Origin of the sequence: Microcoleus sp. T3_A4, assembly GCF_036700465.1 — a bacterium.
In the GTDB taxonomy this organism is placed as follows: domain Bacteria; phylum Cyanobacteriota; class Cyanobacteriia; order Cyanobacteriales; family Microcoleaceae; genus Microcoleus.
Window position 1 is genome coordinate 179,148 of the sequence record NZ_JAUBOY010000003.1, and the last position, 51,896, is coordinate 231,043.

The 51,896-nt window shown below is 44.5% G+C and carries 37 protein-coding genes and 1 pseudogene; 23 read left to right on the forward strand and 15 right to left on the reverse strand.

The features are described 5' to 3' along the window. Nucleotides 1-71: 71 nt before the first annotated feature. From QUA07_RS02870 to QUA07_RS02900, 7 genes are all read left to right on the forward strand, one after another. Entirely contained in the window at nt 72-887 is an 816-nt protein-coding gene (locus tag QUA07_RS02870) for a DNA methyltransferase (protein WP_333322494.1), read from the forward strand. A 300-nt stretch (nt 888-1,187) separates the two neighbouring features. Then, nucleotides 1,188-2,921, forward strand: a complete 1,734-nt coding sequence (locus QUA07_RS02875; RefSeq protein WP_333322496.1) for a helix-turn-helix transcriptional regulator — start codon at nt 1,188-1,190, stop codon at nt 2,919-2,921. A gap of 532 nt (nt 2,922-3,453) precedes the next feature. Beyond that, nucleotides 3,454-6,873, forward strand: a complete 3,420-nt coding sequence (locus QUA07_RS02880) for a plasmid replication protein, CyRepA1 family (protein WP_333322498.1) — start codon at nt 3,454-3,456, stop codon at nt 6,871-6,873. Between the two features lie 743 nt (nt 6,874-7,616). Next, nucleotides 7,617-7,967, forward strand: a complete 351-nt coding sequence (locus QUA07_RS02885; RefSeq protein WP_333147495.1) for a hypothetical protein — start codon at nt 7,617-7,619, stop codon at nt 7,965-7,967. Further along, nucleotides 7,936-8,253, forward strand: a complete 318-nt coding sequence (locus QUA07_RS02890) for a helix-turn-helix domain-containing protein (RefSeq protein WP_333316113.1) — start codon at nt 7,936-7,938, stop codon at nt 8,251-8,253. Before QUA07_RS02885 ends, QUA07_RS02890 begins: the two co-directional genes overlap by 32 nt. A 918-nt stretch (nt 8,254-9,171) precedes the next feature. Beyond that, nucleotides 9,172-10,413, forward strand: coding sequence for a hypothetical protein (locus tag QUA07_RS02895; protein WP_333322501.1), 1,242 nt, complete (start codon nt 9,172-9,174; stop codon nt 10,411-10,413). Nucleotides 10,414-10,622: 209 nt separating this feature from the next. Continuing rightward, nucleotides 10,623-12,050, forward strand: a complete 1,428-nt coding sequence (locus tag QUA07_RS02900) for a DEAD/DEAH box helicase (protein WP_333322503.1) — start codon at nt 10,623-10,625, stop codon at nt 12,048-12,050. 464 nt (nt 12,051-12,514) lie between these two features. On the opposite strand, the gene QUA07_RS02905 is transcribed toward QUA07_RS02900, so the two are convergent. Further along, complete coding sequence (locus tag QUA07_RS02905) at nt 12,515-12,751, reverse strand: hypothetical protein (protein ID WP_333322507.1); 237 nt, start codon at nt 12,749-12,751, stop codon at nt 12,515-12,517. A 22-nt stretch (nt 12,752-12,773) separates the two neighbouring features. Here QUA07_RS02905 and dnaN point away from each other — a divergent pair, with 22 nt between their 5' ends. Beyond that, the gene (gene dnaN, locus QUA07_RS02910) at nt 12,774-14,171 is read left to right on the forward strand and encodes a DNA polymerase III subunit beta (protein ID WP_333322510.1); all 1,398 of its coding nucleotides are present in this window, start codon (nt 12,774-12,776) and stop codon (nt 14,169-14,171) included. A gap of 251 nt (nt 14,172-14,422) precedes the next feature. Here the strand turns inward: dnaN and QUA07_RS02915 are convergent, their stop codons facing one another. Further along, nucleotides 14,423-14,623 (reverse strand): hypothetical protein, encoded by a 201-nt coding sequence (locus tag QUA07_RS02915; protein ID WP_333322514.1) that lies wholly within the window; start codon nt 14,621-14,623, stop codon nt 14,423-14,425. 257 nt (nt 14,624-14,880) lie between these two features. Here QUA07_RS02915 and dnaX point away from each other — a divergent pair, with 257 nt between their 5' ends. Continuing rightward, complete coding sequence (dnaX, locus tag QUA07_RS02920) at nt 14,881-16,296, forward strand: DNA polymerase III subunit gamma/tau (protein WP_333322518.1); 1,416 nt, start codon at nt 14,881-14,883, stop codon at nt 16,294-16,296. Further along, the gene (gene holA / locus QUA07_RS02925; protein WP_333322521.1) at nt 16,293-17,249 is read left to right on the forward strand and encodes a DNA polymerase III subunit delta; all 957 of its coding nucleotides are present in this window, start codon (nt 16,293-16,295) and stop codon (nt 17,247-17,249) included. Before dnaX ends, holA begins: the two co-directional genes overlap by 4 nt. 234 nt (nt 17,250-17,483) lie before the next feature. Here holA and QUA07_RS02930 read toward each other — a convergent pair whose 3' ends face one another. Next, the gene (locus QUA07_RS02930; RefSeq protein WP_333322525.1) at nt 17,484-18,086 is read right to left on the reverse strand and encodes a hypothetical protein; all 603 of its coding nucleotides are present in this window, start codon (nt 18,084-18,086) and stop codon (nt 17,484-17,486) included. A 530-nt stretch (nt 18,087-18,616) separates the two neighbouring features. On the opposite strand from QUA07_RS02930, the gene QUA07_RS02935 reads away from it, so the two are divergent. Together QUA07_RS02935 and QUA07_RS02940 are read left to right on the forward strand one after the other, a co-directional pair. Further along, entirely contained in the window at nt 18,617-21,262 is a 2,646-nt protein-coding gene (locus QUA07_RS02935; protein ID WP_333322529.1) for a DEAD/DEAH box helicase, read from the forward strand. 216 nt (nt 21,263-21,478) lie between these two features. Further along, nucleotides 21,479-22,660: a hypothetical protein gene (locus QUA07_RS02940; RefSeq protein WP_333322533.1), complete on the forward strand. Its 1,182-nt coding sequence runs from the start codon at nt 21,479-21,481 to the stop codon at nt 22,658-22,660. A 12-nt stretch (nt 22,661-22,672) separates the two neighbouring features. Here QUA07_RS02940 and QUA07_RS02945 read toward each other — a convergent pair whose 3' ends face one another. Beyond that, on the reverse strand, nt 22,673-23,737 hold the full coding sequence (locus QUA07_RS02945) for a hypothetical protein (protein ID WP_333322535.1): 1,065 nt from the start codon (nt 23,735-23,737) through the stop codon (nt 22,673-22,675). Nucleotides 23,738-24,091: 354 nt separating this feature from the next. Between QUA07_RS02945 and QUA07_RS02950 the strand changes: the two genes are divergently transcribed. From QUA07_RS02950 to QUA07_RS02960, 3 genes are all read left to right on the forward strand, one after another. Continuing rightward, on the forward strand, nt 24,092-24,523 hold the full coding sequence (locus tag QUA07_RS02950; protein ID WP_333322537.1) for a helix-turn-helix transcriptional regulator: 432 nt from the start codon (nt 24,092-24,094) through the stop codon (nt 24,521-24,523). A 128-nt stretch (nt 24,524-24,651) separates the two neighbouring features. Then, nucleotides 24,652-25,362: a hypothetical protein gene (locus QUA07_RS02955; RefSeq protein WP_333322539.1), complete on the forward strand. Its 711-nt coding sequence runs from the start codon at nt 24,652-24,654 to the stop codon at nt 25,360-25,362. A gap of 273 nt (nt 25,363-25,635) precedes the next feature. Further along, complete coding sequence (locus tag QUA07_RS02960) at nt 25,636-26,313, forward strand: response regulator transcription factor (protein ID WP_333322541.1); 678 nt, start codon at nt 25,636-25,638, stop codon at nt 26,311-26,313. Nucleotides 26,314-26,394: 81 nt separating this feature from the next. On the opposite strand, the gene QUA07_RS02965 is transcribed toward QUA07_RS02960, so the two are convergent. Together QUA07_RS02965 and QUA07_RS02970 are read right to left on the reverse strand one after the other, a co-directional pair. Further along, nucleotides 26,395-27,558, reverse strand: coding sequence for a hybrid sensor histidine kinase/response regulator (locus QUA07_RS02965; RefSeq protein ID WP_333322543.1), 1,164 nt, complete (start codon nt 27,556-27,558; stop codon nt 26,395-26,397). Further along, the gene (locus QUA07_RS02970; protein ID WP_333322545.1) at nt 27,555-29,489 is read right to left on the reverse strand and encodes a type IV secretion system DNA-binding domain-containing protein; all 1,935 of its coding nucleotides are present in this window, start codon (nt 29,487-29,489) and stop codon (nt 27,555-27,557) included. The genes QUA07_RS02965 and QUA07_RS02970 overlap by 4 nt, the downstream gene beginning before the upstream one ends. An 82-nt stretch (nt 29,490-29,571) precedes the next feature. Between QUA07_RS02970 and QUA07_RS02975 the strand changes: the two genes are divergently transcribed. Then, nucleotides 29,572-30,642, forward strand: a complete 1,071-nt coding sequence (locus QUA07_RS02975; protein ID WP_333322547.1) for a DUF5895 domain-containing protein — start codon at nt 29,572-29,574, stop codon at nt 30,640-30,642. 3 nt (nt 30,643-30,645) lie between these two features. Here QUA07_RS02975 and QUA07_RS02980 read toward each other — a convergent pair whose 3' ends face one another. The 5 genes from QUA07_RS02980 to QUA07_RS03000 all read right to left on the reverse strand — a co-directional run bounded on the left by QUA07_RS02980 (nt 30,646) and on the right by QUA07_RS03000 (nt 35,451). Beyond that, nucleotides 30,646-31,281, reverse strand: a complete 636-nt coding sequence (locus tag QUA07_RS02980; RefSeq protein WP_333322549.1) for a hypothetical protein — start codon at nt 31,279-31,281, stop codon at nt 30,646-30,648. Nucleotides 31,282-31,680: 399 nt separating this feature from the next. Continuing rightward, nucleotides 31,681-33,768, reverse strand: coding sequence for a hypothetical protein (locus QUA07_RS02985; protein ID WP_333322551.1), 2,088 nt, complete (start codon nt 33,766-33,768; stop codon nt 31,681-31,683). Between the two features lie 129 nt (nt 33,769-33,897). Beyond that, nucleotides 33,898-34,041, reverse strand: coding sequence for a hypothetical protein (locus tag QUA07_RS02990; protein ID WP_333322553.1), 144 nt, complete (start codon nt 34,039-34,041; stop codon nt 33,898-33,900). Nucleotides 34,042-34,265: 224 nt separating this feature from the next. After that, a complete protein-coding gene (locus tag QUA07_RS02995) occupies nt 34,266-34,487 on the reverse strand; it encodes a hypothetical protein (RefSeq protein WP_333265992.1) in 222 nt (73 codons plus the stop codon). Between the two features lie 292 nt (nt 34,488-34,779). After that, nucleotides 34,780-35,451 carry a hypothetical protein gene (locus QUA07_RS03000; protein WP_333322555.1) on the reverse strand — a complete coding sequence of 224 codons (672 nt, stop codon included), beginning with the start codon at nt 35,449-35,451 and terminating at the stop codon, nt 34,780-34,782. Nucleotides 35,452-35,684: 233 nt separating this feature from the next. Here QUA07_RS03000 and QUA07_RS03005 point away from each other — a divergent pair. Further along, a pseudogene (locus QUA07_RS03005) lies at nt 35,685-36,377 on the forward strand (IS1 family transposase). Nucleotides 36,378-36,618: 241 nt separating this feature from the next. On the opposite strand, the gene QUA07_RS03010 reads toward QUA07_RS03005, so the two are convergent. Continuing rightward, nucleotides 36,619-36,930: a TRADD-N-associated membrane domain-containing protein gene (locus tag QUA07_RS03010; protein WP_333322558.1), complete on the reverse strand. Its 312-nt coding sequence runs from the start codon at nt 36,928-36,930 to the stop codon at nt 36,619-36,621. A gap of 199 nt (nt 36,931-37,129) precedes the next feature. On the opposite strand from QUA07_RS03010, the gene QUA07_RS03015 reads away from it, so the two are divergent. From QUA07_RS03015 to QUA07_RS03035, 5 genes are all read left to right on the forward strand, one after another. Then, nucleotides 37,130-38,506, forward strand: coding sequence for an XRE family transcriptional regulator (locus QUA07_RS03015; RefSeq protein WP_333322560.1), 1,377 nt, complete (start codon nt 37,130-37,132; stop codon nt 38,504-38,506). Between the two features lies 1 nt (nt 38,507). After that, nucleotides 38,508-41,438, forward strand: a complete 2,931-nt coding sequence (locus QUA07_RS03020; RefSeq protein ID WP_333322562.1) for a WD40 repeat domain-containing protein — start codon at nt 38,508-38,510, stop codon at nt 41,436-41,438. Beyond that, complete coding sequence (locus QUA07_RS03025; protein WP_333322564.1) at nt 41,435-42,559, forward strand: ATP-binding protein; 1,125 nt, start codon at nt 41,435-41,437, stop codon at nt 42,557-42,559. Before QUA07_RS03020 ends, QUA07_RS03025 begins: the two co-directional genes overlap by 4 nt. 81 nt (nt 42,560-42,640) lie before the next feature. Further along, nucleotides 42,641-42,838, forward strand: coding sequence for a hypothetical protein (locus QUA07_RS03030; protein WP_333322566.1), 198 nt, complete (start codon nt 42,641-42,643; stop codon nt 42,836-42,838). A 729-nt stretch (nt 42,839-43,567) separates the two neighbouring features. Further along, nucleotides 43,568-45,424, forward strand: coding sequence for a bifunctional 3'-5' exonuclease/DNA polymerase (locus QUA07_RS03035; protein WP_333322568.1), 1,857 nt, complete (start codon nt 43,568-43,570; stop codon nt 45,422-45,424). A gap of 339 nt (nt 45,425-45,763) precedes the next feature. Here QUA07_RS03035 and QUA07_RS03040 read toward each other — a convergent pair whose 3' ends face one another. The 3 genes from QUA07_RS03040 to QUA07_RS03050 form a co-directional block, all read right to left on the reverse strand. Continuing rightward, nucleotides 45,764-46,174, reverse strand: a complete 411-nt coding sequence (locus QUA07_RS03040; RefSeq protein ID WP_333322571.1) for a transposase — start codon at nt 46,172-46,174, stop codon at nt 45,764-45,766. A 17-nt stretch (nt 46,175-46,191) separates the two neighbouring features. Next, nucleotides 46,192-48,906: a CHAT domain-containing protein gene (locus QUA07_RS03045; protein ID WP_333322575.1), complete on the reverse strand. Its 2,715-nt coding sequence runs from the start codon at nt 48,904-48,906 to the stop codon at nt 46,192-46,194. 400 nt (nt 48,907-49,306) lie between these two features. Further along, the gene (locus QUA07_RS03050; RefSeq protein ID WP_333322577.1) at nt 49,307-49,741 is read right to left on the reverse strand and encodes a hypothetical protein; all 435 of its coding nucleotides are present in this window, start codon (nt 49,739-49,741) and stop codon (nt 49,307-49,309) included. Nucleotides 49,742-50,104: 363 nt separating this feature from the next. Here QUA07_RS03050 and QUA07_RS03055 point away from each other — a divergent pair. Continuing rightward, the coding region (locus QUA07_RS03055) for a two-partner secretion domain-containing protein (protein ID WP_333322581.1) at nt 50,105-51,896 on the forward strand (1,792 nt) is incomplete at its 3' end.

Genomic DNA, 51,896 nt, shown 5'->3' on the forward strand with positions numbered 1-51,896 from the left:
CCTGTCTCTCAAGAGGGCAACAGCACCTTTTCAACCTTTACAGACAACATCAAGTTGCCCGTTCACCGCTGGTGCGAGATGAGCGTGCGGGTTTCTCGGCCTCTTGGGTCGAAACCGTTATTGCTAGAGCCTTGGAACGGGGGAGTGCGACTGTCTTCGATCCATTTGCCGGTGCGGGGACGACGCTGCTTGCTGCTGAGAAAATGGGGGTTGAATGCTTGGGAGTAGAAGCTCATCCCTTCGTTGCTAGGATTGCTTCAGCCAAGTTGTTATATCGAACTGACCCCGCTCTTTATTTAGAGCATATAAGAAAGGTCAAAATACGTGCCGAAAATTTGTCGGGCTGTGTAGATAATTATCCGGCTTTGATTCGTTCTTGTTTAAGCGATCGCTCCCTTGAAGGCTTAAATCGATTGTGGCAGGCTTGGAAACAATTAGCTGACGATTCTCCTCAATCCGAGTTGGTATGGCTGACAATTATAGCCATTCTCTGCCATGTTTCCTGCGTTGGAACTGCCCCTTGGCAGTACATCTTACCAAACCAAACCAAAAAATCTGTATTGTCGCCGATGTTAGCTTTTGAGCTAATGGTTCAAACCCAGGTTCAAGACATGAGAATTGCAGGAAAAACAGCAGCTAATACTGCTAAGAGCGTTCGCTCTGATGCTCGGACTTGTCTTGGCGTACCGGATGATTTTGCTGATTTAATCATTACCTCGCCGCCCTATGCTAATAACTATGACTATGCCGATGCTACGCTCTTAGAGATGTGCTTTGCAGGAGAAATTAGTGGAAAAACCGGAAGCATAACGTCCCTCTGTGCGAATGCTGTTTGTGGGTTAGGGGATGATCGAGATTTGACAATAGCTTGTATCAACAGTTCTTAGTTTCGGGCAGAAATTAACAGCGATAGAGCAGGAAATTATTACTGGAAAATGTTAAAATAATAGCGTTATGGTAAACTGTAGTAACGAGCGAATTGGGACAAGTATATGGGAGAGCTTTCGATCGTGAAGTTAGTGGAAAAACACATTATCTCTCGCCACCACTGGAACGCAAATGCTTTGGGGATACAGGGCGTGGTAGTACGGAAAGTTCGGGTTACTCCTTACAAAACGGTTCGATAAAGCAAGTGAGATATTTGTCTATCAAACCTGTAACTATTATTGGCATGAAGAGGCTAGGCTATGGAGTTATCTACTACCACCACCACGATAGATGGCGAGCGCATTCAAGAGTACGCCAAGAAGCTACGCCAAGGGAATTTTTTAGAAACTTTGGCCTTGAATGTAGCAATGGGGATTCATACCGAAATTACTAAAAGGGATGAAACATTAGAAGGCTTTAGTCCTAAGTGTGTTGATGAACTCGAAAAATTTCTCAAAGAGCAGATAGTTGATGATGCTTTCTACTTGACAAAAGCAGAGGAGATATTAAATCATCTGACCCTCTGGCTTCAGGCAGGTAGAACCGAGGAAAATTTATGGAAAAACGTGGCACTTGATTCAGCTTTAATTTTTCTAGAGCCACTCGATTTATCCAATCGGACACTAGATGAGTTAACCGCTATGCTGGGGCTGGCTTCAAAAACAGTTCCCGCAACCGAACCCCAGGTATTTATCAGCACCACAATCACTCAAATACTCACCTCAGCCCCTCCTAGAACGGCTTGCAAGTCCTTATTACGAATTTGGGATTGGCAAGAAGATGCCCATAAAAATGTGTTTTTTCGAGATAATTACAACACGGGTTTTGTTAAGTTAGCCTTAAAGGATAAAGACCCAGTTACTAAAGAATATTTTTACTTTACAGGCAAGGCCGCCTGGGGAATTATTGAGGAATTTGGCAATTTGGGGAAAGATACTGCCAAACTCCACTGTTTACTATCTGCCTATGTTTTTCAACAAGCTGTGCCTTGGAGAACTGAAATTAAGCTAGCTGGAACTGGGAAAAATGGTGGCACTAACCTCATAGACTTAATGGGTTGGGGTGAGCGTAAAGATATGACCACTTCCCAGAAGTTACTCAGGATAGAGCAATGCCTGAAGCTTCTGAGAAGGCTGGACGCTACCATTAAATGGAATATCGGGAAGCTAGGATGCGATATGAATTCCCTCATTTGGGACGTTGCTGTGGAGCGCTACGGGCAGCGTAACATTTTCACAAATGAAATTGATGAACCAACAGAAATAGTAGCCTTCATTCGGGCGGGTAGATGGACTGAGTTTTTCTTTAATAAACCTGGCAAGAATGCCAAGCCTCCAGTGGCCTTATATGAGTTTGGTTGGATTTCAGAATCGACGCTAAAAATGAACCCCTATCATGATGAGCTAGCATTTTTAATTGCCATCAATATAACAACAGAAAGCGCCATTCATACAAATGGAAAATACACGGTTAAGACCGTCCTAGAGATGGTTATGCCGAAAAATCAAATTGAATTAATGCGGTCTGTTAAGTACAAAGCTCAAGATATAAAGGAGCGGTGGGGTAAAGCTTTAATGCGATTGATTGAGTTAGATTGGCAGATTATATATGACTCTGAAACCTACCCAGAATGGTTGCGTCCTGGAAGTACAACAGGTAAACCCAAAGATTGCAAAAAAAGAATTATTGATTTACTGCTAGAAGCTGGCGTCACCATCAAGCCTCCCGGTAAAATTCCTGCCTTGATAGCTGCTAAAAAATCAGCATCTTTGCCCCGGAAACGGAAATCAGCATCTGCTGCCCCGTTAGAGTGGGAACCGATACAGAAGGCTTGTGAAGCAAAGGGTTGGACGAAGCAAAGAGCCATCGCCGAAAAGCTGGGCATATCTCAGCAGCTAGTCTCACAGCTTCAGCGCGGCAAGCCAATTAGCCCCAAAACCGCCGCCCACCTCAGAAAAATCTTGCCTAAAGTGCTACCGGAACTGTCAATCTAGCTTCCCATCCCTTTAACTCGAACTCCAGCCCCAAGCGTAGTAAGGCTGGAGTTTTGCGTAGTAAGGCAAAAATGACCTCAAAATCACCTTCAAACTATTATCTGGCAAGGCTTACGACTTTACTACGGACACACCCGGATCTAGCTACCAAAACACCCGGATCTAGCTACCAAAACACCCGGATCTAGCTACCTCTCAAATTTGAAACCGTTTTACAGCAAGCGTTTCAGAACTTTACTACGCCTGGATTATCTTAATTAATTAATTATCTTTGATCGGCGTGCAAGCAGCGATTTTCAGAACATGAGACAAAGGGATGTTCCCCACTCAAGGAATAGCCCGGTGAAGATTTATCGAGATAGCACAGGCATTGACCTTCAAAATCAGTCCTCACAGAGACTCATAGTCCACTTAACCCCATCTGACCCGTTCATGAGGCGCTCTGGCGGTAGCCAGATTCGGGTGCAACTTGGAGTGCCTTTCGCATTGCTACTAGGCCAGAAGGTCAACACAGCCAACATGGGGGTGCGTTATGGTCTTGTCTAAGTCCACCCTCACTGAATGGCAAGAAAGCGGCGTAGACTCCGCCATCTTCGCCCTCAACGTGCAAACTCTTAGTGGCGACGCCCCCTACGCCTACCTCCTCTACGAAATTAACGCCGCCTCCGGCAGAGTCCACCCCGACGCACAATGGCGGTGGGCCAGAAAACACTACAGCCACATCGAACACGGTGGTTGGTGGTGTTCGGGCCTTGACCCCCTCAACAACTGGCAGCCCATGTATTGGGGCTGCTTCAAACCCTATCAGCCCCGCAACAGCTTCGACCCAAACGGTAAAACCAAGCCCGTTAAATACGAACACCCCCCCAAAACCCCCACCAGAGCCTTCTTCCTGCAAGTCCCAGACCACATCTGGGCAAAAGTTGCAGAACGCCACGGCGTCCCCATCAACCCAGAAAACCCAGAGGACTTAGAGATGGGGAGTACAGGAACGGGGGAGACGGATCTCCCTTTTGCCCCTGTGCTCCTCCGCAACCCCACGAACCCCCCTCAATTCTGGGAATGGGTTTGGCTCAACAACATCCCCGTCATCATCGTCGAAGGCGTAAAAAAAGCCGCCTGCCTGCTCACAATGGGCTACGCGGCCATTGCCCTCCCCGGCGTTACAATGGGTGTCAGAACCAAAAACGCGCTAGGGGAGAAGTGCAACCCCTATCTCATCCCCGAACTCCAACACTTCGCCACCCCAGGGCGGGAAATCTACATCGGCTTCGATCGCGACAGCAAGCACTCTACCGTCCTCAACGTCAACCGCGAGATTGACAAACTCGGCCGCCTGTTCACGACCGCCAAATGCTCCGTCAGCGTCATCACTCTGCCAGGACCGGAGAAAGGCATCGACGATTTCGTGGTAGCCAGAGGCGAGGATGCGCTCATTGCCCTCCAAAACGCAGCACGAGGCTTCCAATTTTGGCAGGATAGGGAATCATGGCTTTTAACCTATCCCGCGTCTTTAACGCTAAATTCTCGCTATCTGGGAGAACTCCCCTATCCAGAGGCCGGCTTAGCCTGCATCAAATCCCCCAAAGGCACCGGCAAAACCCGCTCCCTCGCCCACCTGGTTTCCCACGCCCTCAACACGGGCGAACGCCGCGTGCTAGTCATCACCCACAGGATTCAGCTCGGCCGCGCCATCTGCGCCGGGTTGGGAATCAACTACATCGACGAAACCAAGAACTCGCCGGAAGGCAAATTATTCGGGTACGGCTTGTGTGTAGACAGCCTCCACCCCCACTCAATGGCCCGTTTCAACCCCGAAAACTGGTCTGGGGCGATCGTCCTCATTGATGAGTGCGAACAAGTCATCTGGCACGCCTTGAACTCCAGCACCTGCCGCGAAAACCGCGTCGCCATCTTGCAAACCCTGCAAGAACTCATTCGCACCGTCTTAACCACCGGCGGCTTAATCGTTGCCCAGGATGCTGATTTATCTGATTGCGCGATCGACTACTTGAAGGCGCTTGCTGGCATCCCTCTCGAACCTTGGATTGCCGTCAACGAATGGAAACCTAAAAAAGAGCGGGACGCGATCTTCTACGCCACTCAAAGTCCCGCACCACTATTCGCTCAAATGGAGCAAATTCTGTCGCGAGAAGTCACCGGCTGCGACCTTGAAAGTCGCGCCCTCTGCTGCCCGCTCGATCGAAACAGGCCCCACATTATGGTTGTTGAAGACTCCCAAAAAGTCAAAGGAAAATGGTCGTGTCGCAACCTAGAAACACAACTGCAAAAACGATTTCCCAACAAGCGCATTCTCAGGATTGATAGCGAGTCAGTAGCCGACCCCAACCACCCTGCTTGTGGCTGCGTTGAGAAACTTAATGCCACCATTCAAAACTACGACATCATCATCGCTAGCCCCACCATTGGCACAGGAGTTAGCATCGACATTCGCGGTTATTTTACAGCCGTATTCGGCATTTTCAAAGGAGCAATTGCCGTCAACGATGCCTTGCAAGGTCTCGCTCGCGTCAGGGATGAAAATGTTCCAGTCTTTGTTTGGACAGCGCCCTTTGGCATTGGCAAAATTGGCAACGGCAGCGCTTCTTACCGAGCTCTCCTCGCTTCCCAGCAGAAGGTTATCAAAACCAATATTCGCTTGCTGCAAGGAGTTGACTTCGACATCGACGCGGCCCACGACCCGGTTCACCTGAGAACTTGGGCAAAAATGGCTGCTAGAATTAATGCCGGAATGTGGCATTACAGGGAGGCGATTAGGTACAGCCTAAAAGCTGAAGGGTTTCAGGTAAAACTGTGCCGAGAAAATCAGCTAGAACAACTCCTTTTAGAGGGATTAGCGCAGCAAATAGCAGCCAGCGCGGTCAAAAACTGGAAGCTCTTGCAGCAGCTTGTCCGGGAGGTTGATGCTCGGTTAAATGAATTAACTCTCCGAAATGTCGGAGCTGCTCTGGTTAAGGAAGAGGCTGAGTCAATTCAGCAAGAGAACCGCAGGGTAGAAGCGGATGCTGTTGCTGGTGCTCCTGATATTACTCTGTCTGAGTATCTGAAGTTGAAGGACAAGCGCTCCAAGACAAACGGCGAACTCAATCAAGAGCGCAAGTACCAACTGCAAGAGACTTATGGTGTGTCGGTGACGCCCGAGCTGAAATTGAAGGACGACGACGGCTGGCTGCCTCAAATTCGCCTGCATTACTATTTGACCCATGACCCAGAGTTTGTCAGGAAACGAGATAAAAATCACTTGGCAGGCCATCAAGAAAGGGGTCAAGGGAAGGTTTGCCCGCAAGATTTGCGCTTCCTGAAAGCTTCTGTGGAAGCTCTCAAAAAGTTGGGGCTGATGGAATTCTTTGACTCAGACAGGGAGTATCGAGGGACTGACCCGGAGGTGATAGCCTTTGCTCAAAGGGTTAAGCAGTATTCTGCGGACGTGAAAGATTTTCTGGGTATCAACGTCCACCCTAATGCCCACCCAATGGAGGTGGTTCAGTACGTTTTGAAGGGGAAGCTGGGCTTTACCCTGCGACTGGTTCGCCAAGAAAGGTCGGAGGAACGAGATGCTTTGGGCAAGTCCAAGCGCATTCGAGTTTACCAGTTCCATTTCCCCAACGACGGCAGGTCGGCGATTTTTGCAGCTTGGCAGCAGCGGGATGAGAAGGCTATCTCTTTGGCAGAAGCCGTGGCTCCATGTTTGGAAGGGGTTCCTGGCGGCACAGGGTCGGATAAAGATATGAAGATATCGGGGGGTGTGCCACCAATTGATGAAGCTGCGAACGCAGGACACTCATTGAAGGTGGGCGCGCTTGTGCGGTTTGTTGGTGAGGTTCAAAAATATGTGGTTAAAGCTGTCTCAGGCGCTCGAGTGATGGTGGAATCGTTGCTTTCGGGTGCGATCGTCCACACTTGCGATCGCCGTTTGGAGCTGGCGGATTGAGGGGCAAGGTGAGAACGCTGCCAAAAAGTGCGATTCGTTTAGTCCCAGCGCGACCTGTAAAGGATTGTCTGTTCCGCAGAGCCTACTCTGCTAAGGACTTCACAGCCTTTACCCTCATGTAAAAGACTCATCTGAGTCCGGCCGCGTCTCAGTACAGTATTAGACGCTCGCGGCGCCGGCTCGCCGAAAAAATACTTTTCAAACGCGATCTCGACGGGAATTCGCGGATGGAACGATCGCGCTCACCTATGCGTGCGGTCTCAGACTATATTGCCTCGAAAGACCGCAATACCCCTATCGCAGGAGTTCTGTGGGGGGCGCAGTTGGCGCTCTTCAAAGCAAGTAATGCTGCGAGCGATCGCCAATAAACATATCTCAAGCCAATAAATAATAACTCCGACAGGTATCCGGTAAAAACTTGAAAGATTCCAATCCCTCACAAGTTAAATTAGAGATTTGTTTGATAGAGGATAGCGTCTTTCCAAACGCTTCATCTCTGTTGGCATATCTGTCAGTTGTCGCGCGCTCAGCAATCGATGCTACCTAGCCTCCCATCATATCTTTGAAGTGCGTGAATATCAGACGATTGTGCTTGCATCCGCTTGCAATTAATGCAGGCTCTAATATTAGAGATTTTCATTGAGTGATTTAAAGAAATGTCGCTCTGCAATTTCTCTAGCGAGAAATTGATCTGAAAATTTATCAAAACAAATCAGGTGCAATAGATGCACAGTTAAAAACTCATGTCAATCCCAAAAGGAAAGCGAGATTTGATTTCAATTTTGCCACTAAAACATTTGAAGGATATGCCGCCTGCAATTGAATTGCCTGCCAACTTTGCCAAAATTCATCCCCCGCGCTTTAACTGTGGCGAAATGGTGCGCTGGACGGGTGTTAGCGAAGAAGCTGACAGAGGAATGGTTATCGGCAAATTTTACAACTACGAACAATGTCAATGCTGTTGGATGTGGTGTTATATCATTTGCCTTACTCCTGATTCCAAAAGTGCAACGTGGTGTCAGTTTGATACTGCCTGGGAGGAAGATTTGGAGAAGTTTGAGGATGATAAAAAAGCAGCAGAATCTGACCGATAGAGAACGCAATTTGATTGCAGTTTACAGTCAATGCCAACTGCGAATGACACCGAGGCAGTTTTATGCAAAGTGGGGAGTGAGTTATGAGGAAATCGCTTTTATTTGTTCTCGTTCTGATTCTACAGTGCGGCGTTGGTTTAAAACGGGTAAAAATCGCAGATTTCCTACTGCTGTCGATTTGCGTCATTTGGCTTTAATGGATTTTTTGCTGGAGCATTTTGAGGAAATTCCAGAGACATTGGTGGCTTTCCTGTGTCCGCCTTGCGAAGAGAATAGCCTGGATTAATAGTGGCGCGTATAACGGAAAGACTGTTTAGGGCAACGACTGTATACGTTGTCGCAATCATATACTGCTGACTTGTTCTAACAGTTTTGTTGGCTGCTATACATCAAGCTTTTTCAGCATCAAAAAATAATTGGAGCTTGTCTTAGCACAAACCTTGTCAAATATCAATGTCACCGTGACCTGTCTTTGACAAGATTATTCAATTACTGTCTTGGCAAGCAATGAAACAAGAGCACAATCTGTTACTTTTAATGCTGAGGTACTAAAATGACCTACTCTGAAAAATTGCACCCGTGGTGTATCATTAGCCTGCTTCCTAATTGTCAGCGTGTTATTGTGGCACGATTTCGTAAGAGAAACGATGCAGACGATCATCTACGGGTTTTGAAGCGGTTAGTTAAAACGCGCACATTTGTGATTATTTTTGACATCCAACCAAAGCCTACTGTGCCTAAAGAATAATGGCGAATGCAGCGAAGGTTTAAAATCGAGTTAATCGAGATACCTGCGTTAGTTGAATAACCGAGTTTCCAGCGATTTCTCCCAGCGACAGTACCTACTGATAGCTGGGAGAATTTTTTATCAATTGAATGCTCTTAACTAAATAAATTGTTAGCATCCGAGTTTTTAAATTGTACTAACTACAAGTTTTTATCATAGTCTTGATTGACGCTTTAGAGCTATCGCATTTGTACGGATAATTACAATTGTATGAGTAAATATACTCTGATTAATAGCTGTGCAATCGTAGATATGGCTAATAGTAGTATAGCTTGCGATCGCAACAGAGCCTCCCTCTAACAACAGCTAATTTATTTCCTGCAATTGGTGGCTCAAGAATCCTTTGTTAAGGACACCTGCAAATTTAAAGCTACCCCCTAGCGGGAGAAGTTAAGTGATAACTAACTTCTTGGCATTATGAACGCTAACAACTCTCTTATAAACCCCCACCACACTTTTCCTGAATCAGCAAGCCAGGAATCCCCTCAAATAAAAGAAGTAGCTGCCGTAATTTTTCCTTTCCTCATTCCCGCACCTTCTCAACAATATCCCTTCACGTTAAATGATATCGTTAAAACTGGCAACCAATACGGTACTGTTACTTCTCTCAACAAAAATGAAAAACCTGTGACAATTACTTGGGACGCAATTTCCGGTCAAGATTCATTTTCTTGGACTTATAACCTCGACGAAATCCGCGTCCTCAAAATCTCTCTCGTTCCTAAGTTTATCCCTAAAAAGACTGCTGGAGAACTTCCAGCTTGCACAACTATCGTACTCGCTAATTCCGAACAAATACAATTTAGTAACGCAACTCGTTTCAAAGTAGAATCGCTGAGTGAACACCACATTCTTATCTCTACTCTCGACCAATCTTATCTCTTTCCCATCAACTTGTTTCCCGGCTACCTGACAAGTTGTACTATAGATATTCCTGCACCCCAGCAATTAAAAGACACCCGCTGTTTGTCTGTCAATGAACTCAGAATCAGAGCTAAGACGCATTTAGCTCTTGAAGTGCCCGATAATTTCTTAGAATTCGCTATGCCGCTCCAAAAACAGCAGTTGAAAGAAAAACTAGCTCGACAATTGAGCGAAGAAAATTACGAACTTCTTGACTTTGACGTAGCTTGGGAAGAAGCCTGGAAGCAGCAGTTAGAAAACCTAGCCAAGAAACAAGGATTCTACGGATTTAGAGAGGGAGATTGCATTTTACAGCACCGAGAAGGAGTTCAACGAATGGGGACAGTCCAACGCTTGAACGTTGAAGAGCCACGTCCATTTCACATCCATTGGAACAGCGGAGAACTCCTAAGTTACAGCTTGACAGAACTCAAAGGTTTGGGTATTGCCCGCATCGAACCTATTGTTAAATTATCGCCCAATGTGGCTTATCAAATTAGCGAAGACGGCTCCTACTTTACAGCTTGGATTGGGTTCCGTACTAAAGCGTTAGCTAAGGCGTGGCTAATACCTGTCAAAAAGCTAGTCGGCCACCTGAGCAACTTAATTGATTGCCAAATTTCCGAACTTCAACATACAGGTTATAAATACGAGTACGCTGTAGAATGTCCCAGACATAAAACATTAAACAAGCGTTTAGAAGCTCTCGCCAAAGTTGCTGAACTTGATTTAGAAAGGACGCCATTTACGAGATGAGTGGGAAGTAGCAAGCACTTCGTAGGGTGTGGACGGTGCTTCTTTGGTGGAACAAAAAACAGAAAAATTTCCTATTTGTCTTAAAATTTTTATTAACAAGACTTAGGAATCTTCCTTGCCCGGAATCTAAAAAACCTACTCTTGAAAGACTTCCCCGTCAAGCTAACGCTTAATCAGAAATTGATAAAATTAGTAATGGACAGTAACTAATGATTCAAACCTTACTCGAACAACCCCAAAAACTTACACAATTTCCCTTCACGCTCAAACCGCAACAGCAGCAAGCCATCGACAAATTAAGAAGCTTTCTAACCACTACCGAGTCATTCTTCTTGCTGTGCGGCTACGCAGGAACTGGAAAATCCACAATCGTCTTTCAAATTATCCAAGAACTCTTGAGTCAAAGCAAACGCATTGCCCTCACAGCACCTACTAACAAAGCAGTCGGCATCCTCAGAAAAATGGCAGCGTCTCAAGGCATTTTCGGAGTAGATTTTATGACAATACACCAACTTTTAGGATTAGGCATGGTCAGAAAAGAACAAGAAAAAGCTTTGTCACAGACAAGTTCCAGCAGCCTTCACCTCTACGATATCATCTTCCTCGACGAATGTTCGATGGTTGGAAGCGAATTGTGGAAATGGATAGAACGCAATTTTGAACGCACATTCTTTAATCACCGCAAGCTAATTTTAATGGGCGACCCCGCTCAGCTCAATCCTGTAGGAGAAAAAAAGTCGCCTGCTTTCAGCATTACCAATAAAGCTGTACTGACCAAAGTTGTCAGGCAAGCAGGGGAAAGCCCTGTGCTCGATTTCATAACAGAATGCCGCTCTTTTGTCAATAGCAAAGCAGACATATTTTTGCCACACTCTAAATACAAAAAAGGAGACAAGTCAAACGGTGCATTCAAAGTTAAATCAGAAACGCTGCTACAATATGCCGTCAAAACGATCGATCTAGAATTTAGTCAAAATCCCGATCGCTTCAGAATTCTGTGCTGGACTAACAAACGAGTCAGATACTACAATCAGCTTATCAGAGAACAAGTCTACGGTCAAGCTGCACCCCAATTTGTACCGGGAGAAAGGCTAATTACCAAAAAACCCGTCATGGCACCTGACGGCAAAACCGTAATTTTGCCGACTTCAACGGAATTTACCGTCAAGGAAGTTGAGATTAACCAGCACGGAGGCTATCGAGTTTGGCTGCTAAAAATTGTGACTGATGACGGTTTATTTCGGCAAATCTTTGTCCTGCACGAGTCTGAAAATAAGCGCTACCAGGCTGAACTTAAAGAAAAGCTAAAGAGTGCTAAACGCAATGGATTTCTTTGGAGGAAATATTACTGGTTCAAAGATGACTTGTTTGCTGAAATTAACAATTGCTTTGCTCTGACTATTCACAATTCGCAAGGCAGCACTTTTGATGAAGTTGGCATTGACGGAAGCGACCTTTTCAGCAGATTGTTAATCGGTCAAGATTTGAGCAGTCAACAGAAACTTAAAGAGTACCATCGACTTTATTATGTCGGTGCAAGCCGCTGCCGATATCGGATATTATTTGTTGCCCCCAATGACTCGTACTCAAACAATAAAATTCTCAAGTACAATGTAAACTTCTCAACCAAGAGGTAAAGTCTTCAACCAAGAGGCACATACGTTTGTAGAAAACAGTCAGTAACACTCAACTTTCAAAAAGCTTCTCCATCGGGACTTAGGCTGCATAAATCAATTTTTACACTATCTGTAGTAGTAACGTGTGCCATCAGCACCTACAAGTACAGTCCTGGGCGCAACTGGCACAATTAGTAAGGTGCGCTACTATCCCAAACCCTCGATAATCGCCTTATAACGAAAGTCTGACGCACCCTACAAATCGATTGGACTATGCCAGTTGCGTAATTCCTAAAGTAGAGTCTGTGCGTAAGTCCTATTTATAAAATAAGGCGAACAAGGAAACGAAAGGGCAAGGGGAAAGAGAAGATAAAGATGGAGAAAAAAACTTTAGTTGTGGGTTGATAGCAACGCTCAAAAAATCAATAATTGTATCGATACCCACCGAGTTAGATACAAAATGTCTACCCTTCAATCCTATGTTTTTAAGCGTGGGTTCCTTCTCTTTCTCCTTTTCCTTCTCTTTCTCCTTTTCCTTCTCTTTCTCCTTCTCCTTCCCCTTCCCACTCCTCTTTCTCAACAACCTGAATAAGTGCTGCTACCGCAGCGGCCAATCGCACCCCTGACACCAGACTAATTATGGCAAAATCTCGACTAACAGGAACACCCCCTAAAGAGGAAAATTTGGAGAGAACAGTTAAGAAAAAACGCTCGAGTGCCACAGCACATAATTCTGCCAAAACTGTGAAGAAATCAGTCAAAGCAACAACTGAAACTGACTCGGTTTGCGAACCCTTAACAATCTCTCCACAAAAAGTAGAAGCCTCGCAAACTTGCACAAATTTTGCAGCACTTCCAGCCGTCGATGCTCCTTCTCTAGAAACATTGTCAAATGAGGCAATATTGCCTTCCCCTTCTACTCTCCCATCAGCTATTGAAGTTGCCTGCAATTCAAGAGAATTCAACGATTATATACAAGCCCTGAAAGGCATCATTCCCAGCAATAGCAGCCATCCCATTTTGTCCAATATTTTGATTGAAGCTGATGCAGAAACTCAACATTTGCATCTAACTGCCTACAACTTAGAATTTGGAATGCAAGTGAGCTTTGGTGCGAATGTCAATCAATCTGGAAAGCTTACCATCCCCGCACCCATACTTGCTGACATTCTGGGAAAATTTCCTAACGGCAGCCTTACCTTAAAGAGTTCTTCTGAAATTATTAAAGGAAGCCACGTTCCATCAGTCAGTGCCACTCTGAGTGCGTCAAGAAGCAAGCACGCCATTCGCGGGCTAGCTGCGGACGAATTTCCGGCTATCCCCAGCGTTCAACAGAAACTTGTAACGCTTCCTGCTAGCGTGTTAATTTCTGTCCTAAAAGCTAGCTTATTTGCTGTAAGTTCTGAGGAAAACAAACGCATTTTAACAGGAGGGAATTTTCAACTCAGTCACGACGCAGACAGAGGACTCGATCAACTGAGAGTTTGGACGACAGATGGGCATCGGATAGCAATGGTTTTAGGATTGAACGAAAGCGGCAATTCCTATCTTTTGAGCCGTCAAGTAGTTAATTTTACTGTCCCTGCTAAGGTACTCCGGTTATTGGAGCGTTCTTTGAATTCTGCTGACAAAGTTACGATTTACTATGAAGGTTTGCCAGAGCAACCTAGTAATTTTGTCGCATTCGAGTGGAATAATTGGCGGTTGACAACGAAGTTGCTAGAAGGGCAATATCCAATTTGTGACCAAATTATCGCTCCCTATCGGCATCAATTTAGCCATCAAGTGGTGGTTGAGAGGCTGAGCTTTTTAAAAGCCTTAGAGAGGTTAGCTTCTCACAGCGACAAGTCTCACCTAACAGCTATTTTAGAATTCGATTTAGATGCCCAACAAGTGCGAGCATCACTCAACAATACTCTCAGTTCAGGAACTGAGACAGTTGATGCCAAGCTATGGGGTTGTGAGTTTTGTCTCAAGTGTGACATCCGCTATTTGATTGATACAGCCAAAGCAATTTCCAGCTCTGATTTGCGGGTGTTAATGGCAACTCCTACCGCTCCCCTACTGATTGCACCGTTTGGAACGCCTGCGTCGGGTACAGAGGCTTTAGAGTGCGAATATATTGTCGCTCCGCAAGAATAGTCGTGCATGTGGGAGTGGCATCTATATTTGATGCCCTCTCCTGCAAAAATTTGGAGCCTATTGCTGTAAGTAGTTGGACAGAATTAATTACACAAAATAAAATCTAAAATTTTCTTCCTGTGAGCCTTACAAAATTATATCTGGGTAAATATTTCTGTCCAACTACTTATAAATTAGGAGGGTTTAAGTGGTTTTTGCCCATACCACAGTAAATTGTCTACAAACACCACATATATTTTACTACTTTTTTTTTAGCTAAGCAACGATTTTGCTGGTAAATTAGTGAGTTTTAATGTCTCTCTCCATTGGTTTAAATAAGCTCGCGACAGCCGACAATTGGCATCTTTAAAACTCCCTACATCGCAAGTAAGCGGGGTGTAAATTGCCCCAGTATTGGGATCTGGAATCAGTTTCCACTCGCTCAAACCTTTTGCTTTCGATTTTTCCTTCATGCCGTGCTTTTTTGCTGTATCTCAGCAGCAGATGGTTTAGCAATTTTTTCTTGCGGTAGTGTGTTCGGCGCGCCAGCGCCAACAACTGAGCCAGGACTTACGCAAAAAATACTTGGTAACACTATTGGTAGCGGTAAAATGCACAATTTTTATACTACAGATAGAGCTTATGCGTAAGTCATATGAGTTTAACTTCAGGCACGGCTCACGGCTCCCCTATCGGGGAATAGTTACCAGAAGTATTCTAACGACTCAAAATGTACCAACCACTGCACCTCAAATACCGCCCCAAAAACCTACAAGAATTAGTGGGTCAAGACACCATCAAAACAACCTTGACCAATGCCATCACCTCCGACAAAATTGCTCAAGCTTACCTATTTACTGGCCCCAGAGGAACAGGCAAAACTTCAACCGCTCGCATTCTTGCTAAATCCCTCAATTGTTTGAATAGCAAAAAGTCAACCGCCACTCCTTGCGGAGAATGTTCAAGCTGCAAAACTATTGACTCCTGTTCAAGCTTAGACGTAACTGAAATCGATGCTGCCTCTCACAATGGCGTGGATGATGCCAGAGAATTAATACAACACAGCAACTTTGCCCCAGCGATGAGCCCTTACCGCATCTGGATTTTAGACGAGTGCCACCAACTCAGTACCAGCGCTCAAAATGCTCTCCTCAAATGCCTTGAAGAACCTCCGGCTCATGTGGTATTTATTCTCTGTACGACTGAAGCACATAAAGTGTTGCCGACAATTATCTCCCGCTGCCAAACTTTTAACTTCCGAGCCTTGTCAGTTGATGCTATTGTCGGACAATTGCACAAAATTAGCTCCACTGAATCTATTGAGATCGCAAGTGAGGCCATGCGGGCGATCGCTCGTACCTGTGACGGGGGGTTAAGAGATGCCCTACAATTACTTTCTCAGCTTTCACTGCTAAACTCAGAGATTACCCTAACTCAAGTTGCAGAAGTATCTGGCAGTATCAGCGAGCAAGAGTCGATCGCCCTTCTCAAAGCCATTCATTCTGGCGATACCTTAAGCGTACTGCAATCTTCGAGAACGCTCATTGACAGCGGCAAAACCCCTAAACTTATTCTCAGCAGCTTGCTAGCAGCAATGAGAGATTTGCTCATTGTCAAATCAACGGGCCACTGCCAGAATTTAATTGCAGGGCCAGTAGGCTACTCACAACTGCGCTCGCTCGCTCTTCATCTCGATTTTGAAACAATTGATGCGGCTTGTACACAATTGCAAAAATCAGAATTTCAATTGAGAACTAGCACTAATGCGGCTACCTGGTTAGAAGTTTGCCTGCTGAACTTGATGCTGTCAAGCAAACCTGTAGCCAAGGAAATGCGATTGCCGGCAACTTTCCCATCTAATCAGCCCGACAAATTTGATAAAACCCCTCAAAAAATAGAGGCAGATTCTCCTGACTTTGAGACAACTTGGGCGCAAGTAGTAGCAGCAGCGAAACCAGGCAATCGTAGCCTCTTAAACCGCGCTCAAATTGCCGAACTTTCTGCTGATTCATGTGTGTTAGTAGTAGAAAGAAAATACGCCAACAAGTTTCAGAGTCACCTTGAATCCGTGCAGCGGATTGTTACTAAAGCTTTAGGCCGCTCTGTTACTGTCACTGTCAAACAACAGGAGGAGTTAGCAGCATGATTAGCATCCTAATTGGGAATGACACCTACGCAATTGAACGAGAAGTTGAAAATTTTAAGACTCAAACTCATCCTCTATGGCGAGATTTCAACATCCACCGCTTCGATGCTTCTTCCCTGGATGCAGCCCTCTCTGCTGCTGCTTCAGTTCCTTTCGGCGGAGGAAACAAACTTATGGTCGTTGAAAATTGCGATTTCAAGCAATTTGGAGAAATGGGGCTAGAATTGCTGCAAATTTTGCCCCAATTACCTGTTACAACGCACTTAGTCTTCACTGCTGCTGTTATCGACAAACGGCTCAAGGTAGTCAAGCATTTATTGCTGTTTGGTAACCTCAAGGAGTTTACTCTCATTCCTCCTTGGCGTACCGATTTGATTGAAAGTGCGATCGCTGCTACTGCTAAACAGATGAATCTCTCAATTGCCAGAGATGCTGTCAGTTATTTAGCGGTAGCGATTGGCAACGATTCTGCTAGAAGAGTCAGTGAACTAGAGAAATTAGCCATTTATGCAGCAGGCGCTCGCATTACGAAAGAAGCTGCTAAAATCCTCGTTCCAGCTACCACAGCCAACTGTTTTCAACTTGCCGAAGCTCTTTTAAAAGGTCAAGCAGTGGCGGCAATTAAGGTGCTTGATGAATTGCTATCTCGGGCCGAGTTTCCTTTAGCAATAATTGCCACTCTCCAAACTCAGTTTAAAACTTGGCTGTGGGTAAAAGCTACTATCAGTTCCGACCAACAACGTTCTGATAGCGAAATTGCTAGTATGTGCGGAATCAGTAACCCCAAACGGCTGTATTTCCTTAAGCAGGAGGTTAAGGAAGTATCTGCGAACTTCTTAAGTCGATCGCTCTCCATTTTGTTTGATTTAGAAATTGCTCTCAAAACAGGAGATAAGCCTGACTCGATGTTGCCTGCTTTGCTCAGCATCACTCAACTCACTCACCTTAAATAACAGGAAAGCGCTGCCGAGTTAATTCGGCAGTCTTTCATTAACAATCCTGGAGGCAAAAACTGAAGAGCAATACTATTGGTAGCAGTAAGGTGCGCGGCGTACCCTACAGATAGAGTTTATGCGTCCCGAACTAATTAACTGTAGTGATAAAGAAGTTGTTTTTCTCATTAATTTATCAAAGAAGTTTTTGAGTTTATTTATCGCACTAGGTCGCTATTTTTGTTTAATAACAGCTCATCTTTCCTGCATCATCCAAACGAGAAAGCCCAAGATTTGCTCAACAGGAGGAACCGGATAATCTGTAAGGTCAATGGACGCGCATTGCTCTTCTAGTTTAAGAAACCGCCAGACAGTACCGCTAGTTACCGTTCCGTAAATCGTCGAGATCGGCTGTTGCTTTTGTTGGTTAAAGCGTTGAGCTGCAACCATTTCTGCAAGGCATTGCCCAAGAGCCGGTTTAAGGTCTTCTTTTTTGGCTTCCACCAATACAACCGCAGGGGCTTTAATGTATAGTTGTTCCGGGGAACGACTCAGGAGAAAGTCAACATACCCTGTGAGTTCAGCCTCCGGTTCTACATTGAATTCTTCGCCTGAAAAAACGCTAATCTGTCCTTGAAGTTGGCGTTTTACTTCTAGTAACACAGGATTGATAATCCCCTCCGAACGAGCTTTTTCGCTACTCACCGCGATCGCCCAGGGAATCGTTTCTTTAAGAATATCCTGTAGTAAAGGGCTAGGAGTGACCGGGGAAATTTCTGGTAAGAAACGCGAGCCTTCAATGATTGTGAGATGGAAATCATCGACAGCTTTGCTGAGAGTAAATTTACTGTAAGGCATAGGTTTATTATTCTTAATTGGATACTATAACACTTCTGCGTTAAATGAGGTACATCTGGTAATTGGTAATTGGTAAGCTGTCGCGTCTTTAAATTATATACTTCAATCCTTGTAGAAAAAGCGTAAAAATTTCTCCCTCTCTCCCCTTCTCCCTTTCTCCCCTTCTCCCTCTCTTCTTTGCTACATTCCAACCTTCAACTCCGAACTACACTCTCTTCCCCTCTCCCTCTCTCCCCCTCATTCCCAATAGACACTTTAAATGCGTAGCAGCTTAATGGGCAGTTGACGCCTCACTTGCTTGAGAACCGCTATATACATAGCAAGTGTACTGTGTTAATGCTAGCGTCTCACGGGGCAGGGTAATCGCGCAGTGAGCCAGAGACCTACCGTTTCCCTAGTTCCTGAATCCAAACCCATAATTGCCACCAAATTCAGTCCAACTCCCAGTTGGTTTTTTTGGAATTTCCTCTCTCCTTCTTTTTCCTACCTATCGGTAGTAAGAGAGAAAAGATTCATTCTTAGAGTGACCAATGCCTCCCAATTATATCAACCTTCTTTCCCAACTAATAGCCAGACATGATTTTCACCCAAATAACTTTCCAGAAGCAAGCCATTTGCAGCCAACTGCAACAGCCGATTTGTGTGAGTTTTTAGGCGAAGAGGTTATTTATCATACAATCGCTACTGCTACAACTCCTAAGCTCTACAAAATTCCTCAAGACTTGCCGCCTTCAATAATTTCTGCTTTGCACCGCCAAGGCATTGAACAGCTTTATTCGCACCAAATTAAAACACTCAAAGCCGTGCGCCAGGGCAAAGATGTCATCCTCAGCACAGCAACAGCTTCTGGCAAATCTTTAAGTGCGTACTTGCCTATTTTAGAGGGCATTCTCCAACATCAATTTACGGCACTCTCTATTTATGGCTTGAAAGCTTTAACAGCCGACCAAAGTCAAAAACTTGCCGATTTGCTCCAACTGATTCCTGAGCCTGCGCGCCCGCGCCTTGCCCTTCTAACTGGGGATACTCCTCCCAAAACCCGAGAACAATTATTAGCTGCAAACCCTAGCATAATCAGCGCAACACCAGAATTAATTCACTATGCGCTGAAAGGCGTTCACTGGAGTCAGCCTTGGCAGCATTTTTTAAGTCGCCTCCGCTATATTGTCCTAGATGAAGCTCACACTTTTAACGGAGTTTACGGAGCTAACATGGCTAGCTTAATTCGCCGATTAAAATTGGCAGTAGACGAGCGCGGAGGTTCTTCTCAAAAACTGCAATTCCTGATATTGAGTGCTACCGTTGGCAATCCCGTTAAATTAGCAAAGTTACTATCTGGTAGAAGTCGAAAGCGAAATATCAATAAACCCGAGCGGTTAGTTTGGATTAACTCTAGCGGAGCTGCTGTCCCAGAACGGCAATTAATTGTTACTAAACCGACTCATGATGCTAATTCCGATGTTGCTCGCATCATTATGTTTTTGTTGCAGCAAGGGCAAAGTGGAATTTGCTTCGGTAACGGCAGACAAGCAATTAAGAACTTGTGGGCAACTTTTAAGCAAGAAGCTGTAACTCAAACTAACTCGGGAATTGAGTCGCAAGTAGCAATTTTCTACGGCAGTTTAACAAGCGAGCGCCGCATGGAAATTATTAACTCTTTGCAGTCAGGAACAGTTAAGTGTATCCTCAGCACTAGCGCTCTCGAAGCGGGAATTGATTTGCCTCAACTTGATTTTGCTATTATTAGGGGATGGCCGGGAAGCTTGCAAGCTTTCAGGCAGAGGGCTGGCCGGGCTGGTCGCGCAAACTCCGGTTTAATTGTCTTCATTCCTATTGCACAATCACCTTTGGATAACTATTTTGCCGAGCGCCCTGAATTGTTGCTGTCCGCCGAATCTGAATTGGTGAGCTTTAATGCCAATTATCCCATAGATATTGCCAAACATTTGATGTGCGCGGCTGTCGAAACAGGCATTCCTGCCAATAAGCTCAAGCACTACTTTGGCAAGAGCGCTCCTCAAATTGCAACGGCTTTAATTGAGCAAGGTGTTCTTCACAGAAGCCGGGATAAATTATGGGCTAAGGGCTTTCCCCATAAAGATGTAAACTTTCGAGGGGGAACGGGTTCTAGCACGATACAACTGGTGGATGCGGAGACTCAAGAAGAGATTGAACTCCTCAGTGCGGAGATTGCTTATCGAGAGGTATTTCCTGGTGCTATTTACCGCACGCAAAACTCAGACGGCTGTTTGGTGACTTATACTTCGCGCTCGCTCTTGAATGGCAAAGCTATTTTGCAAAACACCCCTGAAACTCGACTGTTTACTGTAGCGATTAGCCACACTGATACCAGCCTCAAGCAGAATTTGAGTTTGCCTCAACAAATCCCGTTGGTTATTCCAGAAGTTGAAGGAAATGTTCAAACCAATTCAACGGATAGTAAGACAATTCCAGCTCAAGCTATTCTGGAACTGGTTTGGGGAGAAATTAGCCAACTCGTCACTGGTTATCAATTATTCACTCGCAATTACGAGTTAACTTGTCTCAATAGAAAGTGTGTCAATTACAGAGAGCATTTACCAAAATGTACTGCCTGTCCTGTTTGTGGCAAGAGAACTCGCTCTGCTGAGCTAACATCGGTTCTTAATGAGGTAAACTTTGAGCAACCTTACGAAATAAAATTTGCGACTCCTGTACTGCAAATTAGTTTTAATTCCCCGGTTGAATGTTATCTGCAACAGGTAGTAACAGCTACTCGCCAGGAATTGCTTCAATCTCAACAGCAGATGGAGCCCGGATATCAGCAGTTGTGGGAGTACCCCGCGAATTTGTTGGCTATTCACAGTTTCGGCCATCAAATTTTAGCAGCTTTACCTCTGACTATTTTGGCTTCACCTAATGATGTGAATTTTCTGGTAGAGAAGAGAGGTGCAAATGACTATGCAGGACTCTTTTACGATTTAGCAGAAGGAGGTTCGGGAACCTCGGAAGCTATTTTTCGTTCTCTCCCTCAATTAGCTCATGCGGCTGCTGAGTTAGCCCGCAGTTGTTCTTGCAGTTCTGGCTGTCCTAAATGTTTGATTCAGTCGGGATGCCCTGATGGTAACAAAGCTTTACTCAAGCAGGTGGGGCTGCTGCTGTGCGAAGCATTTTCAACTCCTCAAATATCAAAATAATTGGTGGAATAGACGGCTGAGAAATGGGAATGGGGAGAGAGAAATAGGGAAAATGGGAGTGGGGAATAGAGTGTAGCTTTTTTCAAACAAAAAAGCTACGCTCTATTCCCAATTTGTTTTTACTGTTTTCATTAAACAAGACGCTGCTTGCATCAACATAGAATTGTGCGAACCGCTACTGCGGTTTTTAGGGGTGCATTTTTCAGACTTGTACTCATGAAAAACAAGCTTGTCTTGCCAATCATTGACTCCAAAATTAGAGAGTCAACGCTGTTACATTTCAGAAATCAACCCTATAAACAAAAGAAAAAGCAAGCTTTAATCCCCAACCTCAAACGAGATTTAAAGCCGGGCTGGCTTTTAACAATTCTCGCACAAATAGACCGATGTTTATGGGGAAGGTGGGATTATTGGGCTTTGTGTCAAGCTGTCCCCGCTCATGCCTGGATGCGGTGGAAGATGGAGCCCATGCTAGCCATTCTGGAGAACAGAAAACCAGAAATTTTACCCAAATTTGTAATTGAGGAAACTTTGCCAGCAGAACCGATTCCCCAAATCGAATGGCAGCATTCTCCTACCGCAGAAGCCATGCTAGATAACACTCTCAATTGCATTCCTCAACATGGAGAATGGAAAACTTGGTCAGCTTGGGACTATTTGGAGTTTTTCTTGGACTGGGTTTTGTTCGCATTCGGACATCCAGCTTACAACATTTTACCCAAAGAGCCCGCCGGCTGTGAAGGTGCATCAATGCGTCTTTATCAGATGTTTGACCTGTCAATTCTTATGCTGTATCCTGAAGATTACATGGGCCGGCTGCTACCCCAAATTTGCGGAAAGACTGCTCAAAAAAGTTCTGGGTTTTATCCGACACCCTTAGCTTTGTGTCAGTTCATATCTAAGTTAGTCAGTGGTGATAAAACAGAGCGAATTTCCAGCTTCAATGAACCTGCGTGCGGTACGGGTGCTTTAATGTTAACACAGTCGAATTACTGTCTGAGCGGTATCGGTCAAGATATAGACCCTACTCTGTTAAAATGCGCTTTGTTTCAGTTTTATATGTTTTCACCTTGGCTGGCTGTTCCGATTTGGTGGTTGGGTCAAACTGATTTGCTCCTTGGCAATACTTTAAGTAGCGATAGACCTCAATCAATAAACGCTGCTTACTGGTATAATGAGTGGTTTGAGCCAGTCGAGTCCCAGGCTGAAAATCATACTGATTGTCGTGTCGAACATGAAATAAGTTCAGGAGAAAGCTCAGAAGTTATTGACTTGAATGAGAAGACATCAATTCACTCAAATCCAGTAATTCAAGAAGTTGTTAAGGGCAAACGCCGATCCAGAAAGACGACAACATCTCCTCACCAATTTACGCTGTTTAATTTGGATGATTTCTAACCCAATACGTACCTAATTCTCACTTGTGGCGGCGAGCGTAATGTTATGAGTAGGCTGGACTTCAGAAGCAAAACTGATTGTAGAAACTGCTGCTTTGAGGACTTGTTCCGCCCAATCTGCTACAGCCAGACCTTGAGTTTTAGCCGCATCTTGCATCTGGGCTTGCAGGTGTATCGGGAGCTGTAGAGTTAAGGTAAAAGTATCTCGTTGGGCTCGTCTTGCCTTTTTGACTAACTCTGGCTCGATCCATCGATCGAGCCACAATTTACATTTAGATCCCCGTTCGTTACCATCTTTCTCAATAAAGCTTAGTTTGCCTAGCTTGTGGCAATAAAAACTGTGAGGGTCGTCTTGAACAGGCTCAAAACTGCAATGATAGCAATTCCAGCAGCTTCGGCATTGAGTTTCTGACTGACTGGATGTTGCTCCCAATCCCTCAGCATTCTCTTGAGTGGCTGCTGAAATTTCACGGTTTGACGGATGATTGGCTGTTTGAGTTCGTTGGTTTTTGGAACTGCTCTCGTTGTTAGACTTATTCCTCGAAATTTTTTTCTGGTGTTCTTCAACAACTTGGGCAACGTGAAAAGCCGTAAGTTTGCCGTTCGGAGCAGTAGAAACGGCTTGGGCCCAAGCTCTAGGCTGCTCTTGGGAGGGTAGTGCTGTTAGAGGGCGAACTTGGCGCTCATTGGCGGGAAGGATTTGTGCGCCATGGCGCACATTTTCATAGACGGTTGCCGCCTCGATCAATTGGTAAGCCCAACGACGAGACATTTCCCACCGATTAGTGCAATAGTCTTCAAAAGTCGAGAAGTCTTGTCGGTAGAGGCGGCGATCCCGGATTTGGCGCAAAGCTTGCCCTATTTCCCAGAAAGCTTTCAAGCTCCGTTCGACTTTCGCTTCCAAACTGCTTAATTCTAATGCTTCAGCATCAGTGAGCGTACTGCTGTGGGCAGACAAATCTTTAGCGTCGGCTTTGTTTAGGTGGCAGTCCTGTGCAACTCTCGCAGTGAGTTCAGCGCTGCGAACAACAGAGAAGTTATGTGCATCAGAACCGCGAACTGTGTTGGAGGATGACATTGATGTTCCGTCCGTCTTGCGCGGTGCAAGATTAAGTATTGCATAATGCAAGGGTAGTTGCGTAATCGATTAAGGCTTTGATTGCTCAAATTTTGTAGAAAGGGCGTAAAATAGCGAAAAAGTATCGGCTTCAACGCAGCAGAAAGTAAAATAGTGTACGGTAAAAGCATTAGTTGACATCCTCCGAGTGCGTTCGCGCGCGGGGATTCCCAAGACCACTCTTTGGGCTTCCTCTTTCCACTACTCGGCTTACACTCGGAGGAGTCTCCTCAGCCCAACTCTTGTCGGTGTCTCGCAAGGGCGTTAGTTCCCGTGTGCCCCAGGACTTTAAACCTAAATTTTCGGTAAGCAATTGTGACTGTTAGCTCTGTATCTTCTCTTATACTCGATCGCCAAAAACGGCTGACTCAGTTGATCGAGCTGCTGCTGAAAGAAGGCTGGACTCAAAGCGCTTTAGCGTCCGCTATCGGAGTAGATTTTTCAACCGTATATCGGTGGTTAAAAGGGAAAACGATACCCGAATCCGATTCTAAGAACTTTCGGCAACTGGCAAAGTTAAGCGGTGGCAGTACCAAGACTCTGCAACTTTATTTGGATGGAGAAATATCCCTATCAGTTTATCAACGCGGTTTGGATGAGGTGGCGATCGGTCAAGTGAGTGACAGCAAGAGGATAGGCTCTGAAAAAATTAAAAAAGAAGTTTTAGCAAAGATTTATTCCCTCGATCCAGATGATATTGCCGATATCATTTCTTCATCAGTAGCATTTTTAGCCAAACTTGTATAATTAGGTAACAAGCAGCCTACACCCTCACGGTTTTCGGTTGAGAAGCCGGAAAAGTCAGCGTCTCATTCTCCATTCCCCCCTGACTTCTGGCGATCGCCGCTATTGCTCAGTCTTTTATGCTCTGAGCAATGTACCTCCTTACTCTATCCGACCTCAATCAAACTATTCATACTAGCCCACTACAAGAGCCACCTCTTGTTCCTTCCTATCTGCAAGAACGCTTGCAACTGCTTGTCAAGCAAATTTTAATGGGATTACCTGTCGAGCCAATTCTCAACAGTCACCCCCAGTTCCAGCAGTGGGTTTTCCAACTCAAAGAACTATCGCCATCACTGTTTTTACCGCAGCGAAAACTGTTTGTTGACATTCCACTTCAAACAAAACTAGACCGAGCAAAAAGGGGAGTGACAGAAGAAAATTCTTCCCCTTCTCCTCCATTTAAAGTGATACAAGTCCGTGCAAATGTGGGTCTAGTCAAAGGAACGCCCAAACTATTTGAGTGGGCGATTCGCCATCCTGTACTGACTTGGCAAGACCGAGTTAAGTTATGGGTAGCTGCCGAATTTTTCGAGATCGAGCCTCACAAGCTGCAACTGATTATTTTGGCACTGCACCCGACTCAACCTGCAGAAAAAGTTCTGTTTGCCTGGGACAGCAAGCAACACCGACAAACTCAAAATTGGCTTTTGACTACCATTGAACGAGAGAGAGAACAAACAGTTATCAAGCTCAATGGTCATCTAACACCTCAACCGAAGGAAGTAGCAACAGCTATTAATTTGGATGAAGTCAATTTGGATGAAATCAATTTGGATGAAGTCAACGAAGTGTCGATCTAATCTGTTCAGACTGTGTATAGCTCTTCTGGATTTGTGGTGGGAACGGTAGTGTGAGCCTCTCGCCCGGGCTTTTCGGGCCGCATCACTAGAATTTTTATGATCACCTAAAACTCGGGAGAACCGACTTTATTACCATCCTCCTATCGAGAGACATCCACCTTCCGAAGAAATTGCCCAAAAATCAATACTTTTCTTCTCTCCATAGGAGGATGACACTCTTTAATATGAGGAAAAACAATAGACTATGGATAAAATGTAGTAGGAATCTTAGCCGTGACTGCAACTACCGCCACCCAACCAAAAACAAGCCAACTAAAAACCATCCTGATAGTTGAAGATGACCCGATGATGCAGCTCGGTCTACAGCATATCCTCAATAACCAACCCCATTTAACAGTTGTCGCACAAGCTGTTAACGGCAACGAAGCCGTCAGTGCTGCACTGCAACACCAACCAGACATCGTGCTGATGGACATTGACTTACCCGGAATCGACGGTATTGCAGCCGCGCAGCAAATCAGAGCCGCACTGCCGCATACTCGCATCCTGATGCTCACCCACCACAGCAATCCAACTCAGGTAATGGCGGCTTTGTCAAGCGGCGCTCACGGCTACTGCGTTAAAGGCACTAACGCAGAACAACTTCTAGCAGCGATTACGACTGTGCAAGAAGGTGGCAGTTACCTAGACCCTAAGATTGCCGACTGCGTGCTGCAAAATCTCAAAACGCCACTGCCCGATAGCTATGCGAATGACGACATCAAGCTGACAGAACGGGAAATGCAGGTTTTGCAGCAGCTAGTTGAGGGTAAAAGCAATAAACAAATCGCTGCTCAACTAGGAATGAGCGTCCACACCGCCAAAGGTCATGTAGAGATGATTATAGCTAAATTTGAAGCGAGCGATCGCACCCATGCTGCCGTTAAAGCACTGCGTTTGGGGCTGGTTTAGCCGTTGGAATGCAGCTTCTAATTGTTCTAAAAAAAGTGGTTTTTGAGGCGTAGCTATCGCGTAGCAAATTATAACAGCTTGTCAATCTTCAAACTTTGGCAAGGTCAACCAAAACCTCGCTCCTTTTCCCAATTCGCTATCAACGCCAATTTCTCCGCCGTGAGCCTCAACAATTTGCCTGCAAATGTAAAGTCCCAATCCCCATCCTTGCCTTAAACTAACTCCAACTCCCCTCGTATAAGGCTCGAATAATCTTGCACATTGCTGAGGAGAAATTCCTGCCCCATTGTCTGCAACCGTACAGCGAACCATCTCACCTTCCTTTTTAGCTTCTACAGTCAAAATAAACCCAGACTGATTGTATTTAACAGCATTATCGATCAGATTGCCAAACACCCGCCATAGCTGCTGGGCATCAGCATTGACTAAAGGCAAATTTGCTGCAAAAAGCTGCTTAACCTTGACTCGATGCTGGTTGAGAATTGGTAATCTTTCAATAAGAATATTTTGGACTAAAGTGGGCAGCGACAGCGGCTTCATGGCTAAAGAAGCACTTTTCACATCAAACTGTTGTGTTGCTGTTAGTGACTCAATCAACTGGAGTTGGCGCGAACAACTTTGCACCATAACCTCCACAGTTCGCCTATCAATAACAATGTTGCTGCCAGCATCATTGAGGCGACTTCGCAGCAGTAGCGACATTCCTGATAGAGGCGATCGCAAATCGTGCGAAACAGCGTGCAACAGCATTCTTAAATTGGTTTCTGCTTGCTGTCTTTCTTGAATTTCCTGGCTGAGTTGAACATTTTGTGCAGCCAATTGCACGTTAGCGCAGCGAAGTTGCTGCTGCAAGCGCTGCATTTTAAGTTGGGCAGATACCCGCGCTAACACTTCAACAGGCTCAAAAGGTTTTATAATGTAGTCAGCACCGCCCGCCTCAAACCCTTTTACTTTGTCAAATACGTCATCTAAAGCGCTGATAAAAATTATAGGGATATCACAAGTAGCTTCAGATGCTTTAAGTTGACGGCAGACTTCATAACCATCCATACCGGGCATTTTTATGTCTAGCAAAATCAAGTCTGGCGCTTGCAACTCTACTGCTTTTAAAGCTCGCTCTCCACTAATCAACTTCCTGACTTTGTAACCGTTTTCAATTAGCAATTGAGAGAGTAGTTGAATGTTAGCGGGAATATCGTCAACAATCAAAATGTCAGCCAAAAATTGTTTAGTTTGCTCCATCATCTATCGCCACCAAAGGACAGAGTTTTGAGTTTTTTCCGAATATTGCCAACCGCTATTTTCTCAGCCGCGCTGTTCGCACCAGCAGCATTAACAGGCGACTCAACATCAGCCACAGTCACGGGTTCTTCTGGATCGTTCGGATGTGGCAGCAATGCCCGAGCGAATCGAATCCGCTGATCCAGCTCTTCATCTATATTGAGCAGTTTACCCGTCTGCTGCTCTACTGACAAAGCTTTCGCCCGCCTTTCAAGCTGCGGTCTGATGCTGCTGTCCCACAGTTGTTCAGACTCTTTAGCTCGCTTTATGTCGCCGGGCCGCACCGGAATCTTGAGAGGGTAGGGAAATAAAGCTTCCGTCCCCGTTGCGTAGGCCGGTGAAGTGATGACGCACTTGCCTTGAGGAAACCTGAGAATTTCGTCAGGACTAATCAGCGGTTTCTTTTGCAACTGTTCGCTCCAGTTGACAGAACGGCTCGTTTGCTGCCCCGTCGAGCTGCCGGTCGATCGATTTTTTACCAGCACTTCCACTTCCCCGTACCGCTTAGAATATTTCTCGGCTGTCTCAAAATCGCCAGGGTTGAAGAGGACATGAGTTGACAGAGCACTGGCGATCGCAGCCCCTTTTTTGTCCCCATAGAGATTATAGAGTTGATTGAGCGATTGAATACCAACAATCGGCACGCCGCCAGCAGAACGATATTCGTTAGCCCACTGATCCATTCTGTCGAACTTGAGAGACGGAAACTCGTCTAAGCAGTACAAAAATGGGTCAGAACGTACCCGACTCAAATTAGACACCACACATAAGTGAATAGCAGCAGCTAACAGCGGCCCCACTACAGTGCGCCTTTGGTCATCTAATTTGAAAATAATGCACTTTTTGCCTTCTAAAGCAATTGGAATGGTGCTGCGACCAATAAATGCCCGCAACAAATCTTTTTGAATGAAACTGGAGTAGGTAGCCTCTGCGGTGGCCTTGATGCCCGCCACTGTTTTTTCAGCATCTTTTGAACTTAATAACTGCGAAAAACTAGAGGCAATCCACCTGTCCATTTTGAGGGGATGACCGTCGGGTCGGTGAACGGCGTGGTCGATGCGCTTGACCAAATCTGGCAGTTGAATAATTGCGTACACAAAAGCTAAATCCGGGTAAGGACTGCTTTTTGCCAACTGCACTAAACCCTTCGCCATCAACTCGCCTGCTTTCTCAAAAAACTCATTGCTTTTACTCTCCCCCGGACTAGCATTTCGAGCAATAACTTGTCCAATTTCTGCTGCCATTACTGCATCTTGTGCATCTCTCATAAAATCCAGAGGATTGATAGTACCGCTGTAAGCTTCCCCTGGCGCAAACACTTGCACATCGTAGCCATAGCGCACTGCAAGGGGTGCAAGCACTTTCATCTGGTCTCCTTTTTTGTCGTAAATAATGGCAGGAAAACCTTGCTGGAATGCACTTTCAACCATCCGGTCAATGACGCTGAATGTTTTGCCAGAACCCGGAGCACCAATGACTAAAGTTCCGCGTTCTGCGTGGGGAAACCAAACCGTCGGATTTGCACCTAATAGCGTTTGCAATCGAGCACTCAATCCCTGACAACCTTTAAACCAATAAGTCGGCGTACCGCTCCACAAAGTAACGGGCTGCCGTTTTTTTTCTTTCATTTGCTTGAGGGCAGAGCCTGTGGCTGCCAATTTTTCAGCCGTCCCGCAGAGCCGCCCGGAGGTAACTTTACCCTTCCCGTTTCCAACTAATTTGGAAGCAATAAGTAAGCCTGCCATTAGCCCTAACATTGCCAGTCCCTCTGGCTTCATAAACTGACCCAACAACCCGCCAAAATCTATGCTAGTTAACGAACGTTTAGGAGGTTGAACTGCCATTGGTATCAAGGTAGCTTTGTTAATTTTAGGCAAAAATTGCAAATTGTTCATTTTTTTTACCTCTTAAAAAACTAAATGTTTCCGATAGCGGCTATCGCCTCAAGGGGGAGACCATGACAAAAATAGGTAAACAATGGTAAGAAGCAATAACGCGAAATCTCCAAGTAAGACAGTACAGAATTCTAGTGGAAAGTCCAACACGCAAAAGAACAAGAGTGCTGATTATTACGAGATAGATCCGGAGCTATTCAACAGTGATTACAACCAAACTCGCAAGCCCTCTTTGCCCTATGGAATCGTGATTAACGATAACCCAGCAGGTATTTTGCTCCCGAACGACCAGCTTGTCAAAGCGGAATGGCACGTAATGCCTAATGTTGAGGAATTGACAACGGTCGAACTAAGCGAAGAAGTGACAGGCTTACTGCTCCCAAAAGCGAGAATGTTGGTATTAGCTTTTGTGCCTGAGTACATCCGCTACAAAGATATTGAAGAAAATGGAGAATTAGCAGGTAGTTTTATTGGGCTTTACGACGAATATCGCGATTCCCTCGATAAAAAGACGCAGGAAGTGTGTTCCGAACACGCTCTCATCTTTCTAAATCCCAAAAACCAACCCCTGCATCAGGTACCGATTGTCGTCCGCTTCAAGAATGTAGCCCTCTGGAGCTTTAAGAGCGCTAGAGAAGAATTTTACCGCAATTTGGAACGGGCATTTGCTGATTGCTTTGGGAGAGATTACAGCGGTAAAAATGACAAGTGGCGCTCTTTGGGAGTGTTGAATGTCGAGTTTAGAGCTATCAAAGAAGGCGAAGGCAAAAATAAATCGTTTTGCTGCAAAACTCACAGCATTACTCAGCCAACTGATGCTAATTTTCACAAGCTATTTCTCGGTCAAAAACCACAAAAGAAATTGATTTGGGGACTGCACAATAACATTGCTGGTTTCATTGAGGCTAGCGATGCCGGGTTGCCAGCTATAGCTGCTGGTGCCGAACCTGAAGTCCAGGCGTTGCCAGAAAGCCTAACTAACCGCAAAGGTCGAGGTAAATTGTCGCCCCCTCGCAAAATTGCACAAGTTGAAGGAGGAACCGACTCAGAATTAGAGGAGTTAGATGAATTGTCGGAAGCTGCTGAGGTTGAGGTTGAAGTTGAGGTTGATTCAGAAGAAGATTTTGACTTCGATGAACCCGCAGACTACTAAACACTAACTACTGAAAAGCTGGCTGTAAGCAAGTTGATAGGTAAGGCCGTCGTAGCAAAATTGAAGCTGGCGGTGGCCTTCTTTGGAAAGCTGATTCACTCCTAGACAAGGCAAACCCTCGTGCGAAGAACTGTCAGCCTTAAACAAAGGAGTTTTCGGCGGTTTATGGGGGTCGAGATAAGCTGTAAATACTTCTGTTGGCATTTGACTTGAATCATTAGGAATTAAGTAGCCAACATAAAGGCAGCCTTTTGTGCCGCACAGAGCGGAATTATTGAAATCATAAAGGTTCAGCCGCCCTACTGATCCCTTAACTTGCCACACTCCCATTCTTTTAATCGCTTCCGCCGCTGCACTTTGCCCAGCCGCTACTTTGAGTTCTGGAAGGCTGCTGTGTTCCTTTACGATAAGGGTTAAAGTTTCTTTTGGAGTGACTCGCAAAGCTTGTTGCCAAGAAGCTGGTGCGGTTGTTGCTGAACTAGAATTCGTGCAAGCAACTGTCCCCAATAATAGCGACAGGGCGGTAAAAACTGTCAAACCAATGCGAAACCAGTAACCAAGTTGATTTAACCAAACCGGGGGGTTGACAATCTTTTGGGTACCTGCTGTTTGTTGCTTAACTCTATTTTGTTTAACCATTTCTTACTCCACTCCTACAAAATACAAGAAAAAACCGGACACTAAAGCCGAAGAAAAAGACAATAAAAGAGAGATTGTTTTGCTGAACTAAGCTGTTGTATGTCTAAATCTTACAGTCAATTTTTATGACTTCCTTCGGGGAATACAAAACGACTCTAGAATTTATATCCTGAACAGCTTAGAAGTCATATCTAATCAGTTGACATCGGAATTATTATCTCTCTCTTCTCTTTCTCTGTGTCCTCTGTGCCCTCTGTGGTTTAATCATTACGATAAAACACAAATTGATATCAATGCCATAAAATCATCAAGGGTTTCAGCCATTAAAAACATCCTGCTTGCGGAGAAAGTTATTAGAGTTGTTAATACATTGCTTTTCCACCTCCTCTTTCCCCTGGTTCAATGGGAGAGTGCAGCCGTGCCAAAACTAATTGCTAGTCCCAAACCGATTAGAATCATAAAAAGTTGCTGCTTTCGCTTGTAAAAAAGTCGAATTAAAAACCACATTCCCATCAAAAAAGAGCTAATGAACAGCGCAACCTTAATACTCCCACTAGCATTTAAAGTAATGCCGGAGCCGACCGAGTTGCTGATGCCATTGCTGTCACCAGAATTAGCTTGGCAATTGTCGCTGGTATTGTGGTTATAAAGCTCTCGAACTTTTTCCCCGTACTGTTTGAGAGAGTAGCCACCTAAAATGTTGGAATAGCTGGCATCAATTTTACTGCCAGAACCCCCAAAGTGTTTTTGCGCTACTCGCTCAATTAAGCGATCGCCCTTGAACACCTGCCCAGTTTTAGGGTCAATTTCCTGTTGGCTGCTGACTAAGTTCTCAGCTAGAGAATTTTGCAAGACTTTATCCTGAACAGCAGGAGGAAAATATTGGAAGAGTTCCTCTCTTGTAGGTTTTTGGCCTTTGTTGACGTTCAGGATAAAGTTAGCCCCCCCTGGAATTGAGCTGACAGCACGCTGCACGTCTTCCCGGTAACTCATCAACTGATAGCGACCGATCGCCCGCCCGCAGTTGCGAGATCCTTCGGTACAAACGATCTCGCCAATGGCTTCGTAGTCGGCACTGGCTGCATTTTCCAAATTGGCGATTCCTTCGGAAAGCTTTGCTAACGCCTCCCCTAATGAAGCTACATCCACACCGTTAACGTAAGTTGCGGGGCGCGCGCACTCTCGCTTGGATTCAGGTAGAGGCTGAGTTGGTAAAGGGTTTTCTTTAGTTTGATTTGAACTCAGCGGCTTTGAAGGTTTTGTTTCAGAGGCAACGCCTTTGGAACGCGAAATATTGTTAGAAGAACCGCCCTCTAATCGACCGACAAACATAGGTGAATTAACGCTGTAACTGAGAAACGGAACCGGACCAATAATGTAAGGCGATTTGCCGCAGGGCAAACTAAACCTGAAGTACAGGGCCGTGTCAACAGTATCGCTGGTTTCTGACGGTTCCATTACCACTACTTTAAACACTTCCCCAAAAGGATGCCGGCCCGTCGGTTCCCAACCGGTCAAACAGCCAGAACCACCTCGCACTTCCTGATATTTGCCGCTAATCCACTGCTTGCCTTCTAGTGGCCCTGTGGCGCGGCGACCGGCGTTTTCCATGTCGTCGAGTTCGATATAAGCGCAATCTTTCTCGCAGGCTACCGCAAATCCTTCTACATCAGAACCAGAAATTGTGTTATTGCGTTTGCTTTCGTACCGACTGTAAATCATGTCAATTCGCATGATTGTGCTGCCAATAGACGCAATAGGAACCGGAAAATTAGAAAGCGGGACTTGACTCAGCAGCGGAATATTGCTGATGAGTTCCTCTGACCAGCCAGAGAACTGTTCTAAATTTACGTTGTTAAGGTTGGGAATTTGGGCGAGCGCAAACTCAGATAGGTCAATTTGGTTAAGTTTTGCCTGCGCTAGTTGTGGTACTTGTTTTACAGCTTGACCAATTGGTAATTGGTTGATGTTAGGGTTCACTCCGGCTATTTGAGAAGATAAAGAAGCAATTGGAGGAACATCGCTTAATTGAAATTGGCTAAGATTCGGAACAATTTCAGCCAAGTGACCGACAGTTTGCTTACCAGCTAAGGGAAACGCGGACAAGCTGATATTCTCTAAATTGATATCCCCTAGTGCTAATTGTTCAATTGCTTGCAAAGACAGAATTTCAGGTTTTACATCGTTAATGTCCCCCAGCTTCAAGATGTTGTCAACAGTAGTGTCGGCTTGCCAGCTTCGACCGCCAGAACTTCCAGAACTAGCAACGGCGGGCAGGGAACTAAATGTAATCTGGCTCCAATCTGGCAGCAAAACTCTAGATTGTTCTTTCTCCCAAATTTTAGTAGGTAAGGAACTAGCACTAGCAATTGATGGAAAGCTTAAGAAAGTAATGCAGATGAAAGCAAAAATTAGGCAGAGTGTACTGGCAGCTATTAAAGCCGAGCCTACCTGGCTTAATTTTATTAACTGCTTTGGACTGTTCATGGGAATCCTATTGATGTCAACTAAAATTAGGTAAAAAAAACTGCTCTATTCTTTCTAATTTGGAAACACTTTCAACTGTTTTTAAAACATTACGAAAAATAGAGCAGTATTGCATGCAGAAATTACCCATCAGCTAAATCCCTCTCCCCCCAGGGCAAACGCATCTAAATTGCCGGGAGAATAGTAGTAGTGTTTTGAGGAATAGCCACCGCTATCGGCAGTCAAATCTCTTTTCAATAAACTACAGCTATCGAGAATAGTCGCAACAAGCACGGTAAAATTCCCGCTTGTTGACATGATGCGTTTGCCCTGCCTCTCCCCCTCTCTCCCCCTCGCCCTCTCTACCTTTCTCCCTCTTTTCCTCTCCATTTTAGGAATTACCCAAAAACCCGGTTTTTCTATGTAATTCCGTCATTTTAGGTTGAGGATGAGAACGAGAAACTGGGTTTTTTAGGTTGATGCGTCCAGGACTGCATTTCTTTATCTTCGCTTTTTCTTTAATCAAGCTCCAGCTCAAGCTGTGGATTCGGGCGGACTGCTGAATCTGTCCAAGGAGTATCTGCTAGGTTGGACAAGTCATACACATTTTCTTGGTAAGCGTTGTCAAAATTACCTTGGCGAACTTCTTTAGATGACGAGTAACCGACAGTCAAATCGGGTGCCGATTCGTAACCGGAGTTGTTATAGCCGGAATTAGGTTCAATCGAAGCATTGTGCATGGTTTTTCTTAGTTTATGTGGTCAACAAGTCCAATTTAAATCGCATCGAGTTCCTGCAACTTCATTCCTGTGAGCGATTTCGTTCAGTAAAAATTACCCCCTCTAAATGGAGGGGGCAGCTTTATGAAGGTTGCCTAACGGCTCTCAGCACTAGGCAATTCTAGGAAGTCGAGAAAAATGTTTTTTAAGAGAGAGTAGGAACTAAAAGCTAAAGAATACCCATGCTTAAGAGAGGGGATATGATGCAGGTTGGGGTCCGTTCAAAGCTACCAAATTACTTCTGCATTTTTTATTAATTGTTCAATAACTCTAAGCAAATCACTTGGTTTGGTGCGAGAACACCTCCGACTTTTATTACTTGCAGCTCTCCGCTTTCGTCGGGATATTGTGCTTTAACTTGGGCAATTGCTGCATCTAAACTAGATGCCTGAGCAATATACACCTTCTCAAGAGCACTTAGTACCCAAATAGGTTTGGGCCACTTATGTCGAGGTTGGAGAATTGAATAGTGAATCACTTGACCAGTGTACTGAACAATTTGCTCGATCGCAGTTTCCGAACAAAACTCACCCAATTCTGACTCAATACATTGTTTGAGTTCTTTCGCAGGAATTTGCTCAACAACTGATTCTAAGAGCATTAATGCTGGTCTTGTCTGCTCTAATTGAGTGTGTTCCTGCACGACTAATGACTCTACGAAGTGACTCACCTGGTTGATGATTGAGTCAAAATCTAGCTCCATCAATAAATGACCTAAATACTCCCTTAACAAATTTCTTAGCTTTTCATCAGAGATATTCATACCGCAGGTTTTCAGATAAACTGAAGGTTTATTACCCAAATCCCGACCGCAGCCAACTTCTCCATTAGCTGCATCTTCTGCTTCTATCAGTTCCATCAAGCGCGGATAACTGGTTGTATCATCTATTGTGGATTGGGGCTGGGAGGGAATTGAGTTACTCATAAAAAAGCTCGGTAAGTGGGAAACTCAGTTACATTATAGTCATAATCTTTCAATTTAAATTCCAACAAGATTTTCCCATCCACCTTTCTCTAAAATTTTTGGTTCTTCATTAGCTAGTATGCTAAACTAACAATCAAACGGCCAAGTAAGCAAACACCTAACTCGGAAGTCTTCAAAGTGGTAGTGCTCAAGATGTAATGATATAGAAGAGTTTGTTCCCTTTTTATCTGCCCATCCCTACTTGCCCAATCTGTACATCTTCCCAAACCGTCAAAAACGGTCGCATCCACAACGGTAAACAGCGATTTAAGTGTCATGAGTGTAGGTGACAATTTGTGGAGCATTCCCAAAAGAAGGTCGTTGACCCAGCAACCCGAGAATTGATACACCGCTTGTTGCTCGAACGCCTCTCCCTAGCTGGAATTGCTCGGGCTGTACAAGTGTTTGAGCAATGGCTGCAAACCTACGTGAACCACAAATATGCAAACGTGTCCCGAAACGTGCAAGTGACACCCAAAAAAAGGGGAGGCTGACGATGCAGTGCGACGAATTATGGTTTTTTGTGGACAACAAAGGCAATAAATAATGGTTTTGGTTGGTGCTCGATGTAGACACCCGTGAGATTGTCGGTGTTTATATTGGGCCTGCCCGAGGAAGCTGCAACCAAGCTTTGTGGAATTCCTTACCTCCGGTCTACCGCCAGTGTGCAGTGGCTTACACCGACTTCTGGACAGCCTACGCGGCTGTGGTACGCCCGCAAACGCCATCAAGCGGTGGGAAAAGAAACGGGTTTGACCCGCTACATTGAACGATTAACAATACCTTGCGACAGCGGGTTTTTCGCACTAAGCGAAAAACCTGGTCGAATTCCTACGTCTTTAGAGAATCACATTAGTGTCATTTGGTATTTCATCCATCATCAATAGTCCGGACAGTTTTTATATAGCCCAATAGCTTATGCTCGCTTGACTTCGCAGCCCCTGTGGATAATTAAATCAATGTCAGCTTCACCCCTGACTTACATTTAATTCGACTTTTTTATGCTCCTTGCCCCGTAAAGCTTGTAGTATCGTTCCAAAAACTGTCCGGAGTATTGCATCATTACAACGCATCATTACTTGTGTAGCAATACCCTGAAAATTCCCACCCCAGAAGGTGCAAAAAGACTTACTGCGATAATTGCTCCATCATTTGACGTAGTTCCTCTTTACACTCTCTGGCAACCTGAATGCAGCCAATACTAGCGATCGCTCCTCCTGCTGTTGTCAATGAAGCGGCTGGGATTTTTTCTAGATAAAGCAGACCAACACCAGCTAGGGTAATGAGTGCAGAACCTGCGGTGACGGCAAGGGCTAGATTGTAGCTATGGTGGGCTTGACGCAACAGTTCTCGCAGAACTGCTTCTTTTAGGTTGCTGCAGTCACCCGTAAAATCTGACTCTGTTGTGAATGCGGCTTGTTGAGTTGGTTTGACATCCATTGGTTTTGTCCTCATTGAATCCCGATATCACGATACTGAGGTAAAAGGACTGGTTTCATCTAGGGCGAATAGGTTGTAGTGGTTGTGCTGCCTGCCCCACAGAGTAGGGCAGATGGGTAGATATTCAAAACCTATCTGCCCTACTCTGCAGAATCTGAGGTTGGTTATAGTTTGATTACCTGGTATAAGAAAAAATTCCATGCTTCAATCTGACAAAGTTCAATCGAGTGAGAAAGGAAAGTGTACCCTGAAACGGGCATACGAAGAAGCAAAATTAACTCAAGACTCACTAGCGCACAAAGCAAACGTTTCTGTTGATACGGTGAAGCGTCTTCTAGGTACGAAACATTGCCCAAAGGGAGTTGAGCGATTGGCAGTAATCAATATTGCAAAGGAGTTAGGACTCAAGCCAACGGATATTGTTGCGCCTAAAGATTGGTATCCGCAGCAGCAGTTGCCAGAAGAGTTTGAAGCGCTGATTGGGGAGAAGACGCGATCGTTCTGTGGGCGGCAGTTTGTTTTTGATGCGTTTGAGCAGTTTCTCGAAAAGCAGCCCAAAGGGTACTTTACAGTAGTCGGAGAGGCAGGGATGGGGAAAAGCGCTCTCGCTGCAAAGTACGTCTCTGAACACTATGCCATCTGCTATTTCAATGTGCTGGCGGAGCGACGCAATCGACCGGAACTTTTTCTAGAAAGTATTCGGGGGCAACTGATTCGCCGTTACCAGTTGCAGGGTGCCGAGAAGGCAAATTTAGCAACACTATTAGAAAAGGTAAGCCAAAAGCTTCCGTTTGGCGAGCGATTGGTGATTGTGGTAGATGCCTTGGACGAGGTGGAACAGGAACTTGGGGAAAACCTGTTGCATTTGCCGGTGGTACTACCCGATCGCGTTTACTTCCTGTTGACTCGCCGCCCTTATAGTCTAGACAAGAAGCGCTTGACGGTTTCGCCAGGGATTCCAGTAGAGGAGTTGGATTTAACAACGCCGAAGTACGAGGGTTCCAATTACGCAGATGTGAAGGCGTATATTCACCTGATGCTCGATCGGGAGTTAACTCATCAAGCTAGCCTGCGAAAGTGGGTTGAGGCGCGTAACCTGCGGGAAGAGGAGTTTGTAGAGCAGGTGTCAGCAAAGAGCGAGAACAATTTTATGTATCTGCGGTACGTGTTGCCAGCCATTGCGGAGGGAATTTATGATGACTTGACACTCAAGAAACTTCCCCAGGGGCTTCAAGGATATTACCAAACCCATTGGGAACGAATGGGAATGAATGAAGGTGCCCAAGAAACAATGGTAATCGTGTTATTCATTTTGGTGGAAGTGGGTACGCCAATTCCTTGCGAAATGGTAGCAGCAATTTCTGGGGAAGAAGAGTATAAGGTGGATCACATTTTAGAGAAGAAGTGGCGTGAGTTTTTACAGAAGCAAATCCTTGAGGAAGAAGTTTTCTACAGCATCTACCATGCCAGTTTTCTTGATTTCTTAAAAACAAAATGGGAATTGAAGCCAACCCGAAAATTGTTTCAGGATGTAAATCAACGGATTGTAAATTATATAGAACAGGAGATTGCCTGAAGTGAACCCTACTCTGAAACGGCTTTATTTTGGAGCCTACCCTTATAACCTGATTCGTTCGGGCAATTTACAGAAGTACTATCAACTGCTCTGCAATTTTGAGTTCCTGTTGGGCAAAATTCAGCATCCAGAGTTTGGGGTACAGGCGCTGATTGAGGATTACGATTTACTGGATGACTCCGACCCAGAACATCCAGAGTGGAACTCTGAAGCTGTTAAAGCGTTGCGATTAATTCAGGGGGCATTGCGGTTATCTGCTCATGTGCTAGCAGAAGATTCAACACAATTGGCATCACAGCTTTGGGGGAGATTACAAAGATTTGATAATCAAAATATTCACAGCTTATTGGATCACATAAATCAGAATCAAACAGTTTGGTTGCGTCCTTTTAAATCAGGTTTGATTCCATCTGGTAGCAGGTTACAACGTATTTTTACAGGTCATCGTAGCTCGATAAATGTAATTGCTCTAACTCCTGATGGCAAACAAATAGTATCGGGGGCAGACGACGGTATTCTCAAAGTTTGGGATTTAGCAACGGGAAAGGAACTGCGTAGTCTGAGCGGTCATGGGAATGCCGTAACAGCAATTATTGTAACTCCAGATGGTAAGCAAGTAATTTCTGGATCAAAAGATGGCACTCTTACAGTTTGGAACCTAGCTAGAGGACAAGAATTATTTACAATGACTGAGCAGGACTACCTTATAGAAACAATCGCTGTTACATCAGACAGCAAATGGGTGACTACATCTGGATTGATTTCAACTAATGGGTGGAATATAATTAAAAAATTATTCTATAGACAAAACCGTAGAATAATAGCTTGGAATTTAGAAACGAGAGCGAGGAGGGTTGTTTTAGACAGTTCAGAATTCGACACTATTGCTTTGGCTCGTAACGGAATTAAAGCAATCTTGTGTTCAACTGTACATAATAACAATAAAACTTATACGCTTCTTAGAGTTAAAAACTTTGAATATACGTTGGGTATTTCCAAAACTGAATATTTAGAAGTTAATTCAAAAGACGATATTACAATTACTACAGATCGCATATATTCAATAACGGTTGTCGCTATCACTGCTGATGGCAAGTCGGTTATTTCGGGCGCAGAAAACAACACACTTATTGTTTGGAATTTAGAAACCCAACAGCCACGATTGACACTAACAGGACATTGCGAGGAAATAACTTTAGTTGCCATTAGTGATGATGGGAAGAAAGCTATCTCTGGCTCAAAAGATAAAACTCTCAAAATTTGGAATTTAGAAACAGGCAGAGAAATATCTACTTTGAACGATATTAGCAACTCAGTGAATTCTGTTGTTATTGCCTCTAATAGTAAACAAGCGTTTTCATGTTCCACAGACAAAGCTATAAAAATCTGGGATATAGAGGAAAGAGAATCTGAATCTTTAATTACAGAAAATATCGATTTTACTGCTAGAATAATATTTTATGTTTTGATTATTTTAAGTTTATCAATTTTAATCTTCCTGAACCTAGATTTTTTTACAAGAGTTTTATTCGGGTTTATCAATGATTGTTTTACTGAACTTAGAATTTTTTTAACAAGGGATTTACTCACTATTGCAATAGATTTATGGAAGTTTTACGATTATTTTAAAAATAAAACTATATTATTTTTAGGGTTTTTGAGTCGGGTTTCATTTAGGGTAGGTTCATGCTTATGCTATTTGTATTTAGTATTTTTTCCTCTTTTAAAGATGGCAAACATAATAATTCCTAAAATGAATAATATAACGAATATTAATGTTAATCAAAGTTGTCAGCAAACAGATCACGATTGGTTAGAAAGTTGGAATACTTTTGATCGATTTCATAGTGATTCGATAACTGTTCTTGCTGTTACCACAGACAATAACCGCGTTATTTCAGGCTCAAATGATAAAACTATTAGAGTTTGGGATCTGGAGACAGGAAACCTGCTCTCTATATTATCTGGTCATCGAGAGGAAGTTAGCTCCATAGCGTTGAGTTCAGACGGTAAGCTTTTAATCTCTAGCTCGTTTGACAAGACTATTAAAGCATGGAAAACAGAAAGTCTGAAGAAAGTGTTTCAGTTAAAATCTTGGTTATTAATCGATTATGAAATTTGTTACATAGCTATAAGCGGAGTATGGGTAAATTTAGGAATTGCTATCGGTCTTGGAATTTTAAAAAATCATTCTACTATTTTACAGAATCCTCTTTCAAAGGTTGGGGGGCAGGAAGTTTTATTTATAATTTTTCTAATTTCTGTATCATTAATTTATAGAGTGGTTTGTTACTTTATAGAGAAGAAATACTGCGAGCTAGACAATAAACTTATTATTACTCCCGACAACAAGAGAGTTATAGCTGGTTCAAGAGATAAAACACTCAAAATTTGGGACTTGACTACTCGAAGACAAATTTATACCCTGCAAGGTCATAAAGACTGGATCGCTTCTGTTGGAGTTACTTTAGATAGTCAATATCTGATTTCTGGTTCAAAGGACAAAACGCTCAAGGTTTGGAATTTAAGAACTGGCAAGGAGCTTTTCACGCTTGCGGGGCATTCCTCTCCAGTAACCGCTGTTGCTGTTGCAGTTACTCCTGATGGTTTACGAGCAATTTCAGGTTCATCTGATGGCTCTCTCAAGGTCTGGGATCTAGAATCCCGTGAGGAAATTTTGATGCTCAAGGGTCATCGCGACTCGGTAGAGGGAATAGCCATCACCCGAGATGGCAAACATTTGGTTTCTGCTGCCTCTGACCATACGCTTAGAGTTTGGGTTTTACTTACTGGAGAGGAAATAACTAGATTTACAGCAGATATCCCCTTAACCTGCTGCACTATTGCACCAGAAGGAACGACGATCGTTGCAGGCGATCGAGTGGGGCAACTCCACTTCCTACGTTTGGAAGGTATAGGGGCCTCACCATGAATATTTTTCCTCCGGCATCATCTCCCATTACTTCCATCTCCGCTCCTACTAACTTTCAGCGATTCCTCCAGAAAATTTCCCAAACTTTTGTAGGTCGCCAGTTTGCCTTCGCTGCCCTCAGCGATTTTTTCCAAAAATGCGATCGCGGCTACTTCACTCTCACTGGTTCTCCCGGCACTGGCAAAACCGCTATCCTCGCCAAATACCTAATCCAGCATCCCAACATCCTCTACTACAGCGCCCAACATTCCAACAACCAACACCCCGACCACTTCCTCCACACTCTTTGCACTCAACTACTCAATTACCTTAAAACAATTACAGCAGATTGTTCTTATGAAGTCCTGCCGAACAATGCCACGCAAGGCAGCAACTTGCTTTCCCTGCTCCTTCAAAAAATTAGCGATAAACTACCATCCTCTCAACCCCTTATCATCGCCCTTGATGCCCTCGATCGCGCTGACCTCAACAATCACCCCCCCGGTTCCAATCTCTTCTATCTACCCCGCTACCTCCCCCCACACATCTATTTCTTTCTCAGTCGTCGCCCCTTCCCACTAGAGAAATCCGGCTTACTTATCGAAGCTCCCAACCAAACCCTCAATCTAGACCACTACTCGAATCAAAACCAATTAGACATACACACTTATCTTCAACAGAGCTTGGCTTCTACTAAGCAGGGAGCTGCTATTCGAGACTACCTGAACACTCAGCACATCAGTGAAGCCGAATTTTACCCAAGCCTCACTGCCGCCAGCGAGAATAACTTCATGTACTTGAGTAAATTGCTCTCCACCATTGCTCGAGGCACGTACCTCTACCCCTTGGAACGCGATCGCCTTCCCCCTGAACTAAAACAATACTATCAACAGCACTGGCAACAGATGAGAGGTAAGAGATTGTCTTCGATTGCTCACCTTGTTCTGCGTATCCTAATTCAGCAGGACAAACCGATGTCGGTGGAGGCGATCGCAGCAACGATTGGTAAGGAGGAATATGAAGTAGCAAAGGTCTTAGAAAACTGGATCGAGTTCCTAAATCCACAACTTATGCAGGGAACCAATTGTTACAAGTTTTATCACTCAAGTTTTCGTAACTTCCTGAGTCAAAAGTTGAGCTAACTTTGTACGATTTTGCCTTCATAATTCAAGTCTTCCAGGCTCACGCAGTAAGAGGATGGATGATTTTGATGAAAAACTGTAATGGTTTACCTCTTACATTTCAACCAACGCATCAATCCTAGTAGACTAACTCAACCTTATTTAGGAGACACGAACGATTTGGATGAAAGAATTTGCAATCACAGACGGGATAGAGGTGCAAGACTCTGTGCCGTGGCTAAAGAACGGGGAATTACCTTTAAAGTAGCAGAAGTTTGGAGCGGCGAGCGCTCTCTATAACGTCAGTTAAAACGTCAGAAGAATAGTCGTCGTTTTTGCCCGATGTGCAATGCACCCCAGTACAAATGTACTTAGAGCCAAAACTGGTTCTCCCTCTTAAATTAGAGTTTGGTTAAAAATCTTCTGTTCTTTAACGATAACTCCAGGCAAATAGAGTATTTCAGTTAGTTGGTGTTTCACTTTTGTGTTTGATTTTGTGATGTTTTACTAAAATTTTAGCATAGGTCCGGGAGAACCATTTTTTTTTAATCTCATCGTTCCGAATTAAAGTCGCACTTAACAGTGCTAGTTCATACATCTGAATTCACCGTTATGAAAAAACTGCTCGCTATCGCTTTAACAAGCCTTTTGCTCTTAATAACAACAGACGCTAACGCAGCCGTTTGTAAAAAGGTTACAGATAGCAAACCAGGCTGCGACTTTTTAGGCGGCACTTGGGATAGCCAAAACAACTGTTGCCGACTCTAAAGTTGGCAACTATTTTAAATCAAAACCAGGCAACCACTGGTTTTTTTTAGACCAACCGCCATCCTTTATGTCTTTTACCTTATTCCTAAAGTTCAGGAATAAAATTGATTTACAAAAAAGTGACTTATAACTCATATACTTCCCAAATAAAACCCACCATCCTCAAGCTACCTAATGTCAAAAACTCCTTAAAAAGAGTAAAATTTCGTGCATTATTGACACAGCGAGATTCTTTCCCTATTTTTATAAACGGAACTAATTATGAAACATGATTCGCTAAAGAAGCAGAAAATATCAACCGCTATCCCAACTCTTTTGACTTCCAATAAACTTAAAATAGCTCAGTTGCAACTTACAGTTAAAACTCCTTATCAACTGATCGATACTGCTTTCAATCTTGAAACAGCCCTGCAACCATTCTACCAAGCAAAAATCATCGGTATAGACTGCGAAACAACAGGGCTTGACCCCTACAAAGCCAAAATTAGATTGTTACAACTTGCTATTCCCGACCATCCAGCGATCGTTGTAGATTTATGGGCAATTAAACCGAGCGAACTCGAACCATTACGCTTGCTCTTAGCCAGTCCTGCACTGAAGGTAGGTCACAACCTCAAATTTGAATGGCAAATGCTCGCTTTTGCCGGACTGGAACCATCCAAACCCTTTTTCGATACCTATTTAGCTTACCGAGTGCTGACGGCTGGACTAAAACGGCATCTGTCCCTAGAATCTGTCACTGAGAATTTGCTGAAAGTAAAGCTAGACAAAACGCAGCAAGTTAGCGATTGGTCGGCAAACTTAACACTCGCTCAACTCCAATATGCTGCTACCGATGCTGCAATCTTACTCCCGCTGGCTGCTGCTCTGCAACAAAAACTGAAAGCTTCTAAGCTTTGGAAAACTGCTTTACTAGAGTTTGCTTGTCTGCCTGCGGTGGCTTCTATGGAACTCAACGGAATGCTTTTAGATAGAGAACAGTGGAGAGTTTTGGGAGTGAAGCTCTGTTATCAACGCGACTCTCTTTTAAAAGAAATTAATTCGCAACTCCATCGACCTAACCCTCACCAACAAATCTCTCTGCTGCCAGAATTTACGGATACAATTAATCCTCGCTCTCCCAAGCAAGTCTTAGCGGCTTTGCAAGAAAAAGGTATTCCTGTTACTTCCACTAGCTCTCAACATTTAATTCCTTTGCAAGGCGAGTATCCCGTTATTCAAGCACTGTTAGAATACCGCAGCTTATCTACTCGTATCGATACTTTTACTCTGGGTTTACCTGAACGCATTCACCCGATTACAGGGCGCATCCATCCCAATTGGTTTCAGATTGGTGCTAGATCAGGACGGTTTAGTTGTCGAGAGCCAAATTTAACGAATATCCCCAGAGATAAGGAAACCCGACAGTGTTTTAAAGCTGCACCCGGTTACGTCCTGCTCAAAGCCGATTACAGCCAGATTGAACTGCGGATTATGGCGAAGGTTTCGGGCGATCGCACGATGGTGAAAGCCTACTCTCAAGGGGAAGATTTGCACTCTCTGACAGCTTCTTTGGTGCTGGCAAAACCCTTATCTGAAATTACTCTCGAAGACAGACAGCTCGGTAAAATCATTAACTTCGGTTTAATTTATGGCATGGGAGTTACGAAATTTAAGAATATGGCTCAAGCAGAGCATGGAGTCACTTTAACGCTGCAACAAGCTTCACACTTTCGTAAGAAGTTCTTTGAATCCTATACAGGTATCAAACAATTTCACAGCAAAGTTCGGAGCGCCTGGAGCCGAGGTATTCGAGAGAGTCGGACAGTCTTAGGCAGAAGGAGATTATGGTCAAAAGATACTAAACCGCTGCTTAACGAAATGCTAAATAACCCAATTCAAGGGATGAGCGCTGACATTACTAAACTCGCTCTTGCTCTCATTTTTTCACCTCTAAGCTGCACGAATGCTAAACTGATTTGTGTGGTTCACGATGAAATTTTAATAGAGAGTCCTATCGAAGAAGTAAACCACGTTAAAGCAATGCTTAAAAAATGTATGGTGAGAGCCGGGAATAAATTTCTCTCTCCGATTCCTTGCGAGGTAGAAATTAAGGTGATGGAAAGTTGGGGAGGCTAAGAGATTAACGGGGAAAGATTGGGGAGTGGGAGTAGGGAGAAACCGCACCGCAGCCATAGCCATTGCTGTGAAATTTCCACTTCCTCACCACTCTCCTAACAGTCGCAGCACGATTCCTCCCTAACCTCCCACCCGTAAACAACGGTAGTCCTGCATAGTCATACCACTTCACTATGAACCTGCACTTAATATAGCTTCAAGTATATAGTCCCAACCACAGAGAGATAAAACTTCTTCATTCGTGAGAGATTTGATAATTATATCTACCTGTTCTTTGAGTTTATCTAAACTAGAATAATTTTGCCACTTGAGGTCTTTTTTTGTATGTTCCCACAATCTTTAAATCGGATTCAATTCAGGACTATAGGCAGGTAAATATATTGGCATTACATGGCCATGCCAGTCTAATAACAGAGCTTTATGAAAGCTACCATTATCCATGATAATTAGATTGAAATAGTTTGAGTATTTTTGAGCAAATTCATTTAAAAACTCTTGAAAGCAGTTGTGATTGAGCTGAGAAAATTCTTGATAATATTGTTCACCTGTTGATGGCTCTACAACTCCATAAACATAGAAGTTTCCTCGCTTCCATTGCTTTTTGCCGGCTGGTTTTATTCCCTTCAATGTAATCACCCTGCCCTGCATAGTAATCAATCCAAATCTACTCTCGTTCTGACACCATATCCTTACAGGATGTCCTGTTCCGAAATATTTAATCATTACTTTGATAATTACAGCAACAACCAACCTTATTCCGCTCTATTCTACAGCCAGTTACCGATAAGGATAAAGGAGGCCCATTTAGCGGGATGTATATTCTTGTTTTGATTAATCAGCGCCTTCTGCGCTTCCTTTAGGGCTTCTGCTTTGCTCATTTGCGATCGCAAGTTATCGTAAAACTTAGCGACTAATTCTTGTGTAAAAGCATCGTCAACATACCAAAGAGAAGCCAAAGCACTTCTGACGCCTGCTTGCACCGTAATGCCAGCCATACCCAGTGTCGCACGGTCATCTCCTATACCCGTTTGACAAGCCGTGAGTGCGAGCAACTCCACTGGCTCTGTACCTTTACTAAAGCGGCGAATATCACTCTCTAGCTGAGTAATTGTCATCTTCTCATTATTACCCGTCACTAAAAAGCTATCTTCTGGAATAGTGCCAAATTGGCCGTGCGTGGCAATGTGAATAATCGGGTAAGCCGTTTGTTTAAGTTCTTGCTCTAAGCTCTCGGGAGTAAATTGTTCGTCCAAGAGTTTCTTGCTACCTGGAAATAGCTTTATAACTCGATTGATTTCATCGGTGACATTTGCCAAAGCCTTAAATTTTTCACCATCAACGGTAGCAGCTTCGGTTAAGCCCAAAGCTAGCGTCCGCAGACTTGGAAAATTTAGGGGTTTAGGAGATGTCAAGCGCAAACCGGGAGTCGTAGCAATGGCGTATTTCTGAACTAGAAATTCTTCACCATTGTGGAGCGCAGCCATCGGTACGCTGCGTAATAGCCCATCTTGGATGAAAACGAGAGTTTTAATTTTTGTTGGTGTTAAATCGGAGGCGAAAGGGCGAATCAGCAAGTTATATAGATTTTGTGCTGGTGTTAAAAAAGCGTCAGTAGGATCGTAAAATTTTTGAATTTCTATACGAATTTTTTTGATTTCTTCTGTAAGTTTTTTGCTATCGTTTATCCAGACTAGCCGTTTAAATCTTCTTTCAGTATTTGGCTTTCCCTTCTCGTCAGAGTTGGGTAAACTCACCACAATCGCCGTTCGATCGTCCAAAATTATAGAACTAAAGACAGCAGTGTCTTCTCTTTCTAAGTCATCAACTCGTTCTGGCTCAAAAACGGTAAAGACACACTCATTGCCGAAGTAATTTTGCAATTCTGCTAGTTTCAAAGAATCAATCGCGTTGAGTGCAGAATCGAGCTCTTTTTGGTACTCAAGACTCGCAATGGGTAGCAATTGGGCACGCTCTAGCTTTAACTGAGCAAACTCGCGGTAGAGAGGAGTAATCGTATCCCGAAAGCTAAATTGCAAGTCTTGCTGGGTAATTAACAGATTGTCTCGAATACCTCCCTCACCTTCTAAAGTTGCGATCGCGCGTTCGTAAGCAGCAATTGCCTCAGATTCTTTCGCCTGTGCTTTAAATATTCGTCCCGCTTGCCACTCCCACAAATAAAGACTATCTTTAGCAAGTAAGTTTTGGTCGGCTGCCAATCTTGCCTGTTTGGTAAAATCTAAGGCTTTATTGTAGTCTTTGCGGCATTCGTAGAGATGACCTAGTTTACCTAACGCAAATGATTCGGAGCGAGAATCTTTAATGCCTCGAGCAATATAAACAGCTTTTTGCAGGAGTTCTTCTGCCTGCAATTCGTTGAGTTTTCGCGGCTGACATTGAGCTTGAGATGAAGTATAATTAATAGAATCAACAGGTTGTTCTATTTCGGATAAATTGATTGCTGCATAGACTTTATTGGGAGAATCAGGGATGATATTAAGTAGAGTTAGAGCTTCTTGCAATGCTTGATCGGCCTTATTAGTGCGATAGGGTAACTTAAAATATTTCGATCGGTAATAAAGTTGAATCAAATTGAGAAGCGATCGCATTTGACTCGATCGGTCATTTTGAGTGCCCCTCTGTTCGAGGCTGATCTCGAAATAACCTAAAGCTTTTGTGTAATTAGCAGCAGCTTCTTTAATGAATTCATTAGCTTTATTTTCTGCATTTCTGGACTTAGCAGAATCAGCACGCTGCTCGTTGAGTTGAGCTTTACTAAAGTAAGTATTACCGAGACTATTAAGCACTGAGGCGCGATAAACTGGGGGGTTAATCTCCCCGACAATCTTTAAGCTAGCCTCTAGAGTTTCAATGGCTCGATCGTACTTTCCTGTGAGGCGATAGGCTTCTCCCAAACTTCCCAAAGCCGCCGCTTCTCCCTGGCGATCTCTAAATTTTTCGGCAATTTGCAAAGCACTTTCTTCACTTTTGGGGCAAATTTCATCAGCCTCAGAAGCACCGCATAAAAGCGATCTCGCTTCTCTATTTTGCCCCAAACGGCTGTAGGTTTGAGCGAGTTCTGTGAGTAACCGTCCCACCTTCACGAAATCTCCAGAGGAACGATAGTTGGCGATCGCACTTTTCCAATAATCGATCGCTTCGCTGAATTGACCCATTTGTTGATAAGCTATGGCTAGTTTTTCTCGAACGATCGCCTCGTTAGCGCGGTTTTTAGTGCTTTGATAGGCGGTTAAGGCGGTTTGCCAAAGTACGATCGCACCTTGCACGTCTCCTGTTTTATATCGTTCGATTCCTTGTTGTACGAGCTGGCTGGGATTGGTAGACTGTGCAGTTGCTACTTCTGTCCATCTTAGTTGTAAAGGATTAAAAGAAACATGACTCAGCCACAGGCAAATGGTGAGACTGGTTAGGAATAAAATTACCAGAACTTGGCGGATACAGAATCGGCGGTGTCGGCTTGGCATCGAAGTAAGATATGGTAGGTTCTTTTGAAGATTTTAGACAAAGCGTTACTCACCTCTTGCAGTATTCTCGATTTTGCTACCTAACCAGCCTCGAATTTAAACTCCGCTCTAGCTTTTGTTTGCAATTAACTACATTAGACCTCTTGCAAAAAAAATTTATGTTACAATTAAGAGTTTTGAGTTTTAGACCTGAGAGCTAAGTCATAATTGTAAAGTGCTGATCTAACCTGCAATCTGCTCCACTTAAGCCAAACCCTCGATTGTAGGATAAAATTATTTTGCAAGAGGTCTATTACCTACGATCGCAGCTTCTTCGAGAAAATACAACCCTGCAATTGTAAAGTTTTGTGCGAGTAAAGCCCCTTTTTAGGGGGCGTGATTCCTAATTCCCTTTTGGGGTTTACCCTTCAATCATCTCCAAAATTGCCTCAATGTCTGCGAGTGTTGTCGCTGATTTCTTACGCTTGGCCTTGAGCCTGTTTAACAAGTCAGCAGCCTCTGGTAGCTCAATTTCAGCGCGTCGAGTATGGTAAAGCTCAAGCCTCATGTCACTCACTAAATTCAGAAGTCGCTTACATTCACCCTTTAATCGCTTCACTTCATCAGTTAAACCGCTTGTATCATGCGATTTAGTCTGTTTCTTCTCTACTTCGGAGTCACTACGTTTACCTTCTGTGTCACGCTGTTCGATTTTTTTGTCAATTTGTCGGGCATAATCTAGAGTAGCGTCAGCCAGGGCGATCGGAACTCGAATGGTGCGAGTCGGGCCACTCTGCCAAGCAGCTTTAAATCGGGAATCTTTGATTGAGTCTTCGTGTCCTTTAGGATTAGGCATAATAAGCGAATCCCTTGTGTCAAGCGTTTCATTTAGTCTAACAAGAATGCCAATTTGTGTCAAGCGCGTGACACACGACTTTTGGGTGTCCTCAGCCGGACGGGCAGGCGGCTATTTTTCCGATGGCCGATTTTTTAATTGTGACGAAGAAGAAGACAATGGCGGCCAGTCGAAAAAATCCCGCTGGGAGCTTTAGACGGAGAACGGGTAATTTCCCGCTCACTCCAAAACCTTGTTCTAGGCGGGGATAAGCTTATTTTCACACCCATTCCAAAACCTTGTTCTAGGCGAGGATAGTGAGTGAAGGCCACTCAAAAAGAAACTCTAGTGATAGATTTATCAATATGTTTTAGAAACCAACCTATGATTGCTAAAAGCTGGTTCGGTTGGTGTTGGCAGTGGCAGATTGGGGGTTGCGTCGCCATATTTGGGACACTCCTCGTAGGAGGGGGCGATCGCGCTAACGCCCAAATCGTGCCTGACAATACGCTAGGTGCTGAAAGTTCTGTCGTTACACCCAAAGTCAATATACGGGGTATTCAAGGCGATCAGATAGATGGTGGCGCAATACGAGGCGCTAATCTGTTCCACAGTTTTGAACAATTGAGTGTTTTAGAAGGAAGAGGCGCTTATTTCACCAATCCAGCAGGAATTGAAAACATTCTCTCGCGCGTAACCGGGGCGAACCGTTCGGATATTTTGGGACGGTTGGGGGTTTTAGGCACTGCTAATTTGTTTTTAATTAATCCAAACGGCATTGTGTTCGGGCCATCTGCCAGTTTAGACGTGCAGGGTTCATTTTTGGCAACGACAGCGAATGCCGTCAAGTTAGGGGATACCGGACTATTTAGCGCTTCACAACCGAGTTCGAGTAATTTACTCAGCGTCAGTCCCTCAGCTTTGTGGTTTAATGCCGTTGCTGCTCAACCCATTGTTAATCGATCGCAAGCACCAAGTTTAATTTATCAACCTAATTCAAATAATGGTTCCCCTGGGCTACAGGGGCAACCGGGTCGAACTTTAGCGCTAGTTGGTGGGAATGTATTCCTAGAGTCCGGGAGAGTGACAGCAGAAGGAGGACGCATTGAACTCGGCAGTGTGGCTGGAGTGGGAGAAGTAAGTTTGAGTCAAAGTGGGAACAACTTTGTCCTGGGGTATGACTCGATTAATAATTTTAGCAATATTTCATTATCAAACGGGGCGTTTGCGGATGCCAGTGGGGAAGGGGGCGGTGATGTTCAGATTCGCGGTGGGCGGTTGGAGATGACGCAAAGCAATATTCTGGCTAACACCTTTGGGGCAGAAAATGGCAAACAGATACTGGTACGCGCAACAGAGGTTGAGCTGAGGGACGGTTCATTCCTGAGGGCTGAGGTGACTCAGGCGGGAACGGGAACTGGAGGAGACATAAGAATTGACACGGGGCGCTTGCTGATGCGCGATGGGGGATACATATCAGCCGCTACTTTCGGTTCAGGCAAGGGTGGCAGCTTGCAGATTACGGCAACGGATTCGGTTGAGGCGATTGGTAGCTCAACCGATGGTCGGTTTGGCAGTGGCTTGTTTACTGACAGTTTTGGGAGTGGGGATGCAGGGAATTTGAGCATTAACACGGGGCGCTTGCTGGTGCGCGATGGGGCACTGGTATCAGCCGCTACTAGAGTTTCGGGCAAGGGCGGCAGCTTGCAGATTACGGCAACAGATTCGGTTGAGGTGATTGGTAGCTCAGCCGATGGTCGGTTTGGCAATGGCTTGTTGGCTGATAGTTTTGGGAGTGGGGATGCAGGGAATTTGAGCATTAACACGGGGCGCTTGCTGGTGCGCGATGGGGCACGGGTATCAGCGGCTACTTACGGTTCGGGCAAGGGCGGCAGCTTGCAGATTACGGCAACGGATTCAGTCGAGGCGATCGGTACCTCAGCCGATGGTCGGTTAAGCAGTGGCTTGTTTACTGATAGTGAAGAAAGTGGGGATGCAGGGGACTTGAGGATTGACACGGGTCGCTTGCTGGTGCGCGATGGGGCACAGGTATCAGCCGGTACTTTCTATACAGGCAAGGGTGGGAGCTTGCAGATTACGGCAACGGATTCAGTCGAGGCGATCGGTACCTCAGCCGATGGTCGGTTAAGCAGTGGCTTGTTTACTGATAGTGAAG

Bases quoted from the DNA above. Each gene is read 5' to 3' on its own strand.
- QUA07_RS02875 (WP_333322496.1), top strand. From the start codon at position 1,188: ATGGAGTTATCTACTACCACCACCACGATAGATGGCGAGCGCATTCAA.
- QUA07_RS02880 (WP_333322498.1), top strand. From the start codon at position 3,454: ATGGTCTTGTCTAAGTCCACCCTCACTGAATGGCAAGAAAGCGGCGTA.
- QUA07_RS02885 (WP_333147495.1), top strand. From the start codon at position 7,617: ATGTCAATCCCAAAAGGAAAGCGAGATTTGATTTCAATTTTGCCACTA.
- QUA07_RS02890 (WP_333316113.1), top strand. From the start codon at position 7,936: ATGATAAAAAAGCAGCAGAATCTGACCGATAGAGAACGCAATTTGATT.
- QUA07_RS02895 (WP_333322501.1), top strand. From the start codon at position 9,172: ATGAACGCTAACAACTCTCTTATAAACCCCCACCACACTTTTCCTGAA.
- QUA07_RS02900 (WP_333322503.1), top strand. From the start codon at position 10,623: ATGATTCAAACCTTACTCGAACAACCCCAAAAACTTACACAATTTCCC.
- QUA07_RS02915 (WP_333322514.1), bottom strand. From the start codon at position 14,623: ATGAAGGAAAAATCGAAAGCAAAAGGTTTGAGCGAGTGGAAACTGATT.
- dnaX (WP_333322518.1), top strand. From the start codon at position 14,881: ATGTACCAACCACTGCACCTCAAATACCGCCCCAAAAACCTACAAGAA.
- holA (WP_333322521.1), top strand. From the start codon at position 16,293: ATGATTAGCATCCTAATTGGGAATGACACCTACGCAATTGAACGAGAA.
- QUA07_RS02930 (WP_333322525.1), bottom strand. From the start codon at position 18,086: ATGCCTTACAGTAAATTTACTCTCAGCAAAGCTGTCGATGATTTCCAT.
- QUA07_RS02935 (WP_333322529.1), top strand. From the start codon at position 18,617: ATGCCTCCCAATTATATCAACCTTCTTTCCCAACTAATAGCCAGACAT.
- QUA07_RS02940 (WP_333322533.1), top strand. From the start codon at position 21,479: ATGAAAAACAAGCTTGTCTTGCCAATCATTGACTCCAAAATTAGAGAG.
- QUA07_RS02945 (WP_333322535.1), bottom strand. From the start codon at position 23,737: ATGTCATCCTCCAACACAGTTCGCGGTTCTGATGCACATAACTTCTCT.
- QUA07_RS02955 (WP_333322539.1), top strand. From the start codon at position 24,652: ATGTACCTCCTTACTCTATCCGACCTCAATCAAACTATTCATACTAGC.
- QUA07_RS02965 (WP_333322543.1), bottom strand. From the start codon at position 27,558: ATGATGGAGCAAACTAAACAATTTTTGGCTGACATTTTGATTGTTGAC.
- QUA07_RS02970 (WP_333322545.1), bottom strand. From the start codon at position 29,489: ATGAACAATTTGCAATTTTTGCCTAAAATTAACAAAGCTACCTTGATA.
- QUA07_RS02975 (WP_333322547.1), top strand. From the start codon at position 29,572: ATGGTAAGAAGCAATAACGCGAAATCTCCAAGTAAGACAGTACAGAAT.
- QUA07_RS02980 (WP_333322549.1), bottom strand. From the start codon at position 31,281: ATGGTTAAACAAAATAGAGTTAAGCAACAAACAGCAGGTACCCAAAAG.
- QUA07_RS02985 (WP_333322551.1), bottom strand. From the start codon at position 33,768: ATGAACAGTCCAAAGCAGTTAATAAAATTAAGCCAGGTAGGCTCGGCT.
- QUA07_RS02995 (WP_333265992.1), bottom strand. From the start codon at position 34,487: ATGCACAATGCTTCGATTGAACCTAATTCCGGCTATAACAACTCCGGT.
- QUA07_RS03000 (WP_333322555.1), bottom strand. From the start codon at position 35,451: ATGAGTAACTCAATTCCCTCCCAGCCCCAATCCACAATAGATGATACA.
- QUA07_RS03010 (WP_333322558.1), bottom strand. From the start codon at position 36,930: ATGGATGTCAAACCAACTCAACAAGCCGCATTCACAACAGAGTCAGAT.
- QUA07_RS03015 (WP_333322560.1), top strand. From the start codon at position 37,130: ATGCTTCAATCTGACAAAGTTCAATCGAGTGAGAAAGGAAAGTGTACC.
- QUA07_RS03025 (WP_333322564.1), top strand. From the start codon at position 41,435: ATGAATATTTTTCCTCCGGCATCATCTCCCATTACTTCCATCTCCGCT.
- QUA07_RS03030 (WP_333322566.1), top strand. From the start codon at position 42,641: ATGGTTTACCTCTTACATTTCAACCAACGCATCAATCCTAGTAGACTA.
- QUA07_RS03035 (WP_333322568.1), top strand. From the start codon at position 43,568: ATGAAACATGATTCGCTAAAGAAGCAGAAAATATCAACCGCTATCCCA.
- QUA07_RS03045 (WP_333322575.1), bottom strand. From the start codon at position 48,906: ATGCCAAGCCGACACCGCCGATTCTGTATCCGCCAAGTTCTGGTAATT.
- QUA07_RS03050 (WP_333322577.1), bottom strand. From the start codon at position 49,741: ATGCCTAATCCTAAAGGACACGAAGACTCAATCAAAGATTCCCGATTT.